General features: G+C 60.7%; 54 protein-coding genes. 23 read left to right on the top strand and 31 right to left on the bottom strand.

The genetic code is table 11. The features are described 5' to 3' along the window. The 3 genes from AC1D35_RS18330 to AC1D35_RS18320 all read right to left on the bottom strand — a co-directional run. On the bottom strand, positions 1-940 hold a 940-nt coding region (locus AC1D35_RS18330), incomplete at its 3' end, for an ABC transporter permease (RefSeq protein WP_477939392.1). Continuing rightward, positions 937-1,956 (bottom strand): ABC transporter permease, encoded by a 1,020-nt coding sequence (locus AC1D35_RS18325; RefSeq protein WP_477854357.1) that lies wholly within the window; start codon positions 1,954-1,956, stop codon positions 937-939. The genes AC1D35_RS18330 and AC1D35_RS18325, both read right to left, overlap by 4 nt. A 71-nt stretch (positions 1,957-2,027) precedes the next feature. Further along, positions 2,028-3,053: a sugar ABC transporter substrate-binding protein gene (locus AC1D35_RS18320; protein ID WP_477939390.1), complete on the bottom strand. Its 1,026-nt coding sequence runs from the start codon at positions 3,051-3,053 to the stop codon at positions 2,028-2,030. A 150-nt stretch (positions 3,054-3,203) separates the two neighbouring features. Here AC1D35_RS18320 and AC1D35_RS18315 point away from each other — a divergent pair, with 150 nt between their 5' ends. Together AC1D35_RS18315 and AC1D35_RS18310 are read left to right on the top strand one after the other, a co-directional pair. Continuing rightward, positions 3,204-4,193, top strand: coding sequence for an alpha/beta hydrolase (locus AC1D35_RS18315; RefSeq protein ID WP_477939388.1), 990 nt, complete (start codon positions 3,204-3,206; stop codon positions 4,191-4,193). Beyond that, entirely contained in the window at positions 4,165-5,181 is a 1,017-nt protein-coding gene (locus tag AC1D35_RS18310) for a GntR family transcriptional regulator (RefSeq protein ID WP_477939386.1), read from the top strand. The genes AC1D35_RS18315 and AC1D35_RS18310 overlap by 29 nt, the downstream gene beginning before the upstream one ends. 22 nt (positions 5,182-5,203) lie before the next feature. Here AC1D35_RS18310 and AC1D35_RS18305 read toward each other — a convergent pair whose 3' ends face one another. The 7 genes from AC1D35_RS18305 to AC1D35_RS18275 form a co-directional block, all read right to left on the bottom strand. After that, positions 5,204-6,499 (bottom strand): amidohydrolase family protein, encoded by a 1,296-nt coding sequence (locus AC1D35_RS18305; RefSeq protein WP_477939384.1) that lies wholly within the window; start codon positions 6,497-6,499, stop codon positions 5,204-5,206. Between the two features lie 37 nt (positions 6,500-6,536). Continuing rightward, positions 6,537-7,481: an ABC transporter permease gene (locus AC1D35_RS18300; RefSeq protein ID WP_477939382.1), complete on the bottom strand. Its 945-nt coding sequence runs from the start codon at positions 7,479-7,481 to the stop codon at positions 6,537-6,539. Next, positions 7,478-8,527, bottom strand: a complete 1,050-nt coding sequence (locus AC1D35_RS18295) for an ABC transporter permease (protein WP_477939380.1) — start codon at positions 8,525-8,527, stop codon at positions 7,478-7,480. The genes AC1D35_RS18300 and AC1D35_RS18295 overlap by 4 nt, the downstream gene beginning before the upstream one ends. After that, positions 8,517-10,043, bottom strand: coding sequence for an ABC transporter ATP-binding protein (locus AC1D35_RS18290; RefSeq protein ID WP_477939396.1), 1,527 nt, complete (start codon positions 10,041-10,043; stop codon positions 8,517-8,519). The genes AC1D35_RS18295 and AC1D35_RS18290 overlap by 11 nt, the downstream gene beginning before the upstream one ends. Beyond that, on the bottom strand, positions 10,043-11,491 hold the full coding sequence (locus tag AC1D35_RS18285) for an amidase (protein ID WP_477939378.1): 1,449 nt from the start codon (positions 11,489-11,491) through the stop codon (positions 10,043-10,045). Before AC1D35_RS18285 ends, AC1D35_RS18290 begins: the two co-directional genes overlap by 1 nt. Before the next feature lie 12 nt (positions 11,492-11,503). Continuing rightward, positions 11,504-12,490 (bottom strand): BMP family protein, encoded by a 987-nt coding sequence (locus AC1D35_RS18280; RefSeq protein ID WP_477939376.1) that lies wholly within the window; start codon positions 12,488-12,490, stop codon positions 11,504-11,506. Positions 12,491-12,632: 142 nt separating this feature from the next. Then, positions 12,633-13,409, bottom strand: a complete 777-nt coding sequence (locus AC1D35_RS18275) for an SDR family oxidoreductase (RefSeq protein ID WP_477939374.1) — start codon at positions 13,407-13,409, stop codon at positions 12,633-12,635. Between the two features lie 385 nt (positions 13,410-13,794). On the opposite strand from AC1D35_RS18275, the gene AC1D35_RS18270 reads away from it, so the two are divergent. The 6 genes from AC1D35_RS18270 to AC1D35_RS18245 all read left to right on the top strand — a co-directional run bounded on the left by AC1D35_RS18270 (position 13,795) and on the right by AC1D35_RS18245 (position 20,146). Beyond that, positions 13,795-14,778 carry an arabinose ABC transporter substrate-binding protein gene (locus AC1D35_RS18270; RefSeq protein WP_477939372.1) on the top strand — a complete coding sequence of 328 codons (984 nt, stop codon included), beginning with the start codon at positions 13,795-13,797 and terminating at the stop codon, positions 14,776-14,778. Positions 14,779-14,847: 69 nt separating this feature from the next. Then, entirely contained in the window at positions 14,848-16,353 is a 1,506-nt protein-coding gene (gene araG / locus AC1D35_RS18265) for an L-arabinose ABC transporter ATP-binding protein AraG (RefSeq protein WP_477939370.1), read from the top strand. A 16-nt stretch (positions 16,354-16,369) separates the two neighbouring features. Continuing rightward, the gene (gene araH / locus AC1D35_RS18260) at positions 16,370-17,326 is read left to right on the top strand and encodes an L-arabinose ABC transporter permease AraH (RefSeq protein WP_477854368.1); all 957 of its coding nucleotides are present in this window, start codon (positions 16,370-16,372) and stop codon (positions 17,324-17,326) included. A gap of 105 nt (positions 17,327-17,431) precedes the next feature. Then, entirely contained in the window at positions 17,432-18,205 is a 774-nt protein-coding gene (locus tag AC1D35_RS18255) for a FadR/GntR family transcriptional regulator (protein ID WP_477854369.1), read from the top strand. 136 nt (positions 18,206-18,341) lie between these two features. Then, complete coding sequence (locus AC1D35_RS18250; protein WP_477854370.1) at positions 18,342-19,046, top strand: GntR family transcriptional regulator; 705 nt, start codon at positions 18,342-18,344, stop codon at positions 19,044-19,046. 158 nt (positions 19,047-19,204) lie between these two features. Next, complete coding sequence (locus AC1D35_RS18245) at positions 19,205-20,146, top strand: dihydrodipicolinate synthase family protein (protein WP_477939367.1); 942 nt, start codon at positions 19,205-19,207, stop codon at positions 20,144-20,146. Between the two features lie 228 nt (positions 20,147-20,374). On the opposite strand, the gene AC1D35_RS18240 is transcribed toward AC1D35_RS18245, so the two are convergent. After that, the gene (locus tag AC1D35_RS18240) at positions 20,375-20,809 is read right to left on the bottom strand and encodes a helix-turn-helix domain-containing protein (RefSeq protein ID WP_477854372.1); all 435 of its coding nucleotides are present in this window, start codon (positions 20,807-20,809) and stop codon (positions 20,375-20,377) included. Continuing rightward, complete coding sequence (locus tag AC1D35_RS18235; RefSeq protein ID WP_477854373.1) at positions 20,778-20,978, bottom strand: hypothetical protein; 201 nt, start codon at positions 20,976-20,978, stop codon at positions 20,778-20,780. The genes AC1D35_RS18240 and AC1D35_RS18235 overlap by 32 nt, the downstream gene beginning before the upstream one ends. Before the next feature lie 86 nt (positions 20,979-21,064). Between AC1D35_RS18235 and AC1D35_RS18230 the strand changes: the two genes are divergently transcribed. Continuing rightward, a complete protein-coding gene (locus AC1D35_RS18230; protein ID WP_115039001.1) occupies positions 21,065-21,616 on the top strand; it encodes a hypothetical protein in 552 nt (183 codons plus the stop codon). Between the two features lie 2 nt (positions 21,617-21,618). After that, complete coding sequence (locus AC1D35_RS18225) at positions 21,619-21,840, top strand: hypothetical protein (protein ID WP_477939364.1); 222 nt, start codon at positions 21,619-21,621, stop codon at positions 21,838-21,840. Here AC1D35_RS18225 and AC1D35_RS18220 read toward each other — a convergent pair. After that, positions 21,806-22,864, bottom strand: a complete 1,059-nt coding sequence (locus tag AC1D35_RS18220; protein ID WP_113334926.1) for a LysR family transcriptional regulator — start codon at positions 22,862-22,864, stop codon at positions 21,806-21,808. The two genes, AC1D35_RS18225 and AC1D35_RS18220, sit on opposite strands and share 35 nt — an antisense overlap. Before the next feature lie 369 nt (positions 22,865-23,233). Here AC1D35_RS18220 and AC1D35_RS18215 point away from each other — a divergent pair, with 369 nt between their 5' ends. Further along, positions 23,234-23,500, top strand: a complete 267-nt coding sequence (locus AC1D35_RS18215) for a hypothetical protein (protein WP_477939362.1) — start codon at positions 23,234-23,236, stop codon at positions 23,498-23,500. A gap of 610 nt (positions 23,501-24,110) precedes the next feature. Here AC1D35_RS18215 and serA read toward each other — a convergent pair. Then, the gene (serA, locus tag AC1D35_RS18210) at positions 24,111-25,349 is read right to left on the bottom strand and encodes a phosphoglycerate dehydrogenase (RefSeq protein WP_477939360.1); all 1,239 of its coding nucleotides are present in this window, start codon (positions 25,347-25,349) and stop codon (positions 24,111-24,113) included. Positions 25,350-26,563: 1,214 nt separating this feature from the next. Here serA and AC1D35_RS18205 point away from each other — a divergent pair. Further along, the gene (locus AC1D35_RS18205; RefSeq protein WP_477939358.1) at positions 26,564-26,920 is read left to right on the top strand and encodes a hypothetical protein; all 357 of its coding nucleotides are present in this window, start codon (positions 26,564-26,566) and stop codon (positions 26,918-26,920) included. Between the two features lie 374 nt (positions 26,921-27,294). On the opposite strand, the gene AC1D35_RS18200 is transcribed toward AC1D35_RS18205, so the two are convergent. From AC1D35_RS18200 to AC1D35_RS18175, 6 genes are all read right to left on the bottom strand, one after another. After that, on the bottom strand, positions 27,295-27,525 hold the full coding sequence (locus AC1D35_RS18200; protein ID WP_477939356.1) for a hypothetical protein: 231 nt from the start codon (positions 27,523-27,525) through the stop codon (positions 27,295-27,297). Between the two features lie 79 nt (positions 27,526-27,604). Further along, positions 27,605-29,062 carry an aldo/keto reductase gene (locus AC1D35_RS18195; RefSeq protein WP_477939354.1) on the bottom strand — a complete coding sequence of 486 codons (1,458 nt, stop codon included), beginning with the start codon at positions 29,060-29,062 and terminating at the stop codon, positions 27,605-27,607. Positions 29,063-29,066: 4 nt separating this feature from the next. Further along, positions 29,067-30,038 (bottom strand): branched-chain amino acid ABC transporter permease, encoded by a 972-nt coding sequence (locus AC1D35_RS18190; RefSeq protein WP_477939352.1) that lies wholly within the window; start codon positions 30,036-30,038, stop codon positions 29,067-29,069. Beyond that, positions 30,035-30,946: a branched-chain amino acid ABC transporter permease gene (locus AC1D35_RS18185; RefSeq protein WP_477939349.1), complete on the bottom strand. Its 912-nt coding sequence runs from the start codon at positions 30,944-30,946 to the stop codon at positions 30,035-30,037. The genes AC1D35_RS18190 and AC1D35_RS18185 overlap by 4 nt, the downstream gene beginning before the upstream one ends. Then, a complete protein-coding gene (locus AC1D35_RS18180) occupies positions 30,943-31,686 on the bottom strand; it encodes an ABC transporter ATP-binding protein (RefSeq protein ID WP_477939348.1) in 744 nt (247 codons plus the stop codon). Before AC1D35_RS18180 ends, AC1D35_RS18185 begins: the two co-directional genes overlap by 4 nt. Next, positions 31,683-32,492, bottom strand: coding sequence for an ABC transporter ATP-binding protein (locus AC1D35_RS18175; protein WP_477939346.1), 810 nt, complete (start codon positions 32,490-32,492; stop codon positions 31,683-31,685). Before AC1D35_RS18175 ends, AC1D35_RS18180 begins: the two co-directional genes overlap by 4 nt. A 112-nt stretch (positions 32,493-32,604) precedes the next feature. Here AC1D35_RS18175 and AC1D35_RS18170 point away from each other — a divergent pair, with 112 nt between their 5' ends. The 4 genes from AC1D35_RS18170 to AC1D35_RS18155 are packed head-to-tail and all read left to right on the top strand — an operon-like array spanning position 32,605 to position 36,018. After that, positions 32,605-33,357, top strand: coding sequence for a GntR family transcriptional regulator (locus AC1D35_RS18170; protein WP_477939344.1), 753 nt, complete (start codon positions 32,605-32,607; stop codon positions 33,355-33,357). Beyond that, the gene (locus tag AC1D35_RS18165) at positions 33,350-33,700 is read left to right on the top strand and encodes a TIGR04076 family protein (RefSeq protein ID WP_477854386.1); all 351 of its coding nucleotides are present in this window, start codon (positions 33,350-33,352) and stop codon (positions 33,698-33,700) included. The genes AC1D35_RS18170 and AC1D35_RS18165 overlap by 8 nt, the downstream gene beginning before the upstream one ends. A 10-nt stretch (positions 33,701-33,710) precedes the next feature. Beyond that, positions 33,711-34,757, top strand: coding sequence for an aldo/keto reductase (locus tag AC1D35_RS18160; RefSeq protein ID WP_477939342.1), 1,047 nt, complete (start codon positions 33,711-33,713; stop codon positions 34,755-34,757). 1 nt (position 34,758) lies between these two features. Next, a complete protein-coding gene (locus AC1D35_RS18155; RefSeq protein ID WP_477939340.1) occupies positions 34,759-36,018 on the top strand; it encodes an ABC transporter substrate-binding protein in 1,260 nt (419 codons plus the stop codon). Positions 36,019-36,461: 443 nt separating this feature from the next. Here AC1D35_RS18155 and AC1D35_RS18150 read toward each other — a convergent pair whose 3' ends face one another. The 6 genes from AC1D35_RS18150 to AC1D35_RS18125 all read right to left on the bottom strand — a co-directional run bounded on the left by AC1D35_RS18150 (position 36,462) and on the right by AC1D35_RS18125 (position 44,393). Then, positions 36,462-37,478, bottom strand: a complete 1,017-nt coding sequence (locus tag AC1D35_RS18150; protein ID WP_477939338.1) for an aldo/keto reductase — start codon at positions 37,476-37,478, stop codon at positions 36,462-36,464. Between the two features lie 37 nt (positions 37,479-37,515). Beyond that, positions 37,516-39,186 (bottom strand): ABC transporter ATP-binding protein, encoded by a 1,671-nt coding sequence (locus tag AC1D35_RS18145; RefSeq protein WP_477939337.1) that lies wholly within the window; start codon positions 39,184-39,186, stop codon positions 37,516-37,518. Then, positions 39,183-40,088 carry an ABC transporter permease gene (locus AC1D35_RS18140; RefSeq protein WP_477939335.1) on the bottom strand — a complete coding sequence of 302 codons (906 nt, stop codon included), beginning with the start codon at positions 40,086-40,088 and terminating at the stop codon, positions 39,183-39,185. Before AC1D35_RS18140 ends, AC1D35_RS18145 begins: the two co-directional genes overlap by 4 nt. Continuing rightward, the gene (locus AC1D35_RS18135; RefSeq protein ID WP_477939333.1) at positions 40,085-41,065 is read right to left on the bottom strand and encodes an ABC transporter permease; all 981 of its coding nucleotides are present in this window, start codon (positions 41,063-41,065) and stop codon (positions 40,085-40,087) included. Before AC1D35_RS18135 ends, AC1D35_RS18140 begins: the two co-directional genes overlap by 4 nt. Positions 41,066-41,129: 64 nt before the next feature. Next, on the bottom strand, positions 41,130-42,767 hold the full coding sequence (locus tag AC1D35_RS18130) for a rhodanese-like domain-containing protein (protein WP_477939331.1): 1,638 nt from the start codon (positions 42,765-42,767) through the stop codon (positions 41,130-41,132). Between the two features lie 24 nt (positions 42,768-42,791). Next, positions 42,792-44,393, bottom strand: coding sequence for an ABC transporter substrate-binding protein (locus AC1D35_RS18125; protein ID WP_477939329.1), 1,602 nt, complete (start codon positions 44,391-44,393; stop codon positions 42,792-42,794). A gap of 186 nt (positions 44,394-44,579) precedes the next feature. Between AC1D35_RS18125 and AC1D35_RS18120 the strand changes: the two genes are divergently transcribed. Next, positions 44,580-45,749 carry an LLM class flavin-dependent oxidoreductase gene (locus tag AC1D35_RS18120; protein WP_477939328.1) on the top strand — a complete coding sequence of 390 codons (1,170 nt, stop codon included), beginning with the start codon at positions 44,580-44,582 and terminating at the stop codon, positions 45,747-45,749. 12 nt (positions 45,750-45,761) lie between these two features. Beyond that, a complete protein-coding gene (locus AC1D35_RS18115; protein WP_477939326.1) occupies positions 45,762-46,982 on the top strand; it encodes an acyl-CoA dehydrogenase family protein in 1,221 nt (406 codons plus the stop codon). 445 nt (positions 46,983-47,427) lie between these two features. Here the strand turns inward: AC1D35_RS18115 and AC1D35_RS18110 are convergent, their stop codons facing one another. The 3 genes from AC1D35_RS18110 to AC1D35_RS18100 all read right to left on the bottom strand — a co-directional run bounded on the left by AC1D35_RS18110 (position 47,428) and on the right by AC1D35_RS18100 (position 48,780). Continuing rightward, a complete protein-coding gene (locus tag AC1D35_RS18110) occupies positions 47,428-47,655 on the bottom strand; it encodes a hypothetical protein (RefSeq protein ID WP_477939324.1) in 228 nt (75 codons plus the stop codon). A 78-nt stretch (positions 47,656-47,733) separates the two neighbouring features. Continuing rightward, positions 47,734-47,886, bottom strand: a complete 153-nt coding sequence (locus tag AC1D35_RS18105) for a hypothetical protein (protein WP_477939322.1) — start codon at positions 47,884-47,886, stop codon at positions 47,734-47,736. Positions 47,887-47,919: 33 nt separating this feature from the next. Beyond that, positions 47,920-48,780: a LysR family transcriptional regulator gene (locus AC1D35_RS18100; RefSeq protein WP_477939320.1), complete on the bottom strand. Its 861-nt coding sequence runs from the start codon at positions 48,778-48,780 to the stop codon at positions 47,920-47,922. Between the two features lie 190 nt (positions 48,781-48,970). Between AC1D35_RS18100 and AC1D35_RS18095 the strand changes: the two genes are divergently transcribed. From AC1D35_RS18095 to AC1D35_RS18085, 3 genes are all read left to right on the top strand, one after another. Continuing rightward, the gene (locus AC1D35_RS18095; protein WP_477939318.1) at positions 48,971-49,795 is read left to right on the top strand and encodes an oxidoreductase; all 825 of its coding nucleotides are present in this window, start codon (positions 48,971-48,973) and stop codon (positions 49,793-49,795) included. 50 nt (positions 49,796-49,845) lie between these two features. Further along, entirely contained in the window at positions 49,846-50,694 is an 849-nt protein-coding gene (locus AC1D35_RS18090) for an alpha/beta fold hydrolase (protein ID WP_477939394.1), read from the top strand. A 101-nt stretch (positions 50,695-50,795) separates the two neighbouring features. Then, positions 50,796-51,320: a VOC family protein gene (locus AC1D35_RS18085; protein WP_477855527.1), complete on the top strand. Its 525-nt coding sequence runs from the start codon at positions 50,796-50,798 to the stop codon at positions 51,318-51,320. A gap of 245 nt (positions 51,321-51,565) precedes the next feature. Here AC1D35_RS18085 and AC1D35_RS18080 read toward each other — a convergent pair whose 3' ends face one another. Continuing rightward, on the bottom strand, positions 51,566-51,889 hold the full coding sequence (locus AC1D35_RS18080) for a hypothetical protein (RefSeq protein WP_477855528.1): 324 nt from the start codon (positions 51,887-51,889) through the stop codon (positions 51,566-51,568). A 205-nt stretch (positions 51,890-52,094) separates the two neighbouring features. Between AC1D35_RS18080 and AC1D35_RS18075 the strand changes: the two genes are divergently transcribed. Both AC1D35_RS18075 and AC1D35_RS18070 read left to right on the top strand, forming a co-directional pair. Then, positions 52,095-52,898, top strand: a complete 804-nt coding sequence (locus AC1D35_RS18075; protein ID WP_477939316.1) for a hypothetical protein — start codon at positions 52,095-52,097, stop codon at positions 52,896-52,898. Continuing rightward, entirely contained in the window at positions 52,879-53,478 is a 600-nt protein-coding gene (locus AC1D35_RS18070) for an RES family NAD+ phosphorylase (protein WP_477939314.1), read from the top strand. Before AC1D35_RS18075 ends, AC1D35_RS18070 begins: the two co-directional genes overlap by 20 nt. 196 nt (positions 53,479-53,674) lie before the next feature. Here the strand turns inward: AC1D35_RS18070 and AC1D35_RS18065 are convergent, their stop codons facing one another. Continuing rightward, on the bottom strand, positions 53,675-54,982 hold the full coding sequence (locus AC1D35_RS18065) for a hypothetical protein (protein WP_477939312.1): 1,308 nt from the start codon (positions 54,980-54,982) through the stop codon (positions 53,675-53,677). Positions 54,983-55,199: the final 217 nt, after the last annotated feature.

Raw genomic sequence — 55,199 nt, 5'->3', positions numbered from 1 at the left:
GGACTGCGCGGTAGCGGTTGATCCAGACGGCGGCGAGGATCAGCGCGCCGAGCAGGAAGGTGACCCAGTAGGGATCGACCGCCAGCAGCACCATGGCATTCTGGATCAGCCCCACCAGCAGCACGGCGATGAGGGTGCCGACAATGGAGATCGAGCCGCCGGCCAAGCTTGCACCGCCGATGATCGGCGCCGCGAAGGAAATGACCACCCAGTCCGCCCCGATCGTCGGCTGCGCCGAACCGAGCTGGGCAACGGCGAGCACGCCGGCGGCTGCGGCCAGCAGGCCGGAAAGCACATGCGCCATGATCGTGGCGCGGGCAACGGAAATGCCCGAGAGTTCCGCCGCATGGGCATTGCCGCCGACCGCCAGCATGTAGCGTCCCTCGACCGTGCGGGCAAAGAAGATGACGAGCAGCACGGTCACCACCAGCGGCACAATGAGCAGCAGCGGGAAGGGACCGAGGCGTCCATTGCCGAAGGCGACGAAGGCCGGCGAGAGATTGTAGAAGGGGATGGCCTTGGTGATGCCGAGATTGATGCCGGCAAAGGCCGAGCCGGTCGCGAGTGTGACGATGAAGCCATTGATGCCGGTTCGCACCGTCAGCCAGCCATTGATAAAACCGGCAAGGCCGCCGAAGGCGACGCCGATAATGATCGCAACGATGGCCGGCAGACCCCAGACATCCATCAGCCCACCGGTCACGACAGCGACGAGCCCGCCGAGCGCCCCGACGGAAAGGTTCATCTGGCCGACGCCCAGCATGACCATCTGGCTGAAGGCGACGAGCAGCGATACGCAGATGCTGCGCAGCATGACGAACCAGTTGAATTCCGTCATGAAGGCGGGGGAGGCGAAGGCGAGCGCGATGCCGCCGGCAATGACGCCGACCAGGATGCCGGACCATTGTGTCCTTGCGGCAAGGGAAATCAGCGTCTTCATGCGCGCCTCGTCTGTTCGCGGATGGCGAGCTTCGTCCGGTAGCGCTCGAAGAGGATCGCCGAGAGCAGGAAGATGCCGAGGAAGAGCTGCAGCCAGAAATTCCCGACCTGCAACACCAGCAGGCCGCTGCGGATGGTTGCGACCAGCATTGCCCCGAGGATCGTACCAACCACCGACACCATTCCGCCGGCAAGCGCGGTGCCGCCGATGACCGGGGCAAGGAAAGAAGGCAGCAGCCAGTCGTCGCCGGCAACGCCGGGCATGGCCGCTGACAGTCGTGACGTCAGCATCAAGGCTGCCGCCGCGGAAAGCATTCCCGAGAGCACATGTACGAAGATGGTAATCCGTCCAACGGGGATGCCCGACATTTCCGCCGTGCGCGCATTGGCGCCAACGGCCAGGATTTGCCGGCCGAGCACAGTATGCTTGAAGAGGATGTAGAGCAGGGCGCCGATCAAAAGTGCTACGACCGCCAGTGACGGCACCGGACCGATGCCGCTGCGGCCGAAAGCGCCGAAACTCGCCGGCAAACCGTTCAGTGGCACGCCCTTGGTGAAGATCAGCATGCCGCCGGAAAACAGGCTGGCGCTGGCGAGCGTGACGATGAAGCTGTTGACGCCGGTCTTGACGATTGCGAGCCCGTTCAGCGCGCCGAGAAGGCCGCCGAAGGCGAGCGTCAGGGTGATCGCAACCGGAATGGGCAGGCCTGCCGTCTGCATCAGATAGCCCGCAGCCATGACGGAGCAGACGCCGATCGCGCCAACGGAAAGGTTCATGCCGCCGGTCGCCAGCACCACCATCTGCGCGAAACCGACGACGACATCGATCGCGACCGAGCGTCCCATGGAATTCAAGTTGAAGCGCGACAGAAAGCCCGGCGCCAGGCTGGTGAAGACGGCCCAAAGGATCAGGAGGATGATCAACAGGCCAAGCTGCGCCGGCCCCCTGGTCAGCAATCCGAGCAGACTGTGTCTGCCTGCATCGGGGACGGGGCTATCATTGTCGATGGGTGCCATGCGCTGGGATGACCGGTCTCGTGGAACAGGAGTAATTAGGCGCGGGGCGGATTCGACCCGCGCCGCTTTCTTTACTTGCAGGAGAGGTAGATGTCCTTGAAACTTCCCTGCAGCTTCTTCGTCAGCGCCTTCAGATCGTCCTTGTAGCTGGCGACGTTCTTTTCCGAGATCAGCAGCGTGCCGGAATCGACAAAATGCGCGGTCTGCGGTGTCGCAATCCACGGGGCGTCCGCCTTGACGCTGCAGCCTGCCGCCATCTGATCAAGTACATAGGCGCCGATATAGGCCTGGCCATAGGGGTTTTGCGCCATGGTGCCGGCGACGAAACCGTCGCGGATGCCGTCAAGGATGATCTTGTCATCGTCGATGCCGACAAGCTTGATCTTCTTGTCGCCAAGGTTCTTGAGTGCGGTCGCAGCCACCACCGAGGAAATATAGCCAGTGGCGATCAGGCCGTTGATCTTGTCCTTCTGCGCGGCAAGCAGGGCATTGATCTTCTGGTCGCCCTGTTCCTGGCTGTCGGTATCACCGACCGTCTGCAACAGGGTGACGGCGCCATTCGTCTCGCCGACTGCTTTTTCGACCGCCTTGACGCGCAGCGTCGTATTCGGATCGACGAGCAGGCCTGCCAGATGAACGATCGTGCCCTTGCCGCCGATCGCTTCGATCAGCGCCTTGGTACCGAGATAGGCCGACTGCGAAACATCGGTCGCCAGGCAAAGCCCGACATCGGTCGGATCCTGGGTGCAGCCGCCAAGTGCCACCGAGGGAATGCCGTTGGTCTTCATTTCCGACAAAATGGCGTTGACGCCGACTGCGTCACCCGGAAATACGCCGAAGCCATTGGTGCCCTGTGCCGCAAGGCTTTCCAGAAGCTCGGTCTGCGCCTCCAGCTTCCATTCGCTAGGCACTTTGTATTCGACTGCAGCGATGCCGAAATCCTTGGCGGCATCGGCGGCAGCCTGTTCCCAGGGCGCGAAATAGGGGTGCGGACCGCCCGGAACCAGGGCGATCTTGTTGTCCGAGGCGAAGGCGCTGAGCGGCGCGACTGCCACGGAGCATGCAAGGCCTGCAGCAATGAAACTGCGAATTGTCATGACATCCTCCCGTTTGGGCAAGTCCGGTCCTCTTCCAGCATTGCCGTAATCAATCGCTAACACGATCGAATATCGCATGCAATATTCGATTATTGACTTTTTTGTCATTTTCCCTTTCCATCGCACCAGGCAATCGGCGAGGAGGAGTTGATGGAGCCGCAAGAGAACCTGTCGCGTGCCGACCGATCGAGGCTTCTGCCGGAATATAGGACCCTGCTGGAGGACCAGGACGCGCTGGGCGGGCCGGCGATGGAAACGCTCACGCCGCAACAGGCGCGCGCCGATTCCGAAACCCGGCTTGCCCTTCATTGGGGCGCGAAGGATGCGGTCTCTGGCATTGAGGATCTGGAGATTCCAAGCGGTGATGTCAGGCTGAAGGCGCGGCTCTACCGCGTGGCCGGCACCGCGCGGACCATCCTGTTCTTCCATGGTGGCGGCTGGATGGTCGGCAGCATCGAGACCCATGACGGGCCGGTTCGCTCGCTCGCCAATGCCGCCCATGCCAATGTGCTGTCTGTCGAATACCGCAAAGCGCCGGAAGCGCCGTTTCCCGCGGCCTGCGAGGACTCCGAGGCGGCACTTCTCTGGCTTCAGGGAAATGGCGGAGCGCTTGCTCTCGATGCAGGCAAAGTGATCCTTGCTGGCGACAGCGCCGGCGCCAGCCTTTGCGCATCGCTGGCGATCCGGGCACGCGACCTCGCCATCCCGCTTGCCGGGCAGGTTTTTATTTATCCGGCTACCGATCTCTCCGGCGTGACTGGAAGCCGCCAGAAATTCGCGAACGGCTTTTCCCTGCAACAGTCGACGATGATCTGGTTTGCGGAACATTATCTTTCGGGCGGCATGCTACCCTCCGACCCTCGCGTCTCGCCGCTACTCGCCAGTGATCTTTCGCGCCTGGCACCAACCCTGCTGATCACCGCCGACCACGATCCGCTGCGCGACGAGGGCCGCGCCTATGCACAGCGCTTGATTGCCGCCGGAAATGACGTCTGTTACGAGGAATGGCAGGGAACCATCCATGGTTTCTTCATCATGGATCGCGCAGGAAAAACCGCCCGCAAGCTGATCGGGCGCATCGGGAAATGGGCAGACGGCCTTTGGAACAGACATGACGATGGCAAGCGGGGTGGAGGCTGAAACCGCGGCCACGGCTGTGCGGTCCGAGCCGATCTATCTGACGATCTATCAGGTTCTTCGTGACCATCTGGAGCGGGGCGCGCTGGAGCCCGGCCTCATTCTCGGGCAGGCAAGCATTGCCCGCGCCTTCAATGTCAGCCGTATCCCGGCCGGTATCGCGCTGGCGCGGCTTCTGTCGGAAGGCCTGATCCAGACCTTCGAAGGGCGCGGTTATATCGTGCCGGGCGGCGAGCCGCAGCGCGGCGACCTTTTTGCCGCGGGTCTCGATCTGCCACGCTCGGTCACCGTGCCCGTCATCAACCGCCGGGAGCAGATCTATCCGGAAGTCGAACATGCCGTTGCCGTCTGTCTTGCCTATGGCCGTTTCCTGTTGAACGAGACAGCACTTGCCCAGCATTACGACGTCAGCCGCACCATCGCCCATGAGGTGCTGACGCAGCTGGAGCGCAGCGGCATCATCGAGCAGGACAGCAATAACCGCTGGTATGCCGGCCCGCTCAGCGCCAAGGTCTTCCGCTACCACTACGACATGCGCCGCCTGCTGGAGCCGGAAGCCCTGCGCCAGGCCTACACCACATTGGATAAGGCAGCCCTTGAGGAGCGGCGGCAGAGGCTGAAGTCTCTCGGCCCCTACCCGCAGGCGCCGGAAAAGCTTGAGCGGGCCGAAGCTGACCTGCATCTCGACTCCCTCGCGCCTTGCCCCAACACCGTGCTTCTTTCGGCCGTGCGCCGCAGCCAGCGGGTGCTGATCGCCACCCACTCGACCTTCGCCAATTTCCGCACCGAAGGGGAAATTTCGACGATGATCGCTGAGCATATGCGCGTCTATGACGCGCTGCTCGCCGGCGATATCGACAAGGCCTGCGCAGCACTAGCCGATCACCTGCGCAGGGCGCTCGATCCGAACCTGAAGATCCTCCAGCACTTGCCCGCCATGCCCTCAGGCCTGACACCACCCTATCTGATCCAGGTCAAGGGCGAGCGCTGAGCGCGCTCACCCAAGAAGAGGTTTATGCGCTGGGGACGATAGGCGCATAGGCGGCCCCGTCGACCGTTGCCGGGCGCCCGTCGAGATGCAATTCGCTGATGCGCGGGGCCGAACGCGCGATGACCTTGCCGCGGCGGATGACGGTCAGCCGGTTTGCCTTCAGCCGCAGTGCTTCCACCGGATCGCGCGCCTGCAGGATGACGAGATCGGCGTTCTTTCCCCTTTCAAGGCCGTAGCCATCGAGGCCCATGGTTTTGGCCGAGTTGATCGTCAGCGCGTCGAAGATCTTCTTCTTGTCGTCGATGCCGGCCATCTGCGCCACATGGATCGCCATATGGCCGACCTCCAGCATGTCGCCGGAGCCCATGGAGTACCAGGGGTCCATCACGCAGTCATGGCCGAAGGAGACGTTGAGGCCGGCTTCCATCAGTTCGCGCACCCGCGTCATGCCGCGCCGCTTCGGATAAGTGTCGTGCCGGCCCTGCAGCATGATGTTGATCAGCGGATTGGGAATGACGTTGATCTCCGCCTCCGCCATCAGCGGAATGAGCTTGGAGACGTAATAATTGTCCATCGAATGCATGGACGTCAGGTGCGAGCCGGCAACGCGACCCTGCAGGCCGAACCGCACCGTCTCTGCTGCCAGCGTCTCGATATGGCGTGACAGCGGATCGTCGGTTTCATCGCAATGCATGTCGACGGGCAGGCCACGATCGGCAGCGATGCGGCAAAGAGCTGCGACGGAGGCCGCACCATCAGCCATGGTGCGCTCGAAATGCGGAATGCCGCCGACGATGTCGAGGCCCATGTCCAGCGCACGGTTCAACGCCTCGACGCCCTCAGGCGCACGATAATAGCCATCCTGCGGAAAGGCGACGAGCTGCAGGTCGATATAGGGGGCGACCCGCTCGCGCACCTCGATCAGTGCTTCAGCAGTCACCAGTCTGGGATCGCTGGTATCGACATGGCTGCGGATGGCGAGAAGCCCCTGCGAAACGGCGAGGTCGCAATAGCGCAACGCCCGCTCCACCAGGGCTTCGCGCGTCAGGACCGGMCGCAGTTCACCCCAGAGCGCAATCCCTTCCAACAGCGTGCCGGAGCGGTTCATGCGCGGCAGACCAAGCGAGAGCGTTGCATCCATATGAAAATGCGGATCGACGAAAGGCGGGCTGACAAGGCGGCCGCTCGCATCGATCTCCTCGCCGGCCTCGGCCTCGATCCTGGGAGCGACGTCGGCGATCCTGCCTTTTTCTATGGCGATATCGATGCCGCTGCGGCCGTCGGGAAGATTTGCGTTTTTGATGATCAGGTCAAACATGGCGGCACCGGTCTGTTGAGGTTTCTGGACATGGCGATCAGCGCTCGCCGCGGCGATAGGGCTGCATGAGCGCCTGCGGTACGCGGGCACGCCGCGCCATCACGGCAAGGGCTGCAATCGACAGGAGATAGGGCGTCATCAGGAAAAGCTGATAGGGCACGACCCCTCCCAGCACCGTCTGCAGTCTCAGCTGAAAGGCATCGAAGAAGGCAAAGAGCAGAGCGCCGAAGAGCGCCCGACCCGGCCGCCAGGAGGCGAAGACGACGAGCGCGATGGAAATCCAGCCGCGTCCCTGGACCATGGTCGGGAAGAAGCTGTTGAAGGCTGCGAGCGTCAGGAAGGCGCCGCCGACGGCCATCAGCGCGCTTCCGGCAATGATCGCGCCATAGCGGATCCTGATCGGGTCGATACCCTGGGCCTCAGCCGCATGCGGATTTTCGCCGGTCATGCGGATCGTCAGGCCAAGTGGGGTTCGAAAGATCAGATAGCCCATCGCAAGCGCCAGGAAGATCGCCAGATAAGTCGGCGCCGTCTGTGCAAAGAGGGCCGAGCCGAGGAAGGGCAGGCCGGAGAGAAGCGGGATGTCGAGCGGCTGGAAGGGCACGATCGTCGGTGGCGTGCCGGCAAGCGGCACGACCAGGCGGAAGATGAAATAACTGAGGCTGGAGGCAAAGAGCGTGATGCCGAGGCCGGTGACATGTTGTGACAAGCCGAGCGTCACGGTCAAAAGCGCATGCAGCAGCCCGAAGACCGCGCCGGCAAGCGCCGCAACCAGAAGGCCGGTCCAGAGATCGGCGCCGTGGAAGACCGCAAGCCAGCCGATCATTGCCCCGAAGGTCATGATGCCTTCGATGCCGAGATTGAGCACGCCCGCCCTTTCGCAGAGCAGCGCGCCGAGCGTGCCGAAGATCAGCGGGGTCGCGATGCGCAGCACGGCGGCCCAGAGGCCCGCGGATGAGACAATGTCGATGAGAGCCATCATCTGCGGATCCTGTATTGGGTGAAGAACAGGGCAATAAGCATGGTGAGCAGCGAGACGGCCACCGTCACGTCGGCGATATAGGTCGGTATGCCGAGTGCCCGGCTCATTCCGTCGGCGCCGACGAACATCGTAGCGGTGAAGAGGGCGGCGAAGATCACGCCGATCGGATGCAAATTGGCGAGCATGGCAACGATGATGCCGGAATAGCCGAAGCCGGGCGACAGATCGGTCGTCACATAGCCCTTTACGCCCATCACCTCGATTGCACCGGCAAGACCGGCGAGCCCACCGGAAAGGCAGGCAACTTTCACCAGCGTCATGCCGAGCGGCACGCCGGCAAAGACGGCGCCGGCTGGATTGAGGCCGGCTGCGCGCGAGCGCAGGCCGAAGACCGTGCGCGACTGCAGGAGATGCATGGCAAGCGCGATGACGATGGCGATGATGAAGCCGACATGCAGACGCGAGCGCGCTACCAGCTTCGGCAGCAGCGCATGATCGCTGACCGGCGTGGATTGCGGCCAGCCGAAGGCGAGCGGATCCTTCAACACGCCGTCGATCAGCATGGAAACGAAGAGCAGGGCGACGAAATTCAAAAGCAGGCTGGTCACCACCTCATCGACGGAAAAGCGCAGCCGGAGCCAGAGCGGTACGAGGATCAGCACCATGCCGGCGATGGCGCCCGCTATCAGCAGGGTGGGGATGAGAAGGGCAGCAGGCAGCCCCGCCAGAAGTTTGGAGCCGAGTGCGGCAACCGTAATGGCGCCGAGATAGAACTGGCCCTCGGCACCGATATTCCAGAGCCGGGCGCGGAAGGCAACGGCTGCCGCAAGGCCGGTCAGCATCAGCGGCGTTGCCCGCGTCAGCGTCTCCGTCGCCGAAAGCCGCGTGCCGAAGGCGCCGGTGAGGATGCGCCAATAGGCTTCGAACACGGGCGCGCCGGCAAGCGCGATCAGGATACCGGCAATAGCAAGCGCTGCAATGACGGCAGCAACAGGTGCCCCCACGACCAGATAGAGCGGGCGGTGATCGCGGCGTTCAAGACGCATTCTGGGCCTCGGACGTCCATTCGCCTGACATCATCAGGCCAAGTTTTCTGGGATCGGCAGTCTCGGCATCGATCGGCGGCGACAGACGCCCTTTGACGATGGCCTGGATACGATCGGCAAGGCCGATCACCTCGTCCAGATCCTCCGAAATCAGAAGCACGGCGGTACCCTCCTTGCGTGCCTGCAATATCCTCGCGTGGATGGCGGCGACGGCGCCCTCGTCGAGCCCGCGTGTCGGCTGCGCCGCAATCAGGATCTTCGGCCTGTCATGCAGGTTGCGGCCAAGGATCAGCTTCTGCATGTTGCCGCCCGACAGCAGTCGCGTGCGTGTCGCCGGTCCGCCGCCGCGGATATCGAATTCCGCGATGATCTCCTGGGCGAAGACCATGCCGGCCTTGCGGTCGACCAGCCCGTGACGCGAAAAGCGCGGGGCGGCAATGCGCTCCAGCACGGCATTTTCCCAGACGGCGAGTTCGCCGATCGCGCCTTCCTTGTTGCGATCTTCGGGGATACGGCCGATGCCGGCAGCAATGAGCCTTTCGACGCCGATCTCGGCGACCGGCTGTCCGAACAGCAGGATCTCGCCGTTGCTCCAGCCGGCAAGTCCGCTGACGAGATGGCTGAGCGTCGCCTGGCCATTGCCGGAGACGCCGATAATGCCGAGCGTTTCGCCGGCATGGAGCCGCAAGCTGATATCCGTCAGCCGCTCCTGGCCGCCGTCGTAAACAGTGACGCCGGCGGCTTCGAAGACGACGGTACCTGGCGTTGACGCTTCGCGCACCGGGCGTGTCACCCGCCTACCGACCATGAGTTCGGCAAGTTCGGACTTGCTGGTCTCGCCAGTCAGCCGTTCGGCGACGACCTTTCCGCCGCGCAGCACGACGACGCGGTCAGCTGCGCCGATCACCTCGTCCAGCTTGTGCGAGATAAAGATCAGCGACAGTCCCTGCCGGGCCATTTCCCGAAGCGTCCGGAAGAGGCGTTCCGCCTCGATATTGGTGAGCACCGCCGTCGGCTCGTCGAGGATCAGGATACGGGCGTCGTTATAAAGCGCCTTGAGGATCTCGACGCGCTGCTGTTCGCCGACCGAGAGATCGCCGAGCCTGGCATCGGGATTGACGTCGAGGCCGAAGCGGGTGGCGATGGAGAGAAGCTTGGCGCGGCCAGCGGTTTTCTCAGACTTCCAGGACCATAGCTTTTCCGTTCCCGTCATGACGTTTTCGAGCACCGTCAGGTTCGGCGCCAGGGAGAAATGCTGGTGCACCATGCCGATGCCGGCGCGGATCGCCGCTCGCGGCCGGCCGGCCGGCAGTTCGGTGCCCTCGATCTGGATCGTTCCGGTATCCGGCACATAGTGGCCGAAGAGGATGCTCATCAATGTCGTCTTGCCGGCGCCGTTTTCGCCGAGCAGCGCCAGCACTTCGCCCTTGGCGAGGCTTAGCGAAATATCCTCATTGGCCTGGATGGCGCCAAAGCGCTTACTGATGCCGGCAAGCTGAAGCACGGGAGCTGTTATCATGGGGCAAGTCCCGCAATGGCATGGGGATGGATCCAACGTTGCTCCGCTTCCAGCCGCGAGGCAAGCGCAAGCAACATCGGTTCCCCGCCCATTGGCGCCAGTAGTTGAAGGGGAAGCGGCATTCCGTCTGCATCGTGTCCGTAGGGCAGGGTCAGCGCCGGAAAGCCGGATATATTGGCAAGGCAGGCGAGCGGCGCAAAGCGCCCCATGCGGTTCAGATGCAACGCCGTGTCCGAATGATCGGTCGGAAAGAAGCCGATCGGCGGCGGTGCTGTCGCCAGCATCGGTGTGAGCAGGCAGTCGATGCCGTCAAACAGCCGCCAGAGGTCATGGCTGACATGCGGCATGGCGCTGAGGCTCTGCCAGAGCGCGGTTGGCGCAAGCGCTTTCCCACGCGCCGCAAAGGCGGCCGTCAGCGGCTCTGCCTTCGAAATGTCGAGATGCAGGCTTTCGACGAGCCATGCCAGATTGATCGAAATGATATCTGAAAAAATGGCGGCACTGGCAGTAACGCTCGCCGCAAGCCGCTGCCAGTCGACGGTGATGATCTCATGCCCGTCTTCCTCGAGGCTGCGGGCTGCGGCTTCGATGGCTTCCTGCCGTGACGCGTCGGTCGGGAAATCGCTGCCGGTCTCTGTCAATAGGCCGATGCGCAGGCAGGTCTTTTCGCTTTTGTCGAGAGCCGGTTCCGCATAGGGACCGGCGGATTTTCCGCGCAGGACGTCGAAGATCGCACCGGCATCCCGTACGGAACGGCAGATGGCCAACTCGCTGGCGATGCCGCCGAGATGATTGCCGAAGCCCGGCCCTCCGGGAATAGCGCCGCGGCTGGCTTTCAGGCCGACGAGCCCGCAACAGGCAGCCGGCACGCGGATCGAGCCGCCGGCATCCGTTGCATGGGCAATCGCGACGATACCGGCTGCGACGGTGGCAGCCGCACCGCCGGAAGATCCGCCCGCCGTGCGGGAGGGATCGAGCGGATTGCGGCAGACCGGCCCCCGGGCCGGCTCGCTCGCAAGCGAGAGGCCCACTTCCGGACTGGTGGTGAGGCCGAACAGGCTGAAACCGGCCTGCCGGAAGCGCGCCGCCAGATCAGAATCAGCCGATGCGTCGAGCGTCCCGTCGAAGAGCCGCGAGCCGGCACGAACGGCCAGCCCCTTGAACGGGCCGCCGAGATCCTTGGCGAGCGTCGGCACGCCGGCAAAGCGCCGGATGGAAAAAGCCTCGGGATTGTCGTTGAATTCGTGGTCGAGCGCTGTGGCATTCGCCATGCCCAGCGCTTCGTCGAGATGACAGAGGGCACCAAGCGCCGCGTTGGCCCTGGCGGCTGAAATCGCCTGCTTCATCGCCTCGGCACAACCAAGTGCACCGGTCCTGATCCGGGCGGCGAGCACTATCGCGTCGCCGCCCGGTATCGAGCCCTTGCTTGCATCAGTCCCGTTCATGCGGCTGCCGGCTTATTTCGGCTCCTCGGGCATGATGGGCACTTCGAAGGCGCCGGACTTGATGGCGGCGCGCTTGGCCTCCATCGCCGCTTCGGCTTCTGCGGGTGCGACGCCCTTGACGTAGACGATATCGCTGCCGCCTTCCTTCATCAGGCCGAAGCGCGTGTAGTTGTTGCCGGTCGGCTTGCCGGCCTTCACATCGGCGATCGCGGCATTGAGGATCGGGCGGAAGCCCCAGATGGCGTTGGCAAAGACGGTGTCCGGATATCGCGGCGTATAGTCGATCAGCGAGCCAACGGACTTGATGCCGCGCTCCTTGGCGGCATCCGCCGTGCCGATACGTTCGCCGAACAGGATGTCGGCGCCGGCATCGATCTGGGCGAGGCCCGCTTCGCGCGCCTTCGGCGGATCGAAGAAGGTGCCGATGAAGGCGACCAGATGCTTTGCATCCGGGCGGACTTCCTTCACGCCGGCCGCAAAGGCATTCATCAGCATATTGACCTCAGGGATCGGCAGCGCGCCGACCGAGCCGACGATGCCTGACTTCGTCATCTTGCCGGCCAGCATGCCGGCGAGGTAGGCGCCGTCATGGTTCCAGGTGCCGAAGACGCCGAAATTGTCGCCTGATGCTTCGCCGCTCGAACCCAGCATGAAAGCGGTTTTCGGATAGTCGGCGGCAACCTGTCGGGCTTCACGCTCGACGGCATAGGCTTCGCCGACGATCAGAGCGGAGCCCTGCTCGGCATATTCGCGCATGGCGCGCGGATAGTCGGTGCCCGAGACGCCTTCGGAGAAGACATAGTCGATCACGCCTTCGGAAGCAGCATCCTGCAGCGCTTTGTGCAGACAGGAATTCCAGGCATTTTCCACCGGCGAGGCATGAATGCCGGCAACTTTCAGTTTTTCCTGCGCCCAGAGCCTGGGTGCAAAGGCGGTCGCGCCGAGTGCCATGCCGGAGGCGAGCACCGTACGACGGGAGATAGTGATCTGATTTTTCATGAGTTCCCCTCTTTTTTACCAGATGGATAAAACTCTATGGATCGCCCAAAATTGTGTCAAGTAATGCTGCTGCGCAAAAACTAGACAATGGCTGTGAGCGCCCGCACTCTGAAGCCCTGGAGAGAGGAGAAAAGACCCGCTGTTATTGATGCTGCATGACGCTCAAGCCACCGTCGATCGTCAGGCAGGTGGCATTCATGAAGGTGCACTCGTCAGAGATCATGAAGACCGCGGCCATGGCGATTTCCTGCGGCGTGGCGATCCGCCCGCCCGGATGCAGCTTCATCGTTTCGGCCTTGGCCTTTTCCGGATCGGGGAAGCTGTTCCAGTAATCGATGACCTTCTGGGTCGAGACGTAGCCGGGCGCAATCGCATTCACCCGCACGTTTTGCGGCGCATATTCGATGCCGAGAGACTTGGTCATGCCGAGCAGCGCATGTTTGGCGAGCGGGTAGGGGAAGGTGTGGGGAATGATGGTGAAGGCGTGCGTCGAGGCAATGTTGAGGATCACCCCGCCGCCTCCTGAAATCATCTGAGGCAGAACCGAACGGCAGCAGTGCCAGGCGCCCTTGAGATTGATGTCGAAGCAGCGCTGCCAGTCTTCGTCTGTCGTCTGCAAGGGTTCGGCAAAAACGTTGACGCCGGCATTGTTGACGAGAGCATTGATGCTGCCGATCTGCTCTTCCGCCTTTGCAACGGCCGCCTTTATAACCGGTGCATTGGTGATGTCGGCCGCCTGATAGCCAAGTTGCGTGCCCTTCGATGCGAGTGCAGTGGCTGTCTCTTCGAGTAGCTTCTCATCGCGGTCGACGAGGAAGAGGCGGGCATCCTCGGCCGCAAAAGCTTCGGCGATCGCCTGTCCGATCCCTTGCGCTGCCCCGGTGATGAAGACCCGTTTTCCGGAAAGGCGGTTTGGCATCGTCTGGCTCCTCTTTATGCTCGTTCTCTTGTGATCGGGATATGGCCTAGAAACATGGGCCAAAAGTGCACCGTCCTGCAAATCGGTGATGGCCATGAAGCAATACCTTCCCACGGATCGAAGCTGATCCGGACTGTGGCGGCACCCTATTATCGGTCGATTGAATGTCAATATATATAGGATTTATTTTGCCAATCCCGGCGGCGTCTGGGTTCTGGTTTCGCTGATTCCGTCGCGTTAATCCGCGCCGGCGTGAATTCACTAGACTTTTCACCCACTGAAACACATAAATAATCATACACAAATCTTGACTGGTATGATGTTTCTTTTTATTCAATGACTGCTGCCGAGTGAGCGGCAGATMGAGATTTTAGGGAGAGAGATTATGCGCTTCTTCAAAGCAGCCATCCTCGCTGGCGCCTTTGCCGTTCTGGCTGCCGGCTCCGTCTTGGCGGAGGATGTCAAGATCGGTTTCATCGTCAAGCAGCCGGAAGAGCCGTGGTTCCAGGACGAATGGAAGTTCGCCGACCAGGCCGCCAAGGAAAAGGGTTTCACCGTCGTCAAGATCGGCGCCGAAGACGGCGAGAAGGTCCAGTCGGCGATCGATAATCTCGGGGCGCAGGGCGCTCAGGGCTTCATCATCTGCACGCCTGACGTCAAGCTCGGTCCCGGCATCGTCGCCAAGGCCGCTGCCAACCAGCTGAAGCTGATGACGGTCGACGACCGTCTGGTCGACGCCGAAGGCARGCCGCTGGAAGACGTGCCGCACATGGGTATTTCCGCCACGAAGATCGGCGAGGGCGTCGGCCAGGCAATTATCGACGAAATCAAGAAGCGCGGCTGGGATCTGAAGACTGTCGGCGCGATCCGCGTCTCCTACGACCAGCTGCCGACTGCTGTGGACCGCGTCGAAGGCGCGATCTCGGTGCTGAAGGCTGCCGGTTTCCCGGCCGAAAACATCTATGACGCACCGCAGGCAAAGACCGATACGGAAGCAGCGCTCAACGCCGCCACGACCGTTCTCAACAAGCACGCCGACGTGAAAAACTGGATTGCCTTTGGCCTCAACGACGAAGCCGTGCTCGGTGCCGTGCGCGCCTCGGAATCGGTCGGGATTCCCGCCGACAACATGATCGGCGTGGGCATCGGCGGTGCGGAATCGGCAATCAACGAGTTCAAGAAGCCTTCTGCGACCGGCTTTTTCGGCACCGTCATCATCTCGCCAAAGCGTCACGGTTATGAAACCGCGCTCAACATGTATGACTGGATCGCCAACGGCAAGGAGCCGGCAAAGGTGACGCTGACGTCGGGTTCGCTGGCGCTGCGCGGCGACTATGAAAAGGTTCGCAAGGACCTCGGCATCGAATAATCATCCTCCCATGATGACTTCATCCCGGCGGCATTTGAGGCCGCCGGGTTCATTCTCGACGGAGCGATGATGGCTTTCCTCGAATTCAAGACCATTTCCAAGGGCTATCCGGGCGTCCAGGCGCTGTCGAACGTCTCCTTCGGCGTCGAAAAGGGCGCCGTGCACGGGCTGATGGGAGAAAACGGCGCCGGCAAATCCACCCTGATCCGCGTGCTCTCTGGCGATCAGTCAGCCGATGAAGGCAGCATTCTCATCGACGGCGTCGAGCAGAAATACAGCTCTGTCCGCGATGCATTCCATGCCGGCGTCATCGTCATCCATCAGGAGCTGCAGCTCGTTCCGGAACTGACCGTTGCCGAAAACCTCTGGCTCGGGCGCTTTCCCGGCAAGGCTGGCGTCATCAACGGCAAGACGCTGATCGAGACCGTTCGCGCCAAGCTTGACGAGATTGGTATCGACGTCGATCCCTCGGTAAAAGTGTCCGCGCTGTCGATCGGCGCCCGTCAGATGGTGGAGATCGCCAAGGCCGTCATGCTCGACGCCCGGGTCATCGCGCTCGACGAGCCGACCTCGTCCTTGTCCTCGCGCGAAAGCGAAATCCTCTTCTCGCTGATCGGCAGGTTGAAGGCAAAAGGCACGGTCATTCTTTACGTCTCCCATCGCCTCGACGAGATCTTCCGTCTCTGCGACAGCCTGACGGTGTTGCGCGACGGCAAACTTGCCGCTCATCATCCCAAGGTCGCCGAGACGACGCGCGAACAGATCATCGCCGAAATGGTCGGGCGCGAGATCAGCAATATCTGGGGCTGGCGCGAGCGGCCACTCGGCGACATGCGCCTTGAGGTCAAGACCCTCTCCGGGTCCAGGCTGCGCAATCCAATCAGCTTCTCCGTCCGCAGGGGCGAAATCCTCGGCTTCTTCGGCCTGATCGGTGCCGGGCGAAGCGAGATGGCGCGGCTGCTCTACGGCGCCGACCACCGCCATCGAGGCACTGTTGCGATCGACGGCGTTGCCGTTTCTCCCAATAATCCGAAGGCGGCGATTAATGCCGGCATGGTGCTCTGCCCCGAGGACCGCAAGCTCGACGGCATCATCCAGGGCCGGTCGATCGAGGAGAATATCGCAATCTCCTCGCGCCGGCATTTCTCGCCCTTCGGCGTGCTGAACCCGAAGAAGGAAGCCGCCGTCGCCGATCAGTTCATCGCCAAGCTCAGGGTGCGCACGCCCTCGCGCAAGCAGGACATCATCAATCTCTCCGGCGGCAACCAGCAGAAGGTCATTCTCGGCCGCTGGCTGTCGGAGCAGGGCGTCAAGGTGCTGGTCATCGACGAGCCGACGCGCGGTATCGATGTCGGCGCCAAGTCGGAGATCTATGAAATCCTCTATGAGCTGGCGGCGGGCGGCATGGCGATCGTCGTCATCTCCAGTGAGCTTCCCGAGGTCATGGGCATTTCCGATCGCATCATGATCATGTGCCAGGGACGCGTCGCTGCCGATGTGGCGCGCGCCGATTTCGACGAACGCAGCATTCTGACCGCGGCGCTGCCCGACAAGAACGCCGCCGGCACAATCTAATTCAGGAACAGCATTCATGAACGCGTTGAAAAAAATCCTTCTTGGCGAACAGGGTCTGGTGGTGATCTTCGCGATCGCCTTCGTGATCGTCTCGCTGACCGTGCCGAGCTTCCTGACTGAACGCAACATGCTGGGTCTCTTACAGTCCGTGGTGACAATCGGCATCGTCGCCTGCACGATGATGTTCTGCCTCGCCTCGCGCGACTTCGACCTTTCCGTCGGCTCGACCGTTGCCTTCTCGGGCATGATCGCCGTCATGGTGTCGAATTCGACCGGCTCCATTCCCCTCGGCCTGCTCGCGGCTCTCGTCTGCGGCGCCCTCGTCGGCGCCGTCAACGGCGTGGTCATCGCCCGCTTCCGCATCAACGCGCTGATCACCACGCTCGCGACGATGCAGATCGTCCGCGGCCTGGCGCTGATCGCCTCGGATGGCCGCGCCGTCGGCATCAATGATCCGGCCTTCTATCAGCTGGCGCTGTCGCGCTTTCTGACGGTGCCGACGCCGATCTGGATCATGCTGCTGCTCTTCATCGTCTTCGGCTTCGTGCTGAACCGCACCGTCTTCGGCAAGAATACGCTGGCAATCGGCGGCAATCCGGAGGCCTCGCGTCTTGCCGGCGTCAACGTCGTCACCATGCGCATCTGGATCTTCGCGCTGCAGGGCCTCGTCTGCGCCATCGCCGGCATTCTGCTTGCCTCGCGCATCACGTCTGGCCAGCCGAATGCGGCGACCGGCCTGGAGCTCTCAGTCATCTCGGCCTGCGTGCTCGGCGGCGTGTCGCTTGCCGGCGGGCGTGCTGCGATGACCGGCGTGATCGTCGGCGTGCTCATCATGGGCATTGCCGAAAACGTCATGAACCTGCTCAACATCCAGGCCTTCTATCAATATGTGGTGCGCGGTCTTATTCTTCTGATCGCCGTCCTGCTCGACAATATGCGCTCGTCGGCGGCCGGGCGCGGCAGTCGCGCGTGACGATCAGTTTTCTTGGGAGAAGCTCGCTGAGCCCGCGGTTGTCCATTGATGAGAAAGCATGGCGCTGCTCATGGTGACAGCAAGGCCAGTGGAACGGGAGACGTTATGAGCACTCGATCGGGACTTCTGCGAACAGGAAGCGCGGTGGCGAAGCCCGAACAGGGGCGGCGCACCGTGCGCGAGGAGCTGTTGAAGAAGCTCGTCGGACAGATCGTATCCGGCGACATTGCCGAAGGCTCGCTGCTTCCGAACGAAGCGGAGCTTTCCGAAGTCTATGGTGTCAGCCGCACCAGTCTTCGGGAGGCCATGCAATATCTGTCGGCGCTCGGCATGATCCGCTCCCGCACGCGCGCCGGCACCAGTGTGCTGCCGCGTGAGAACTGGAATTATCTCGATCCGATGGTTCTTGATGCGACGCTCGAATTCAGCGACGACCGCGGTTTCTACGATTCGCTCCTCGATGCCCGCCAGCTGCTGGAGCCGGCAGCTGCCGCACAGGCGGCGGCGAACGCCACTGCCAAACAGCTCGCCCAGATCGCCGAAGCCTTCGAGGACATGGTGGCTGCCAACGCCCGCGACAACGAGGCCTGGAGCCAGGCGGATCTCGAATTCCACACCGCCATCATCAATGCCAGCGGCAACTGGGTCTTCCGCCAGTTCGCCACAGCGATCCGGGCTGCGTTGCTGGCAAGCTTCCGCCTGACCAACCGGGCAAGCCAGAGCCACGACTATGCGATCGCCCGGCATCAGGATGTACTCGACGCCATCCGCATGCGCCGCCCCGACGCGGCGCGCTTTGCGATGGAGCAGCTGATCGGCACGGCCCGGATGGAATTGAGTGACGCTCTGCGTGTCGGCAAGCCGGGAAAGCAGGAGTAGGCCCCGCGATTGTCTCGCCGCAAGAAGCAAGACTCAAAATTCCGTCTGCCGACAGAAAGTATATTCAGTTTGAAGTCCTTTTGCGGATTCGCTAGTAACGAGATGTAGACTCGGCTGCTTGAAGGACAATGGACGCGTGGACGAGAGCGAAAAACTGCAGACGCATCGGCGCGGCTCTGGCGTATCGACGGTCTACGAGACGCTTAGAAATGAGATCATCGAGCTGAAGCTGCCGCCGGGCAGCCCGATCGATGAGCAGCAATTGTCCGATCGGTTTGCGTTGTCGCGGACGCCGATCCGCGAAGCGCTCGTACGGCTCGCCGCCGAAGGGCTGATCACGACGCTTACCAACCGGGCGACGATTGTCTCGAACATCGATTTCCTCGGTCTGCCCGAATTTTTCGATGCGTTGACGCTGATGTATCGGGTCACGACGCGGCTTGCGGCTGCCAATCATGCTGAAGGCGATATCGCCGTCATCCGCGTTCAGCAGAAAGCCTTCGAGGTTGCCGTCACCAACCGCGATGTGCTCGGCATGATTTCGACCAACCGAGATTTTCATATCGCGATCGCCCAGGCCGGCCGGAACCGCTATTACGTCGAACTTTTCACCCGCCTTCTCGATGAAGGCCGCCGCATTCTGAGGCTGTACTATTCTTCCTTCAACGATGTGCTGCCACGGCAATATGTCGGCGAGCATGAAGAGATGATCCAGGCGATCATCAATCGTGACGTGGCACTCGCTGATAGCCTGGCATCTGCCCACGCTGATCAGATCGTCGGCCAAATCCGCTCCTACATTACCGCCGACTCTCGCCAGAACGCCAGGTTGGCGCTCTAGCAGCCTCATACAGGCTCGCACTATCGCAGCGGTGCTTTGCTTGGCATCGAAGGAAAGTCGTCGCCTGTATTTTTCTTGTCGACAAGAAGTCGGCAGGGTGGTAAATGGCTCATCAACCCCGCCGTTCGGGGATTTTTCCAAATAAAGAGAGATTGGCGATGACTGGTTCCGTATTCCAAGGCTGCATCCCGGCGCTCATGACGCYGTGCAAGGATGATCGTACCCCTGACTTCGATGCGCTTGCCCGTAAAGGCAAGGAGCTGATCGACCTCGGCATGTCCGCCGTCGTCTATTGCGGTTCGATGGGCGACTGGCCGCTTTTGACGGACGAGCAGCGCCAGGAAGGCGTCAAGCGCCTCGTCGAAGCGGGCGTTCCCGTCATCGTCGGTACCGGCGCCGTCAACACAAAGTCGGCCGTTGCCCATGCCGCCCATGCTGCTGCCGTCGGCGCCAAGGGCCTGATGGTCATCCCACGCGTCCTGTCGCGCGGCYCGTCGGCTTCGGCCCAGCGGGATCATTTCTCGGCGATCCTCGAAGCTGCAAGGGATCTCCCGGCTGTCATCTACAACAGCCCCTATTATGGCTTTGCGACCCGCGCTGACCTGTTCTTCGATCTGCGTTCGCGCTTTGCCAACCTCGTCGGCTTCAAGGAATTCGGCGGCAAGAACGATATGACCTACGCTGCCGAAAACATCACGTCGGGCGATGATGCGCTGACGCTGATGGTTGGAGTCGATACCGGTGTCTATCATGGTTTCGTCAATTGCGGTGCAGGCGGTGCCATCACCGGCATCGGCAATGCGCTGCCGAAGGAAGTCCTGCATCTCGTCTCGCTCTGCGAAAAGGCCGCCAAGGGTGATGCGGCTGCCCGCGGCGCCGCACGCGAACTCGAAGAAGCGCTGACGGTTCTGTCGACCTATGACGAAGGCCCGGACCTCGTTTTGCACTACAAGTATCTGATGGTGCTGAACGGCGAGAAGGAATACTCGCTGCATTTCAACGAGACCGACAAGCTTAGCGGTTCGCAGCGCCGCCACCTCGAAAACCAGTACCGCCTGTTCAGGACCTGGTATGCCGCGCGTTATCCGAACGCTGCCTGAGGTTCTCCATGACCGTTAGGCCTCGCAGCTTGCCTGCGAGGCCGCTCAGAAGGCCTAAATACTGGCGCGATCTTTCAAGTTCGCTTTGCCCCGCTTCAAGCCTTTGTTTTCCGCATGTCGTTATCGCAAATCCGCTGCGCATTTTGCGCGACTGACTTTCGCCTTATCAGGTCAGTCAGCGCTGAGCCGAAGCCAGGCGGATCGCCGTTGGTTCGGCTGTTTGACGCGTCAGTTCGCTCCATCGGCGACGGCCAGGGAGTGGATCAGCATCGTCAGGTTGCGCCGGATCGTCTCATCGGAGATGCGCCCGATTTTCTTGGCAAGATAGGCTGCCTCGTCCTCGGCACCAGCCCCCGCCGCAGTTTCGACGCCGTTGACGAACCAGCTGGCATCCACCTTCATGAAGCTGCACAACCGCAGCATGACGGCGACGGAGAGGCGGTTTGTGCCATTCTCGTATTTCTGAATCTGCTGAAACGCGACGCCGATATGCGCGGCCAGTTCGCTTTGGGTGACGCCGCGCGCGGCGCGCACGGAGCGTAGTCTTTGGCCGATTGCCAAATTCAGTTCCTGATCTTTCATGCCTATCCTTAAGAATACTTCCGCAAATGCAAACTGTTGGGAGTTGTCTTTACATGATCGGCTTTTGAGATCCACCTCCATCGGTCAATAACGTCAGTTGTTCTTTGAGCTGCCGCTGTTCTGTCTCCGACAGACGGGCGATTTCATTTTCAACGAAGCTGGTAATGGCCCGTGGGTCGTCGCCAAACCGGCGCGCGCCTTCGGCGCAGAGAGCGATGATGGTTGCCATCGGATTGGCAAGGCCCGTCATTTTTGAAATCCCCCCTGAAATCTTCGTCCTTCGCTTCGCAGACGTTCTGGAGTTGAAGTGGGTTGCACAGACAACGAGGCCGACCGATGGTGAACAAATATCCCAATCTTCGATGCCAAGTGGCAACGACCCCGGACCATGTCCGGGATGCGATGATCCTCAGAAGCATCTGCTTTGTCCATGAGCACGGTATCTCGCCCTCCTTCATCTTCGATGGCAATGATCACCAGGCCACGCATTTCGTCTTTTATGATGGCGAAGAGCCGGTTGGTTCTCTTCGCATCCGCTGGTTTGCCGACTTTGCCAAGTATGAACGAACCTGCTTCCGCGAAAAGTACCGACACCCTTTTACGGTTAAGCGTTGCATTCAGATGACTTTCGATCACGTGGCGCGCAAGGGCTACACGAAGGTTCTGACCCAGGCCGAGCAACGCCTCGCGCGCTTGTGGACCATTTTGTTCGACCTGGAGATCGTCGACAGCCCTCCTGTGGAGATCGCCGGCCATCCGGAGCCTTATCTGACGGTGGTCGGCACAATCCCCGCCTCGTCTGACCCGATTACCATGGAAAGCAGCAGTGCATTGCTGTTGCGCATCGAAGGTCAGTGGGACGCGCCGAGTTCGTTTGAGACGGCATGATCATGGCAGGTTTGAGGAATAAGGGTGACAGATCCGTAACGGCGGCGCTGCAGGAGGAAATCCTGACCCGCACGAGACTGCACACCGAAATGGTGCGTCGTCTCGTCAATGATCCGACGGTCCAGCCGATCGAGCTCGCCGGCTTCCTCGAGGATGTCGCGAATGCCTATCTTTCGATCTCGGAAGAACTCAGCCAAATTGTGAAGGCGGCGGAGGGGCGATAGTTTCAAGCATCTTGCGGAGGCTTTCTTCTTGCTCGTGCCGCCCCGACGGGAAGGTCAATCCCGTACCGAATGACGGGTTAGTCCTGAAAATATCGACGATCCAGTCATAGACGGCGGCAACCGGTCTCGATTGCCGGCGATTGGCAACAGAAATCAGATAGATCGGCAGGGCGACATGAACCCCAAGCTCAAGCGGCACCAGCTCGGGATCGGCCAGGACATAGTTGCCGAGCAGCCCGACGCCGGCGCCGTTACGAACGAGGGCGTAGTAGGCGAGCGAGTTCTCGCAGTTGTGGGTCTGGTGGCCGGCTTCGACAAGGCCGCGCCAGCCGTCCCAGATTTCGCGTTCTGAGGCATAGTAGTTGCACTGCACATAGACATGCTGGGAAACGAATTGCCGCTGCGGAACGCCGGATTTCTTCAGATAGTCACGGCTGGCAACCGGAATGAGATGAAGAGTGCCGATCTCGACGCAATCGACATCCGCTCTTGAGATCGGAGACAGCGAGATCATCAGGTCGGCCTGGTTCTTCTCGAAATTGACGAGCGACACCTGTTCCCGGATGTCGAGATTGAGGCGCGGATAGCTGTCGTTCAGCCGGGGCACCGCAGGAGCGACGATGGCGACGGCAAGGCCGGAGGTCACGCTGACGGCGACCCGCCCGGTGACGGCGTCCATCTCATCCTTCAGGTCGTTGGAAAGGGCAAACAGCTGGAAATCGAGCTCTGCAACCTGGATGGCGAGCTTGCGGCCCGTTTCCGTGAGCGTGACGCCGGAAAAGGTCGAGATAACGAGTTGCGAGCCGATCTGGTCCTGGAGTCGCTTCACATCGCGGCTGACGGTCGGCGCACTGGTGCCGAGCAGTTCCGCGGCCTGAGCAAAGGAGGGGCTTTTGGCGACCGCCAGAAAGGTTCTGAGCTCACGCCAGATCGGCTGCGAAAGCAGGCCCCTGATCTCAAGTGGGGATTTATCCAGATCGGCGCGTTCGCTGCCGAACGGAAGAGGAGGGAAGGGTTTGTTCACGACCGCCTCGCGTATTAGTGGAGGCGCAACAATATACTTGATCGGGGATTACGGGCAATTGCTGAAGAATGGCAGCTTATCGGCGCTGAGAAGTCGCAGTTTAACGCTCGCAAACGCCGATTTTGATCACAGAATAGCCTGTAATACTACCGTAGAGGTGTTCTATCTCGTCTCGAGAGGTCAATTAAGTTAAGGAAATAGCAKAAATTTTTAGATTTAAATCCAGGAAATTGAGTTATTTACGCAACTCTTGGGGTGTGTTAGCGTTTTGGCTCGGGCGAGATCCGATTCAATATTCCGTTTCGGGAGCGATGCAGGCGGGCCTGCTCGATCTCGAACCTTTGCCAAGCTTGGAGGCAAATTAAGGCGATGGCCGACGCGATTCCTGATGTGATTGACAGCAATGAGCCAGTGGGATTCCTGCGGCTCTTCCGCCTCATTTCAGCAGCAAGAGACAGTGCTTCATCATTGCAGCTCACGGATCTCGCGCGCCTGATGGATATGGCGCTGATGCAGACGGCGCTCGACTGGGACGGGCTTGATGCCGAAAACCTGGATGAGCGCGCCTTCCTCAATCTCATCCGCGAGAAGCGGCAAATCGCCCATCAGACGCATATCCATGCCGTTTCAAATTGAAATGGGCATGGCCGAACCGAAATGGAAGGTCTGATGGTGCACCCGATGATCCATCCCTAGGTTATTCCGAGGATTCGTCGGTCGAAAAGCAGCGTAGCCAATCGGTTTTTGGCGAGGGGAAGGGGATAGACCTTCGCTGCTTAGCCATCGATTTTTCGGACCATTTGATGGCGTTTACGGATAAGGATGGGTGAGAAAAGGGCCATTTGCATGCGTGTTTTATGAATGAAATGCGAGTCTGCGGAGCACGATTGATGGCCCTACAGGGGCTCTTGTTATCCCAAGCGCCGAATGCGCGCCAGCGCCCTTCTGAGGCGCAAATGCTGGAAAATAGGGCTTCGCGTAGCAAGGCATCTACCAATCATCGCCTCGACGGATAAAATTGGGACGACATCCGCGGTCAGCGCGTCCGGACCTGCTCGCCACGAAGGATCGGCAAAGGTGATCAGCTACAAGCTGTCCATCGAATTCGGGCGAAACGCGCCCAAAACGACGCCCGCGGAAAGGTTTGCAGAGTGTGTTGCAGCGATCAGTTGAACCCACCGCGCAATGCGGACGTTGCGTGTTGCATTCTGGAGGTCTCAATGGCGATGTACCATTGCTTGGTGCGTCAGTAGAGTAAACGCGTTCTGATCGTTCCCGGGATCTCGCGTAGTGCCTGACTGATTTCGTCGGCAGCAAGGGACACATCCTCGACTTCGATGACCACATAACCCGTGTCGCCATGGGTCTGTAGGAATTCGGCGACGATATTCAGCCCACGTGACGCGAAGATCTCGTTCAGCTGGATGAGCATGCCGGGGCGGTTTTCATGAACATGGATAAACCGCGTACCGTTCGGCCGTTCAGGCAACTGGACCTGCGGAAAGTTGACGGCGCCCATCGTTGAGCCGATGTCGGAATATTCGACCAGCTTTCTGGAGACTTCTCCGCCGATGCGCTCCTGGGCCTCTTCTGTCGAGCCGCCGATATGCGGTGTCAGAATGACATTGCTCAAGCCCTGCAGCGGCGTCTCGAAACGCTCACTGTTCGATGCCGGCTCCTTGGGAAAAACATCGACCGCAGCACCTGCCAGATGGCCCTCTCTCAAGACTATCGCAAGCGCGTCGAGATCGACAACTGTCCCGCGGGAATTGTTGATGAATATGGCGCCTTTCTTCATACGGCGCAGTTCGGTTTCGGTGATCATATTGTGCGTCGATGGCGTTTCCGGAACGTGCATCGTCACATAATCCGAGATTTCGAGAAGCTCGCCAAGCGAAGCCATCGATTCCGAATTGCCGCGGCGCAGCCTATCGGAGAGATCGAAATAACGCACCAACATGCCCATGCTTTCCGCAAGAGCACTCAGCTGCGAGCCGATATTGCCGTAGCCGACGATGCCGAGGGTTTTTCCGCGGACTTCGCGGCTGCCGACAGCAGATTTCTCCCATCCGCCCTGATGTGCAGACGCCGAGCGTGGGAAGATCTGCCGCGTCAGCATGATGATCTCGCCGATCACAAGTTCGGCCACCGAGCGCGTGTTCGAATAAGGCGCGTTAAACACCGGAATCCCGCGGCGGCGTGCCGCTTCCAGATCGACCTGGTTCGTGCCGACGGAAAAACAGCCGACGGCAATCAGCTTCTTGGCAGATTCGAAAATCTCTTCTGTCAGCTGCGTTCGGGAACGAATGCCGATGATGTGCGCATCGGCGATATGGCTCTTGAGATCCCTGTCATCAAGCGCTTTCGGCAGATGCACGAGGTTGGCGTATCCGCAAGACGAAAAATAGTCCACGGCGCTCTGGCTGATGCCTTCAAGCAGAAGCACGGAAATTCGGTCACGGGGCAGGGAAAGCTGGAGAGGCATAGAGAGACTTTCGTTTTCCGAATTTAAACAAGTCGATGTCGTTTGCGGCCTTGCGGCGCGTTACAAGATGGCTTTGCGACCATACGACAACCAGTGCAAGCACAAATCCCAATATTCTCTGCTTCCACTGAACGGCGCCTCGGCGACTGATCCCGAATTGCGCTCGCCAACCCCGCGACGTCTGCAAGCGGCTTGCTCCCGCCCTTCAACGCGTTGCCGCCAGAGCCGGTGCTTGCGGCCGGGCAGGTGAGGGGAGGGGGCGGCCGGTCGTTCGCTACGAGGGTTCGGACTATCGCGAGTCCGCCCCGCCTGCGGAACACTCGGTCGTGGGGCTGTCGGTCCCGCGTCTCCTTTGGACCACTGACGCTGACGCTCCTGCGGCTGCCCTTCCTCACGCCCGCGTGTGACGCGCATCCCGCTTTCGCGCGCGTGTCCGTGCGCCGTTATGCTGAAAGCTCCGATATGCTTCCTCTTCCTTTGACGATCCTTCGGATCGGAAGTGCGCCTGCACTGCAGCTTGCCCGTTTGGAGCGCCGATCGTGTCAGCGGACGTTACTCTTCACCTGCAGAGAACGCATTCAGGAGACGGCGCGTGAGCGCCTGATCCGGATCCTGGCAAATGACGTTCGGTGAGGCTACGCGCCAATGCCACCGCCTATCGGTTCGCCTGCATCCTGAAATTTGCAATCATGCCCGCCGATATATCCTGCGGGTAACAAAGTGGCGCATATCCGCCGTCTTTGCTCTCACCACTGCGGCGGCCGCACGACCGCCCAGGGCGATCCGTGCTGTACGGGCAGGCGCAGGTTCCCGGATACATCGCTGTGGATTCCACCTTTGATGACCGCAGGTTCTACTCGATCGAGACAGGGCTGGTGAACTATACTTGTATCAATGATTGCAACCAGCTTCCCGGTACAGAACCGTCTGAATCGGCGGGTACCTCAGCATTATCCTTAGCAAACCTTCTTTGTCCGCTTCTTGCTTTCGCTGATCATCACTCGCCGCGTGCAACCCAAGTTTGTCACAGTCATGGCAAATGTTGGAATTCCACCTAAACATAGGTCTGAAGAAGCCTGAACAGGGGTCTGATTTTCGAACTGCCGTTTTCGGGCGATCGTCTGACCGTTGCCTAAGATGGCCGGTAGTTGATGGTCTCCCCACCATCAATTGCCGACCATGATTGAGGTAGATCAACCCTAAGGAGAATTAAGATGAACAGCAGAATCAAGATTGCCTTTGTTGCAGCCTTTGCATCTCTGGCTCTGGCCGGCGTCAGCCGTGCCGAAAGCATCGCGATGAACACAGCCCCCGAAATTGCCCAGACCCTTCGTGCCTTCAATTCCGACTTCAATCTTCGTTACGTCGGAAACTGGGACAACGATCCGGAACATGAGACCCGCGGTCTCTCCGCAACGGGCCGCACGGACAACCAGTTGCGTGCGATCCGAGCCTCGATCAGCGAAAACAAGGACCTTGTTCGCAAGCTGAATCAGGATGATGTAAAAGTCGACAATATCGTCGACGCCGAACAGGCCGCCGACGGCAGCGTTACCTTCTTCGTACGCTAAGACGCCTCACAGCATGGACAATGATCGTCACTCCATGCTGCAGGACCAGCCGGGCAGCTGAAATCTCTACCGATACCGGAGAATGGTTATTCAGGTATCTTGGACAATGTTCCGGTCTGCCCGGCTGCCAGAATTGGCCCAACTCGTCAGTTCGCTTTCCATGGGGGCACAACTGCGTGCTCGTGCCCTTGGGAATTTGGGTGAGATAAAAAGGTCAAGGCTCAGATCTTTCGCCTTTTGGGACCCGGAGATGGCGGCCGGCGGCAAATAGTTCCATAAACTGGACGACGCCTCAGGCGTGTGTTTTCAATGATTTAGTGACTAGTTAAAGGTGGGGTTGGTTCGATTCTCCTCAACGCGCGCTAGTCGCTGAGTCAGAAGGACGACGGCTTCGCCACGCCCGCCATGGCAGAAAGATCGCCTGGTGGCGGTCTCTCCAAGTCTATAGGGGAGCGCCTTTGTAAGCCATTCTCAACAGCAGCCACGGCCTGCTGGATGATATCGATGACAACCGTGGGCAGGAAAGCATTGATACGTGGCTCATAGATATCCCCGTCGACAAGAATGTCGGCGGTGGGCACCTGGACATGTTCACGGCCCGTCATCTGCTGGCGACCGCCTGAACGGCAACGGTTTCTGTGGTACGCGCAAGTCAGCGCCCAGCCCGATTTATGTTGCCTGCACTCAGTCGCAGACTGCCTCCGCCTCGATTTCAACCTCGTAGTCCCCGATCAGCTTTCCGGCCTCGATGAGCGTATTGGCGGGCAGGATGGATGAAAAGGCACGGCCATGGGCCCGGGAAACGGGTTGCCACTGGTTTCCGTCGCGCAGATAGATACGGGTGCGGATCACGTCTTCGATGCTGCCGCCAAGTGCCGAAATGGACGCTGCGATCTTGTCGAGAATGTAAGTGGCCTGCGCACCGGCATCGCCGGGTGCGACGCAGCGGTCCGCGCCATGGGTCGCGGTGGTGCCGGAGACGAGGATACGGTTGCCGATCCGGACCGCGCGGCTGTAGCCGGCCATCGGCTCCCAGATGCTGCCCGACGATACGCGCGAACGGCCCGGCCTGCCGGGCACCCGGACTGCGGTGTAGATCGAGGGGATGGCGTCCAGATGGTGGCTGAGATCGCCCGATGCCGTCAGGAAAGGCGGCTTGCGATATTCGTCGCCGCAGTCGCCGGGAATGGGTTGCGTAGCCGCAAAGGCGGCATTAAGGGCTGCGTGGTCCTCGCCGTCCAGCGCGAAGGAAAATACCTTGAGATTGTCGTCGCGATGCTCGTTTTCCCCAATCCGCGCGCCAACAATGGTGGCGGCGACGGCCGGATGTTCAAGAACCCAGCGACTGGCGACATTCGAGATCGAGACCTTGTGCTTGGCCGCGATGCCGGAGGCCGCGCGCAAAATACCTTTAAACGCCTCCCAGCCACCGGCGGTATCGATAAAGCGCTTGTACTTCGAGCGGCTCCAGTCGGCGATATCAGTGGGTTCCGGTTGAATAAGCCATTTCTCGGAGAGGAAGCCCCCGCAAAGCGTGCCATAGGCCAGCAGCTTGACGCCGGTTTTGGCGCAGAGATCCGACAAGGACCCTGCCGCCCGGCGATCGACCAGCGAAAATGAAACCTGATTGGTGGCGATCTCGATGCCGTCGGCCAGGGCCAGCGCCAGATGCCCAGCATCAAAATTGGTAAGCCCCAACGCACCGATCAGGCCTTCTTCCCGCAGACGCTGCATTTCATGCAGGGCGTCGAGCCAGGCTGGATGTTCGAAGCTCCACCAATGGAACTGAAGCAAATCGACCTTGTCGACACCAAGCCGGGCCAGGCGTTCCTCGATGCCGCGACGCACGACATCCGCGGTCATCGGACCCGGCTCGGGGCACCATTTGGTGAAGGCAACCGGTCTGGCGCTGTCATACCGCGCCAGCAGGCGTCCGGTGATCAGCTCGGCCGAACCGTAGTGATCCGCCATGTCGAATGTGTCGAACCCGTCGCGCGCATAGGCGTCAAGCGCATCGGCGCCCTGGTCGGGATCGATTATCGTGCCGTTTTTCTCGATGTCGGCAACCTGCCAAAGCCCGCAGACGAGGCGGCTGATGGAGAGGTCCTTGGTGAGGGCTATGCGATCGGGCCGTTGCGACATGGTTCTATTCCTTGGACTTTTCCGGGCGCTTGCGCGTCAGGGATGCCAGCGCATTCGACGCGCCGAGAATGCCGCGAGGGCGCAGGAGGAGGATGAGGCAGAGGCCGACCCCGATCATGACGATCTGAAGGGATGCTGCACGCGCCTGCTGCTCCGGTGGGATGAAGGCGGAAACGGCGGCGGCCGACAGCGCCCAGAGACCCCAGACGAGCACAGCGCCGAGAATTGCGCCGCGATTGTTGCCGGCACCGCCGACGATCAGCATTGCCCAGACCTGGAAGGTCAGGATCGGCAGATAGTTGTCCGGCGCGATGAAGCCGATGAAATGCCCTTGTGCCGCCCCCGCAAGCCCCATGATGGCGCCGCCGATGGCAAAGGCTTGCAGCCGGAAGCGGATCGGCCGCTTGCCGAGTGCCTGTGCTGCCGCTTCATCCTCGCGGATTGCCCGCAGCACACGCCCCCAGGGGCTTTTCGCGAGATGCTGGAGGGCGAGGTACAGCGCCAGCACGACGGCGGCCATCAGCGCGAGATTGGAAAGGCCGAAGGCGAGCGGATCGCCCGCGAGTTTGCCAAACGGCCGCGGAATGAAACCGATGCCGAAGGCGCCGCCGGTGAGCGGCTGCAGGTTGAGCACGCAAAGCTGTACGGTGACGGCGACGCCGAAGGTGGCGATCGCCAGATAATCGGACCTGAGCCGTATGGTGAGCGCCCCGACCAGCCAGGCGGCAAGGCCCGCCATGAGCGCACCTCCCATCCAGCCGACGGCAATCGGCAGGTCGAAGCCGCCGACACGATCGGAAGCGTCCGGTGTCGTCAGCAGGGCTGAGACATAGGCGCCAATCGCCACAAAGGCTGCAATGCCGACGTTGAACAGGCCGGTCTGGCCCCACTGTACATTGAGGCCGAGGCACATGATGGCATAGGTCAGCGCCATGGTCAGAAAGAAAGCGGCATAGGCGATCAGGTCTAGGCTCATGCGACCCTCCCGAGCAGGCCGCGCGGGCGCAGAAGAAGGACCGCAACGAGGATGACGAAGGAGACGGCGGCACGCCACTCCGCACCGACCATTTGTACGGCTGCCGCTTCCGAAAGACCGACGATCAATCCGGCGATCATCGCACCCGGCACGCTGCCGATGCCGCCAAGGATCGCTGCGGCAAACAGCGGCAGCAGCAGATCATGGCCGAGATAGGGGCGGATCTGGACAAGCAACCCGGTCATGATGCCGGCGATGCAGGCGAGCGCCGCGCCGACGAACCAGACCACGCGGATCACCCGACGCACATCAACGCCGGCAATTCCGGCAAGCGCTGGGTTTTCGCTGACAGCCCGCATCGAACGTCCGATATCGGTGCGGGTCATCAGCAGGTGAATGGCGATGACGGCAACGAGCGAGACGCCAAGCGACAGAAGCTGATCCGGCGTTGCACGCAGTCCGCCGCCGATCTGGATGGCGATTTGCAGTGCCTTGGTGTAGTAGGCGGGCTTCGAGGTAAAGATGAATTCCAGCAGGCTGCGCAGGGCGAGCGATGCGCCAAAACTTGCCATCACCAGAATGATGACGGCGCTGCCGCGCGCCCGCAGGCGACCGAACAGCACGGCATCGACGGCGAGCGCCAAGGCACCCGTGAGGATAATGGCGAGGATGGCTGAAAGCGGCAGGGACCAGCCGAAGGAAAACGGGCCGAGCGGCTTCGTCAGCGTGGTGGACAGGAGGCCGAGGCCGCCGCTCACCGCCAAGGCCAGATAGGCCCCCCATGACAGGAGTTCGCCATGGGCGAAATTGGCAAAACGCAGGATCGAATAGGTGAGCGTCACGCCGATGGCGCCCAGACCAATCATCGCGCCGGCGAACAGGCCATCCATCAGGAATTGCGGGTTCATGGCTGTGGCACCTCATGCGGCTGTGATGTGCCGAGATAGAGTTTGGCGATCAATGGATCGCCAAGCAGGGAAGATGCTTTGCCCTCATGGCGGATCTTGCCCTCGACCAGAATGACGGCGCGGCTGGCGAGGGCGAGCGCCGCCTTGACGTTCTGCTCCACCAGAATAACCGTGACGCCGCCCGCATTGATCTCCTGAAGCATCGCAAAGACCTCCGCAACGATCTTCGGAGACAGGCCTGCGGATGGTTCATCGAGAATGAGCACCGGCGGATCGACGATCAACGCTCGCGCGACTGCCAGCATCTGGCGCTGGCCGCCGGAAAGCGCGCCCGCCAGCCGTGACGGCTTTGTCGCGAGATCGGGGAAGCGGCGGTAGAGAGCGGCGATCTTTTCCGCGCGGAGGGGTTTTGGCAAGACGGCGGCTGCAAGCTGCAAGTTTTCGCGAATGGAAAGCGTCGCAAAGATGTTTTCCGTCTGCGGCACGAAGGCGAGGCCTTCGCCGATCTTGCGGTGGGTGGCGACGCGGGTGATGTCGCGCTCCCCCAGGAAGATGCTGCCGGAATGCACGGGCAAGACACCGGCGATCGCCTTGACGAATGTCGACTTGCCGGCGCCGTTGGGGCCGAGAAGCACCAGCAATTCGCCGGGCGCCACGGAGAGATCGACACCGCGCACGATCGGCAGATCGGGTTCATATCCGGCGACCAGCGCCTGGGTTCGAAGGGCAGGAACCGTCATGCCCCAGCTCCGAGATAGGCCTCGATCACATCGGCATTGGCGGCGACAACGGTGGGCGTGCCTTCGGCCAGCGGTTTGCCGAGCGCCATGGCGACTACGCGGGAGCAGAGCCGCGAAACCATGTCCATGTTGTGCTCGATCAGCAGGATCGACTTGCCCTGCCTGTTGAGGTCGATGACGCGCTCCATGATGGTTTCGAGCAAAGCGGGGTTGACGCCCGCGGCCGGCTCATCGAGCAGGATGGCCTGCGGATCGGCCATCAGGATACGTGCCAGTTCCAGGAGCTTGCGCTGGCCGCCGGAGAGCACTTTTGCAGGTTGGGCCTCAAGGCCTGACAGGGTGACAAACTCCAGCAGCGCCCGCGCCTTGTCGATCGCCAGTTTCTCCTGTCGCCGGACGTGACCGAAGCGCAGGAAATTTGCAAAAAGCCGCTCGCCATCCTGCCCCTGCGCGCCCGTCAGCAGATTTTCCAGCACAGTCATTTCGAGGAAGGGTTTCGGAATCTGGAAGGTGCGCCCGACGCCGCGGCCGATGCGCTGCTCGGGGCTTTCCTGCGAGACATCGAGGCCGGCAATCCAGATTTCACCCGATGTCGGCTTGAGACTGCCAGCGATCAGATTGAACAGCGTCGTCTTGCCCGCTCCATTTGGGCCGATCAGCCCCAGCATTTCGCCGGCTGCAAGCTTCAGCGACATGCCGGCGACAGCGGTATGGCCTTCGAACTTCTTCACCAGATCGCGTGCATCGATCACGGCTCGGGAAGCGGGCGCGAAGTTCGATGGTGCAGCTGACGCGGAAGAAGGCATGAGCGAAACAAGTCTCTTGATTTGATTGGTGATGTTTGATCAAACTTTACCGTATGGAGAAAAGCAACCAAAAAAACCGGTGGCAAGCGGAGCAAATTGAGAGGCGGTACAGATGAGGAAAGCATCCGAAAATACCGCCAGCAACCTTGATCGCGACGATGCGCTGTCGCCGGTCGGTCGCGAGACCCTGCAGGACCGCGTCTACGCTCAACTGCGCAATTCGCTGATCAACGGCATGTTTGATGCCGGCGATATCTTGCGTATTGTCGATCTCGCCGAGCGGCTGCAGACGAGCACCATGCCGGTGCGCGAGGCGCTTGGACGGCTCGTTTCCGAGCAGGCACTCGAATCCCTGCCGAACCGGTCGGTGCGTGTGCCGCTAATCACCCGCGATCGTCTCGACGATCTCGCCCGCGCGCGCATCCTGATCGAGGGGCAGATGGTGGCGCTGGCCTTGCCGAACCTCAGCGATGAAGACTTCGCCATCCTCAAGCAGATCAATGTCGATTGCGACCTGGCCTTCGAGCAGCATGGCAAGGATATCGGCCACGTTACCTCGGCGCTAAACCAGCGCTTTCACTTTCATATTTACCAAGCTGCGCGCTCGCCCGTACTCATTCCGATCGTTGAAAGCCTCTGGCTGCAATCGGGCGCGATCATCCGCAAGGCGGCGCATATTCATGACGAACAGGGCGGCCTGGCGGCGACAAATCACCATTGGGCGCTGATCGATGCGCTGGAAGGGCGCGATGCCGAAAGCGCTGTTCAGTCGCTTTCCGACGATATCAGCCGGTCTTTCAACCTTATCCGCGGGCGGCTGGATGCAGAATACGATGAGGCCGCAGAGGGAGTTGGCCATGGTTGATCCAGTGGATGATGGCTTCGACATTTTCGACTTGCGGGTGGACGTGATCATTCCCGAAGGCGGTGCTGTCTATTGCGGCGCCAAGCCCGGCGACCATTTCGAACTGCATGGCGAGATGCTGCATCTGCCGCCCGGGCAGGGTATTTCCATTTACTCGCTGTCTTCAGTCCTGCCGCTTCTGGCCGCCAAGCAGCGTCCGACCCATCCCAACGACTGGATGACGACGGATGCAGATATCGCTTGCCCTGACCCGAATTGCTCCACCCGGCTGAGGATCACCCGCACTGGTCTCCGCCGTTTCAGCCATGCCGCGACAACAGCGGTTCCCTTGATTGACGAATAGGCCAGCAGACATGCAACGCATCACCATCGCCCCCGGTTATGAGATATCACGCRTCATTCGCGGTGGATGGCAGCTGGCGGGCGGCCATGGCGCAATCGATGCCGAGAGCGCCATCGAGGACATGATCGCCTTCGCTGACGCCGGCATCACCACGTTCGATTGCGCCGATATCTATACCGGGGTGGAAGACCTGATCGGCCGCTTCCGTCTGGCCTACGGCAATCTGCGTGGTGGCGAAGCCCTCTCGCGCATCCGCGTGCATACCAAGTTCGTTCCGGATCTTGCGGTGCTGCCCGTGATTAGCAAGGCCTACGTCGAGGGTGTGATCGATACTTCGCGCCGCCGGCTCAATCTCGATTGCCTCGATCTCGTGCAGTTTCACTGGTGGGCGTATGACATTCCTGGCTGGCTGGAAACGGCGGGCTGGCTGAAGGAGCTGCAACAGGCCGGCAAGATCGGCAAGGTCAGCGGCACCAATTTCGACACCGATCATATCAAGGCGATCATCGCGTCGGGCGTGTCGGTTACCTCGTTGCAGCTGCAATATTCGCTGCTCGATCGGCGCCCGGAAAAGCAGATGGTACAGCTTGCCGCCGAGAAGAATTTCGCGCTGTTCTGCTATGGCACGGTGGCCGGTGGCTTCCTTGGCGATCGTTGGTTAGGGCAGCCGGAGCCGGAGCATCCGCTCGAAAACCGCTCGCTCACCAAATACAAGTTGATCATCGACGATTTCGGCGGCTGGGATCTTTTCCAGGCGCTGCTCTCGACGCTCAGGAAGGTTGCCGACCGGCATCAAGTGGATATCGCGACCGTCGCCAGTGCTGCGATGCTGACCAAGCCCGGCGTCGCCGCAGTCATTGTCGGCGCCCGCAACCGCGATCACCTGCCATCCAATCTTGCCATCGCGAATATCAAGCTGACCGACACGGATCTGGCAGAGATCGAGGCAATCCTGCGCCAAGGCAATCCGCTGGAAGGGGACGTCTATACGCTGGAGCGGGACCGGGAGGGCCGCCACGGCAGCATCATGAAATACAATCTCAACAAAGGGGAATAAAATGGGACCGAAATTTCTGCTTTCCGCTGTGGTTGCGGCACTCGCGGCATCCACGGCACCGGCTTTCGCAGCCGATTGCGACATCACTGTCGGCCTCGTCATGGAATTAACGGGCCCTGCCGGCGAATACGGCCAGGCGGGTGCAAAGTCCGTCGAAATGGCCTTCCGTGATTTCAACGATGCCGGTGGCGTTGATGGCTGCAAGGTCGTGGCCGATACGCGCGACAGCCAAAGCCAGGGCAATGTCGCCGTCGATCAGGCAACGCAGCTCGTCAACATCAAGAAGGTGCCGGTCATCATCGGCGGCATTATCTCGTCGGTTTCGATCCCGATCCTGACCTCGGTTACGGCTCCGGCCGGCGTCGTGCAGGTCTCGCCGGCATCGTCCTCGCCGACGCTCACCGAGCTTGGCCGCGTAGGCAAGACCAACGGCGTGTTCTTCCGCACGATCACCTCGGACGCGCTGCAAGGCACGGCCGCTGCCAAATATGCTGTTGATCAGGGCTTGAAGAAGATCGCGATCATCAACGTCAACAATGACTTCGGCGTCAACATGGTGAAGGAGTTCACCACGGCCTACACGAAGCTTGGCGGCACGATCACCTCGACCACGCCTTACAATGAGAAGCAGTCGAGCTATGCGTCGGAAGCCAGTGCCGCCATGGCGGGTGAGCCGGATGCACTCTATCTTGTCAGCACGCCGGTTGACGGCGCAACGATCGCCCGCGCCTGGATTTCCGGTGGCGGCAAGCAGACTTTCCTGCTGAACGACGGCATGAACTCCAAGGACTTCATCGAAAGCGTCGGCGCGCAATATCTGGAAAACGCCTACGGCACCTCCTCCGGTACGAGCCCGACGGCATCGACCGAATATTTCAATGCCAACTATGAAGCCTTCTCGGGCGGCATTTCTCCGTCGGCTCCGGCCGCGGACCGTTCCTATGATGCCGGTGCGATCGTCGCACTCGCCATTGCCAAGGCGGGCAAGGCGGATGCTGCCGCCATCAAGGCTGCGGTGTCAGGAGTGGTGGCCGAAGGCGGCACGCCGATCCATGCCGGCAAGGAAGAGTTTGCCAAGGCCCTGCAGCTCATCAAGGACGGCAAGCCCGTGAAGTATGAAGGTGTCATCGGCCCTGTCAGCTTCGATCAGTACGGCGATATCACCGGCCCGTTTCGTCTCTGGAAGATCACCAATGGCGAGGTGACGACTGTCGGCGAATTGAGCGCCGGCGAGGTCAACAAGATTAAGACTGCGAAATAAGCGAAAAGGGCTCGGGGATCCGCCCCGGGCCCGCCACATGCTGTTCGAGGGGTTCGCTTCTTAGGAAGTGATATTCTGTGTATTCTGGATTGGTTCCATAAAGAGGCTTAATGCCCCGAAGATTGTTTTTCAGAAGCTTAGCTCATTTGAATGGTGCCGCGCTGGATCTGTTCCCTTCAAGAGCTACAGTTGGAACAGGGATTGAATGCGGAATTATCCCCGCATTCACCAAGGTTTACGGTTCCTTCAATGCGTCGCTTGTATCGAAATCTCCCCGCTGGAGACCCGGCGCTTCGGAGAGCTCGCTTGGTTGGGCTTCCTAATGAGCGAAGCGCCGGCTTTAAAGCGGAGCTTCGATACTGGCCGGTGCCGAATTAGGGTCGCTTCGGTGACGAATGTTTGGGCATGGATGGCCCTGCGCCAGGGCAGGACCTCCGAGAGCCCTACGCCACATAAGGCCGGCGGCCGAAGAACTGGTGGCCCGGGTCGTTGAAGCCGGGTGTCGAGGCATGGCCGGTGACGACCAGGCGGTTGACCAGGGCTTCGTCATCTGGCGTGAATTTATAGGCGAGCGCCGGGATGTAATCTTCCCATTGAACTTCAGTGCGCGGGCCGACGATCGGGGAGGTGATCAGCCGGTTGTTGAGAACCCAGGCGAGCGCGAATTGGCCGGGCGTGATGCCGCGTTCGGCGCTGTGGAGGGCAATCTGCTGGGCGATGTCGAGGGATTCCGGGCGCCATTCGGTCTGCTGGATGCGCTTGTCGTTGCGCCCGGCCCGGGTCTCGGGATCCGGTTGCTCGTTCGGCTTGTACTTGGCCGTCAATATGCCGCGTGCCAGCGGGCTGTAGGGCACGACGCCAAGCCCGTAATAGTCTGCGGCATCGAGATGCTCGAATTCGATCTGGCGATTGGCGAGATTGTAGAGCGGCTGGCTGGCGATCGGACGATCGACGTTGAGCAGGTCGGCGACGCGGCTGAACTCGGAAATCTTCCAGGCACGGTGATTTGAGAGGCCATAGTAGCGGATCTTGCCTTCGCTGATCAGGTCGCCGAGCGTGCGCACCGTTTCGCTGACATTGGTCTGATGGTCTTCGCGATGAAGATAATAGATATCGATATAGTCTGTCCCCAGCCGCTTGAGGCTGGCTTCGACGGCACGGCGGATATATTTGCGCGAGGCGCCCTGGCTGTTCGGATCTGAACCCCGCGGGCTCGCGAATTTCGTTGCGAGCACCCATTGATCACGCTTTTCCCTGATGGCGTTGCCGACGACAACTTCCGATTGGAAATTCGCATAGCCATCGGCAGTGTCGATGAAGTTTATCCCTTGCTCGGCGGCACGGTCGATGATCCGGCGGGACGTCGCCCCGTCGGTCTCGCCGCCGAACATCATCGTTCCAAGGCACAGTGGAGAGACGCGAAGGCCGTTGCGGCCAAGCGTCCGGTATTCGACAGTCATCGTTTAGTCCTTTCGGTAACAAATGCGATTGACGGGGTCAGGCGGATGCCGCAATCAGCGCCCGGGTGTAGTCAGTCGCCGGGGACTGCCATATCGAGGCATGGTCGCCGGTCTCGATGATTTTTCCATCCTTCATCACCATGACGCGGTCGGAAATATATTGCACGACGGCGAGGTCGTGAGAGATGAAAAGGTAGGAGAGATCATACTCGTGCTTCAGATCGACGAGAAGATTGAGGACTTGGGCCTGGACGGAGACGTCGAGCGCCGAGACCGGCTCGTCACAGACCACCAGTTTCGGCTGGATGATGATCGCCCGGGCGATGCCAATCCTCTGCCGCTGGCCGCCGGAAAATTCATGCGGGAATTTCTGGGCAGTCGATTTGGCGAGGCCGACGGCGTTCAGCGTCCTTGCAATCATTGCCAGCCGCGCAGCGGCATTGTGTTGGCCGTTGACGATGAGCGCCGTCTCGAGAATGTCGCCGACCGTGCGGCGCGGGTTCAGCGACCCGTAGGGATCCTGGAAGATCATCTGAAAGCTCGGCCGCAGCGGACGCAAGCGTCGTTCAGGGAGAGCCGTCAATTCGGTGCCGTCGAGCGTTATCGACCCTGCAACCGGCTTTAGAAGCTGCATGATCGTCCGGCCGACCGTCGATTTTCCGCTGCCCGACTCGCCGACGAGGCCGAGCGTCTCTCCCTTCGCGATCGAGAAGCTGACATCATCGACAGCACGCGTCTGTTTGCCCGACGTGTTGGCGTAGTCGACCGTCAGGTTGCGAACGTCAACGAGATTTTCCTGCTCGCGGGAAGGGAAGTCCTCGCGGCGCGATCGCGGCTCCAGCCGGATGAACTGGTAATTGCCGAATTCGTCGCGCTGACTGCGGATCTCCGTCAGCGTCGTTGTTCTGTAGTGGAGGGCGTCGTCGAGCTTCAGCGAGCTCTCCTGCAGGCCGCGTGTATAAGCAGCTCGCGCCCCTGAAAAAAGCTCCGCGGAGGCAAGCTCCTCGATCTTGACGCCATGGTGCATGACGATGACCCGATCGGTCCATCGCGCAACCAGTGGCAGATCGTGGCTGATCAGCAGCAGCGACATCGAGAGGTCCCGTCGCAACCCGTCGAGYAGATCAAGGATCTGTGCTTGCACCGTGGCGTCCAGCGCCGTCGTCGGCTCGTCGGCGATCAGCAATTCGGGAGAACACGAGACGGCCATCGCGATCATCGCGCGCTGACGCTGGCCACCCGAAAGCTGATGCGGATAAGAATTGGCGATGCGCTGAGGATCCGGCAGCTTCACCAGATCGAGAAGCTCAAGCACCCGCTGCCGCGCTTTTTCAGCCGATACGCCCTGATGCCGCCTGATGGCTTCGGCGATCTGCCAGCCGACCCGGTGGACCGGGTTTAGCGACGTCATCGGCTCCTGGAAAATCATGCCGATGCGCGCGCCGCGCACATCCTCCATCTGTCTTTCCGGGAAGCCGAGCAGCTCCACGCCACTCAGGCGTATGGAGCCCTTGATCGCCGTGTTCTTGCCGAGCAGCCGGGCAATGGCATGAGCCGTGGTCGATTTTCCGCAGCCGGACTCACCGACAAGAGCAATGGACTGGCCTTGGGCGATATCGAACGACAGGTCGTGGACGGCATTCTGCTCATAGGCGGCGCCATATCTGACACTGAGATTTCGGATTTCAAGGGCATGCGCCTGTGTCATCGATTTCTCCTCAGCCGGGGATTGAGGATGTCGCTGAGGGCCTCGCCGATGAGGTTCACGGAGACGATCGTCACGATGATGCAAAGGCCGGGTATCGCCGTCAGATACCAGGCGTCCTGAAGCATCGTTCTGCCGGTGCCGATCATGCTGCCCCAGGTCGGAATGTTGGGATCGCCGAGGCCGAGAAACGAGAGGCCGGCCTCGGTGAGGATTGCCGAGGCGACAAGCACCGAGGCGGTGACGATCACCGGCGGCAGTGCATTCGGCAGTATCTCCTGGAGGACGATGCGAAGGGGGCTGTAGCCCTGCGAACGGGCTGCAAGCACGAAATCAGAATTACGAAGCCAGCGGAACTCGGCCCTGACGAGACGGGCAATCGTTGGAAAGGAGCCGATCCCGATCGCAAAGGTCATCATGGCGAGGCTCGGGCCGCCGAGCGAAACGATGACGACGGCAAGAAGAAAGGAGGGCGTCGTCTGGAAGAGTTCGGTCAGCCGCATCAGAATGTCATCGACGAACCCGCCGAAATAGCCGGCGATGACGCCGACAACCAATCCCACGACGAGACTGACGAGCGCGGAAAGGAAACCGATTGCAAGCGACATCCTGGCGCCATGTACGAGCTGAGCCAGCACATCGCGGCCGAGAGGGTCGGTCCCCAGCGGATAGGCGGGATCCTGAAATGGCGGCAGCAGGGCACTCGCAACCGTCGACAATGGATCATCGGGAAAGAGTATGCGAGCCGAAAGCGCTGCCACCACGAGGGCCGCGAGGATCACCAGTCCCGTGAGACCGAGCGGGTATCGCAGCAGGCTGTTCCAGAGCGGCTGCGGCCCGGCTTCTATACCGACCGAAACCGGCGCAATGGGATCGGCGATTGGAAATTTCGACGGCGCGTTCATGCCTCGATCCTTGGGTCAAGCCAGGTCTGGAGGAGATCTGTCAGGATGTTGACGACGATCACCAGGATCGATGAGATCAGCAATATGCCGAGCAGGACGACGTATTCTCGGGCAAGGACGACGTCATAGGTGAGGCGCCCAAGCCCCGGCCAGCTGAAGATGGTCTCGATGACGACAGAGCCGCCAAGCAGCGCGCCGATCTGCATGCCGGTGACGGTCGTCAATGGAATGAGCGCATTCCTGAACACGTGACGCCACGTGACCGCGTCGGAACGAAGGCCTTTGGCGCGAGCGGTTCGAACGTGGTCGGCGGTCCGGGCGTCGATCATAGCGCCGCGGGTGAGGCGCGCGAAAATCGCGATGAAGAAGGTGGCAGTCGCGCTGATCGGCAGGATCATATGCCTGAAGACGTCAGCAATGTAGCCGAGGCCACTGTTGGCGGCTCCGAGCGTCTGCGATCCCTCCGGAGGCAGCCATCCGAGATAGACGGAAAACAACAGGACGAGCATGAGCCCCGTCCAGAAGCTCGGCGTGGAATAAAAGATAAGCGAGAGAAACGAAAGCAGGCGATCGGGCCACCGGTTGCGAAAGCGCTCCATGACCACGCCGAACAAAACGCCAATCGCAAGCGCCAGGCTGAGCGCAGACAGTTTGAGGAGAATGGTCATCCAGAGCCGAGAGAGGATCAGTTCCGAGACAGGGGCGTTGTAGCGGGCTGAAAAGCCGAGCGACAGATGCGAGAGATTGTAGAAATAGGTGACGAGCTGAGACAGCACCGGCTGATCGAGCCCGAAGCGGATTTTCAGCATCGCCATCGTTTCTTGCGTTGCCGCGCCCGATTCCGCCGCGAAGGCCTCGGCAGCGTCACCAGGCAGCATCTGCACCAGCACGAAATTCAAGATCAGTACGCCGATCACCAGCGGCACCGCCTGAAAAACCAGATGAAGAAATCGCTTCGAAATTCTTGCCGAGGCCATGTGATGCCCTTCCACGCACTGAGGGGAAGCGTGCCCCGCAGATTTAACCGCAGGGCACGAAGGTTTAATGAGCGAGCCTGAATGTTGCCTTGGCGTCCGGGTCGTTCGTCAAGCGCTCGACGAGGCTGACTTCCCAGTTCAGGTAGTCGCGGAAAAGAGCATTGCGCCTTTCGGGGGCGAGCGCATATTTGTCGGGAAGGTCGCCGCCGTCCTCGGGTCCAATGCCGCCCTTTTCGACCGGCAGGCCGGCAGCCTTCCACGCGTCGTTGCCGCCCAGGAGCGAGCGGATATCCTTGCCCGTCGCGGCGCGCAGTTCGGCTGCGAGAATCTGAGCGAGTGTGCCATCCTCCGAGCTCAGGACCACAGCGCCTTTTTCCGCCGCGACCGCTTCGGCGATCTCGGCGCGCCTGAGGTAACGGGCGCCTGGAATATGCGAAGCACGATACTGGTTCGAGCCCGATAGGTCGAAGACGGCATGAGCCTTACCGCCGAGCCCTGCGTGAAGGGTGGCTGCAAGCACATAAGGGGCTGGCGCATTCGTCAGAACGACATTCCGGGCCTCGGGTCCGGTCTGCCACGTCGCCGCCGACAAACCATCGACGACGTAGACCTCGTAGCCACCCAGCTGCACGAGCCAGGATGCCGTCAGGCGATCACGGACCCTTTCTGGATCGAAGAGCACGACGCGTGCGCCGCGCACGCCGATGAAGCGCTCCGCGCCACTCGCAAGCTGTCCGCCTGCCGCATGACGGAAGCCTTGCGGATGCCCGGAACGATATTCCTCCGGCGATCGGACGTCGAACAGGAAGAGACTGCGACCCGTATCACGCCTGAAGTCTTCGAGCTTCCTTGCATCGATGACGCCGACACCGTGCTTCTGCGCCAGTTCTGCGGCCAGTTCACGCGTCGCATCGAGTTGACTGGACTCCGGCACGCCCGCGGTCAGGCCCGGGCCGTGCTCGAGGGTGTAACCGGCAATCAGCCATTCCATCGTACCGCCGGTCAGGGAGGTGACGGGATTGGAGATGCCCGCATCGATGAGTGACTGCGCTCCGAGGATCGAGCGCGTCCGACCGGCGCAGTTGGCAACGACAAGCGTGTCCGGCTTGAGGTTGAGCGAACCGAGACGATGAAGGATCTCGGCACCCGGAGCATTGATGGCTCCAGGGATATGAAAGGCTTCGAATTCCTCGCGCGGACGGGTATCGAGAACGACAAGATCGTCGCCTCTGTCGATCCGCGCCTTCAGGTCGATGGCGGTGATGTTCGGCGTGCCACGCTCATGCTCGACGACTTCGAAGAAGCCGATGCTCGGCACGTTGCGGCCCGTGTAAAGCTGATAGCCGTGCTCAAGCCATGCCTGATTTCGGCCGGCCAGCAGCGAGATATTTTCATATCCTGCTGCCGTCAGAATGCCTGCGGCTTTCTCCGCGAGACCCTCACCGGCGTCCGTGAGGACGATCGGCGTATCGAACCGCGGAATGAGGTTGCGCGCCAGAAGCTCCAGCCGGGAGTAAGGCAGGTGGACGGCATAGAGGATGTGACCCGTGGCATAATCGGCTTCGTCGCGAACATCGAAGAAAGCGAGTTCGTGTTGAGCCAGCAGCGCAGGCTTGAGATCGGGAACGTTGACTTCGGGAAACGAAGTGAACGTTCGTGGGGAGGAGAGCGGCGCACGCGCCGTAGCGATAGTATCGGCCATGATGGAAATCTCCGTCCTAGGCGGTCATGAAGCTGAGATGAAATGCGCCAGCGAATAGGGTCCGCTGTCGCCGGAAGCGTCTTCGACGATATCGGCGATGTTCGAGCGCGCGACGATCGGATAGCGCGGCGAAACGAGCGGGATCCTGACGATATCTTCCTGCACGATCCGCTGGAAATCGTCGTATAGCGCTTTGCGCTTCGTCGGATCGATCTCGGAATTTGCCGCTTCCAGCAGCCTGTCGACTTCCTTGTTGGAGTAGTTCGCTGCGTTCGAAAAGGCCACGCCGACCTTGAAGTTCTTCGACCAGTAGAAGCGCTGGGCGCCGATCGCCGGATCGGGACCGACCGTGGCGTGATAGATCGCCGTATCGAAATCGCGCTTGGTGTAGACGCGGTTCACGAACTGCCCGAAGTCCTGGTTGCGGATTTCCAGCTGGATGCCGATTTTCGCGAGATTGCTGCGAATGTACTGGGCGACCTGCAGATGCGTCGCGTTGTTGGCGGCATAGTCGTTGGTCAGCTTCAGTCTGATGCCGTCGGCATCCTTCTTGTAGCCGGCCGCCTCGAGGATCTCCTCGGCCTTCTTCAGGTCGAAGGCATATTTCGGGACATTGGGGTTGTGCCAGGCGGGCAGACCCGGGGGAACGGGGCTTTCCGTCGGCGTCGCAAAACCGAAATAGAGGTTCTTCTCGATAAAGCTGCGATCGATAGCATGTGCGAAGGCGGTGCGCAGCGCCTTGTCCTTGAACCGCTCGTGATCGAGATTGAACTCGAAGACGACGGCGCCGACATTATAGAGTGAACCTCGGGGATCATCGACCACCTGCAGTTTCGGATCTTTCTGCAGCCTGGCGATGTTGCTGAGCGGCACGAAGCTCGACGTATGGATCGAACCCGACTCGAGTGCCGCGCTCGTTGTCGCCGCGTCAGGAAGTGTGCGGACGATTAGCTGATCGACCTTGGGGCGTTCGCTATCCCAGTAATCGGCGTTCTTTTCCAGAGCAATATGGCTACCGCGTTCCCAGGCCGAGAACTTGAACGGGCCGGTACCGATCGGTGCGTTGTTACGCGGAGCGACGGCAAGGTCGCCTTCTGTAGGATAGGTGTGCCGCGCGAGCACCGGTGATTCGTTTGCCACCAGGCCGAAGAGGATGATCGGGGAGGGCGCGGCGAGGTCGAAGATGACTGTGCTCCCGTCCGGTGAGCGCGTTCCCGTAACATTGGCGAACGTGCTGCGTCCGCGGGCATGATACTTTTTCCAGACCTCCAGTGAGAAGGCGATGTCGTCAGGCGTCAGCGGCGATCCGTCATGGAACTTGACACCCTTGCGCAGATGGAAGGTGATTGTCTTGCCATCGTCGCTGACTTCCCAGCTTTCGGCCAGGGCAGGTGCCGGCTTTCCRTCAAGACCGACTTTCAGCAGGCCATCGAAAACCTTCGATGTCGGCGGACCGGCCTGGGTGGTGAAGGCACCGACAAGGTGCACAGGTTCGACTGTATTCGACACGATCAGCACGCCGCCCTTTTGCGGCGTTGCTGCCTCCACTTTTCGAAAGACGGGGAGCGTTGCCGCACCTGCTGCCGTCAGCGTGGAAATCACAAAGGTTCGTCGTTTCATAGCCATGGACATGTCCCTCAAAATGTCTCGAATGGCATAATTGTTATTGTCTATAGATTATATAGACAATATGATAATTTAATGTTGTCAGCTATTTAGCGCGTCCGTTTCGTAAAGCTCCAGCATTCTAGAACTCTCAACTCAAATTCGCGTCGCAGATGGAAAATCGAACCCCTAGCCAAAGAAGTTGTCATGACCGGTCATCAGCTAGCGCAGTATGAAAGTGGCTCCCACGCCGCTTACCCATCACCACTGGACTTCCCCGAAAGTCCGCTTTCGAAGGTTTCGAGGCAGCCTCTGATCCTCGGGCTGTTCCTCGATCTTTACGAGCGGACGACCGTGTCAGGCGGGGGAGATGACAGCTGGACCTTCGATGCCAATGCGCGTCTGGTTCAGAAGGCCGAGGCCGCGGGTTTCGATCTCGCCTTCAGTCGCATGCAGTGGCTGCCGAAGGGTGGTCTCACGACCTCGCTTGACGCGTTTACCACACTCGCCGCCATGGCCCCGCTGACGACGAAGATCCTGCTGATCTCGTCGATCCACGTTCTATACGGCCCATGGCATCCGCTGCATCTGGCAAAATTCGGTGCCACGCTCGACCATATCTCCAAAGGGCGCTGGGGCATAAATATCCTTACGGGGCATCGTGCCGTCGAACACGAGATGTTCGGCTGGAGCCAGATCGAGCACGACCGCCGCTACGAGCTGGCCGATGAGCTCTTCAGTGTCCTCGAACGTTTATGGACGGAGGACCAGAACCTGTCGTTCAAGKGAATCTCGCCCTGGCAGCTGAAGGATGCCTTCATAACGCCGAAGCCTGCCTTTGCCCGGCCGATCCTCGTCACTGCCACGGGTTCCGATGCCGGCATCGCCTTTGCCGCGCGCCACTCCGATTTTGTTTTCGTCACGAGCCCGGGCGGCGCCGTCATCGAAAATGCTTTCGCATCGCTTCCTGCACATACGCAGCGCATCAAACAGGCCGCAGGTGCGCTCGGACGGCAGATCAAGGTATTGATCAATCCTGTTATCGTCAGCCGCGACAACGAGCGCGACACCCAAGCCTATGCCGAGGCCATCACGGCCGCCTACAAGCCGCGCGTCGAATTCGCCAGCGATGCCCATGCCTGGCGCGTGCGCAAGGACAAGACCGTAAATCAGGGCCGCAAGCTCGGTGGCAATGTCGAGATCGTCGGTACGCCCGAGCAGGTCGTGGAACAGATCATAGGGCTGAAGAGGGCCGGAATAGACGGTATCCAGATCGGCTTCCACGACTGGGATGCCGACTTCGACTTTTTTGCCGAGAGAATCCTGCCGCTGATCAAGCAGGCAGGGCTGCGGCTCGATGAAGAACAACAAGCTTGAGGACGTCATCAGATGACATCGCATTCCAATCTTGCTCTTAAGAGCAACCTGTCTGCACCTGCAGACGATACGGCTCTCGCAAAGCTCTTCGACACGATAGCCGAGGGTTCGGCAGCGCGGGATCGCGAACGCATCCTCCCCTTTGCTGAAATCGACGATATCCGCGCCTCCCGTTTCGGCGCTTACCGTTTGCCGCTCGATGTCGGGGGTAGTGGCGCAAGTTTCCGGCAGCTGTTCGAGAAGGTCATTGCCCTCTCGGAAGCGGATTCCAATGTTGCCCACATACTGAGAAATCACTTCGTCTTCGTGGAGCGCTTCGCCCAGCGCCCGACCTCCGATCAAGGCAGATTCTGGCAGGACCAGGTCGCTCAAGGGGCAATCTTCGGCCTGGCCAATACCGAAAGGGCCAAGGCACAATCGGGCGATGACAGTGCAACACGCCTTACGCCCGATGGAGACGGATTCCGCCTGAACGGAACGAAGTTCTACAGCACCGGCAGCCTCTATTCCGACTTCGTGATCGTCAGGGCCAAGGACGGCGACGATCGGCAGTTGACCGCGATCATCCCTGCCAAGCGCGCCGGCGTGACGCTCGAAGACGACTGGGATGCTGCAGGGCAGCGGCTGACCGGAACCGGAACCTCGCGCTTCAACAATGTGAGGGTAGAGGTGCCCGAGGTCGTTTATGACGGTGAGGGCGTGGCCTACGATCTTGCCTATGCAAGCACTCTGCCGCAACTCTTCCTGACGGCCGTCAATGCCGGGATACTCAGAGCCGTTCTCAGAGACGCCAAATCGCTGATTAAACGACGCGCGAAGAAGGCCTTTTATCACGCACCGGCTGATGTCCCTGCCGACGACCCGATCCTGCTCAAGATCATCGGCGATCTGGCGGCCCACGTCTATGCTGCCGAGGCTGTCGTCCTCGCTGCCGCCGAGGCGCAGGATGCCATTCCATCGCCTGAGGATCTCGGCGCCTACGAGCGCGCCGCGCACGAGGGCTCCCTGCGTGCCACAAAGGCAAAAATTGTCGTCGATGCACTGGTACTGCAAGCGGCTACCGCAGTCTTCGACGTGGGAGGCGCCTCATCGACCCAGCGCGAACACAATCTCGACCGCCATTGGCGCAACGCCCGGACGATTGCTTCGCACAACCCCGCTCACTACAAGGCGATTGCGGTCGGACGTTACGAATTGAGCGGCACCGAATTGCCGAGAAGGGGCTTCTTCTGAGCGGAAGTACCGCCAGCCTTGTCGTTGCAGTTAAGACGGTCGGTTCGCCTACCGCTGCCTGTGCAATGTCTTTCGCAGATCACAACTGCGACGATTCAAACGCCAAACTGCAACAAGAAAGTCACTTTGACCGCAGTTTAAGTGAAGCAACGATCGAGAGTCCCGGCTGTTTTTTGCGAAGCCTCTTTGACAAGTCCGAAGATGCTGCCGGAGATCGATGATAGACCCCATTGCGGACGCACGTTAGCGCATCGATCCAAACAACAGCTCGAACTACGGCGGTTCGATTCCTGGTCAAGGCGTAGGATAGAGGAAGTTGCGAGTGCGGAAGACCTCGATCAGGCCGTTTCGCCGACGCCAACGTTGAAATTCTGCCGCGGCAGGATCCAACTGCTATGCGGGTTGGGGTATTGAGTCACCTACGAAGCCGCCGCACCCCGGCTGATTATTCGGCGGCTTCCCGCAGCGGATATTCCGCCGGGCGTTCGGCAGGCCCGATGAGCTCGAAGTCGTCTGGCATGGCGTGCTGGTCAGTGCCCAGGAGCGCCAACGTCCAGTAGTCGCGCTCCGCGCCGAAGATGGTAGAGACCTGGACCACCGTAATCCTGCCGTCGAAGTACTTCGATGAACGCGCCCAGTACAGCGCATCGGGGACCAAACTCGTGACAGCCATAACGCCTACTCCATTCGACAGTGGGGATCGTAACACAATCCCCATAGATGAACATTTCTCATTTTGTTCGAAAACGCGTCAGGCATCCCTGCCTTCGTCAAATAGAGCCTGCCGCTCCTGCAGGTAGGCGTCGGCGTCCGCCTCGCTGGCGAAGACCCTGTCCTGCACGGTCACCCCGCCGACATTGTAGATCACGGTGCTCCAGCCGTCGTGCGTCTGCTTCTTGACCACTGAAGACTTCCCCATCGGTAGGACAGGTGCTCATCATGCGGCCGCGTTCATGAGATGGTCCGAGACGGTTGAGATAAATGCACGAAGACGCTGAAGACGTCTTAGGTCCCGGTGATATCCCATCCAGATGTCTCGCGCCGGCGGCGGCATCGGCACTTCCAGTCTGCGGATACCGGCGATCTGGTCGCCGACCACGCGGGGCAGCACAGCGATCCCGACGCCTTGCCGACACATGCGCCCCTGGACGTTGCGGTTGTTCGATCGCAGGACCGGTCTCGCGTTGGGGAAACTCTCGATGAGCCAAGCGATATCGGGAAACTGACCGGTCGACGTATCGTGGGTGATCAGCCGGAAACCACTCCCGTCGCCATATTTTGGATCAGCCGACTCCTCGGCGATATAGACGCCGTATTCGAGCCTGAAGAGCCGCCGCTGAACGACATCGGCGGTGTTGAACGGAACGATACGAAAAGCGACGTCGGCCTCCCGCTGGGCGAGGTTGAACAGGCGCGTGCCGGTGAGGATCTCGACGTCGACGTTCGGGTAGGCGTTCGAGAAATCCGCCAGGATGGGAGGCAGTACATAGGCCCCGAACCAGTCCGCTGATGAAATGCGCAGACTGCCTTTGAGATTCGTCTCCTGCCCCGCAAGCCGGCGCTCCATGCCCAGCGCGCCCTCTTCCATCTGCTCTGCCATCGCGATGATCCCGTGGCCCTCTTCGGTTAGGACAAGGCCGTCCGCAGTCCGCTGGAAGAGTGTGTGACCGATCGCCTGCTCAAGCGCACGCAGGCGCCTGCCGACGGTCGGATGGCTTGTCTGAAGAGAACGCGCGGCTCCGCCGAGCGTGCCAGATCGCGCAACAGCAAGAAAGATTCTGACGTCACTCCATTCCATCGTACCCCCCACAAAACTGAACGCCAAGAATACAGTTATGTCACTTAAAGAACAAATCTAAGCACCTAGATTCCCATCATCGTCTGAAGGCGCGTCACTTCTGTGGATTTGCCGGACCCATGAGGGCGGCCGCTCGGGTGAAGGAACAGTGACCCTTGGCGTCGTCTGAAAAAAACTCGGAGAAAAAGTAATGAAAACTTGGCTCATCACCGGTTGCTCAAGCGGCTTCGGCCAGCGGCTCGCACTCGCTGCAGCACAGCGCGGCGATCAGGTCATCGCGACGGCCCGCAATGTCAAAACGATCGGAGAAATGGCTGAGCCTTTCGGCGGCCGCATGATCACCTTGCCGCTCGACGTGACGGATGCGGCGGCAGCCAAGGCCTCGGTCGCAAAGGCGGTCGAGACATTCGGCGGCTTTGACGTGCTCGTCAACAATGCCGGCTACGGACTGTTCGGCGCGATCGAGGAAGGCACGCCCGAAGAATATCGGTCGATGTTCGAGGTGAACGTCTTCGGTCTGATCGAAACCACCAGAGCAGCGCTGCCCGTCCTGCGACGTTCGGGGGGAACGATCGTCAACATGTCGTCCGGCGCAGGCATCGCGGGCGGCGGAGGTGGCGGATATTACAATGCCGCCAAGTTCGCCGTGGAAGGGATTTCCGAAGCGCTCGCCGGCGAGCTGAAGCCGTTCGGCATCCGCGTGCTGATCGTCGAGCCTGGGCCGTTTCGCACCGATTTCCTTGGACGTTCGATCACGATGGCGGCCAACGAGATGCCGGAATACGCCGCGAGCTCGCGCACGCACTATCGCGAAACCAACAACGGCAGTCAGGCGGGCGATCCCGACAAGGCGATTGCGGTGATCCTGCAGGCAGTCGATGCCGATGACGCCCCGCTTCATCTGCCGCTCGGCCCGATCGCGCATTCGATCGCCGAGCGAAAGTTGGCTTCCTTCCGCAGCGATATCGACGCCTGGCGCGACATCACGATCGCCACCGATTTCGACCAGCCCTGAGCGCTGGCCGCAAACTCTTGTTGAACGTCAACATCGACTGGAAAGTGATCATGATCGCAACTTTGAAGGGGTTTACCCAGCAGCTCGCGCCGGTGAATGGCATCAAGATCAACGTCGTCACCGGGGGCTCAGGCCCGCCGATCCTTCTGCTTCACGGTTGGCCGGAAACATGGTGGGAATGGCACCATGTGATGCCGCTGCTGGCCGAGCATTTCAGCGTGGTGGCCATGGACCTGCGCGGCGCGGGCTTTTCCGACTGCCCGATTGACGGCTATGACAAGGCGACGTTGGCGCGCGACGCGCACGAGGTCATGGTTGCCCTTCGGCATGAACGGTACGCCGTGTGCGGCCATGACATTGGCGGAATGGTAGCATTGCCGCAAGCCGCCATCTATCGCCAGGCTGTTACCCACCTGGCCGTCCTCGACGTTCCGCTTCCCGGTTGGACCCAATGGGAGGCAACGACTGCGAGGATCTGGCACTTCAGCTTCCATATGAACCGGGATCTACCCGAGCGCCTGATCCATGGCCGTGAATATGACTATGTTTCGACCTTCATGGCTGAGCGGTTCTACGATCACAGCACCTTCAATCCGGCGGACATCGAGATCTACGCGAAAGCGATGGCTCTTCCTGGCCGCACGCGCGGAGGCATGGAATGGTATCGTACCCTCGCCGCCGACCATACGGCCGCGCTTGAGTACAAGAAGCAACCGCTCGAGATACCGGTGCTGGGTCTCGGCGGGGATCAGCGCTTCGGTGCGCATATGGTCCCGATGCTTAAGGAGTTCGCCAGCAATGTGACGGGCGGCTCGATTGAGCGGTGCAGCCACTATGTCGCGGACGAGCGGCCGGATGAAGTGGCGGCCGCTCTGATCGATTTCCTCAAGGCAAGTTGAAACTCTGCGACTGCCCCGTCCTGGGCCGGATCGCGACACTGCGGGCAAGTTGCGCCCGCACCTACCGCATTCGATCGATTAAACAAGAAAGGAAAACTGTCATGACCGCACCTGTCATTCGCGGCGTCAATCATATCGGCATCACGGTGCCCGACATCGAAGCAGCAAAATCGTTCCTGGTGGAAGCTTTCGGCGGCCAGGTGATCTATCAGTCCTTCGGACCGCAGGATCCGCCGCGGCAGGGACCCGAATTCGAGCGAGCCACTGGCGCTTTCCCTGGAACGGTCGTGCGTGCGCAGGCGATGGTCAAGATCGGAACCGGACCTGACATCGAGCTCTTCGAAATGCACGGCCCCGAACAAGCCCAGCCGGTTCGAGCAAGCGACTTCGGCATCACACACTTCGGTGTCTACACCGACGACATCGACGCATCTATCGAGCGCTTCGAAAAGGCCGGAGGCACTCCGCTTACCGCGCCGCGCGATATTCCCTATGCAACCGAAAAAGGGCTTGGAAACAAGGTCTGCTACTGCCGCATGCCATGGGGCACGACCGTGGAATTTATCACCACGCCCGACCGCATGGCCTACCATGACCAGACGGATCTGCGCAGGTGGCAGGACTAGGACAGAGCGGTATGAGCTTTGAAAACACAACGTCTTGCCGCAGCTTTCTGTCGCTCTCTGCGATGGCTGGGGCCTCGGCGCTCGGAGGCTGCGCCTCACCTTCGGCACCGGCCGGATGGTAAGGCAGCAGCCGACGCCTCTCCCAGACCCGATACACCCCGTCCAGATCGCCCCGGCACCGAAAGATGCCGAGTTGTCCATCATGTATGCATGAAAAATCCCCGGTTTACCGGCGCTTTTCAGTTCTAGAAATCCAGGCGAAGATAGACGCCGTTGCGATGCGGCCGATAGTAGCCATCATCGTAGTAACGGTCACGGTATCGCCAGCCGCGATCGTCGCGCCAGTGCCGCTCGGCGCGCCAATCCCGATAGTAGCGACGGTGATGCCACCCATACCGGTCGTAATCACGATAATGTCTGTGATGGCGGTGCCGAACCTGAATGATCGCGCTCTTTTCCGCTGATGCAGCTGGTGCCGCAGATCGCGGCATCGCCGCTGCAGGCCCTGCCGCGACGAAGGCCGAACCGAACGAGAGAACGGCCGCAACGGCAAAATGGGCAATTTTCATAGCTCATCTCCTTGGCAGTTTATGACCAAGGGTGGCTGCTTCGCCCTGAACTCGTTCTGAAGACGGCCCTCATCTGAGGTTCATGTAAAACTGTAACGCGCAAGAAGTGGGCGCGACCGCTCAGATAGCGTGYGAGATGGATGGAATGAGAGGAGGCTCCCATTTTGGGTGGCGAATGTCCCGATCTTGCGCGTGGATATGGCGCATGGGCTACGGTGATCGCCGGGCGTTGATTTGGATCTTGAACCCAATAGGGGTTGCTTTGATTGACGAAGTTGACAAAATTGCCCGAATGCATATCTTATGTATGAAGGAGACTGAAACGATGGTTGATCGAGCAGGCAGCAAGGCAAAGGATCGACGGGAGCGTAGCTCCGACGTCGTGACGATGTTCATGATGAAGGGGGATCCGATCAAGGCTCTCTCTGGGTTCGATCTGCCAGCCGGCGCCGAGGTCGCCATCGTATCGTCAAAACCGGAATCGATCCGAAAGATCCGCCAGGCGGGTCGGGGACGGATCTCTCGGATTGCCGAAGCCACGACCAGCCTGCGTCAACGCCAGTCAGAAACTAAGACAGCCGTCATCGACAAGTCGGCCTTCGAACCGGATGCGCGCAGCCGAGCGCTGTTGGCGGGCGTCCGCATCGCGGAAGAGGATCTGCGCGCGGCAGGGGGAGCCTACGATCTCGAGCAAGTCAGGACGCTGATGCGCGGCATTTCCCGTCAGGCCGTGGACAAACGTGTTCAGGAAGGCTCGCTGCTCGCTGTGCCTGGGCCAAGCAATCGGAGAAGCTACCCGACGCTGCAATTTGCCCCGGACGGAACGATCGTTGAAGGACTTCGGGACGTGCGTGACGCACTTCAAAGCAAAAATCCCTGGATACTGCTGAACTTCCTGGCGCGACCAGATGCACGCCTTGGCGATCGAAAGCCGATCGACCTTCTCAGGTCGGGCCAACAGGATCAGGTTATCCAGGCGGCGCGACGGCATGGCGAACAGGGGGCGTGAGCGCTCCGCGTCCGCCGGCCGATCGAGCCGCGTTCCCGAATTGGTGACACTGCCGACAGGAGGGAACCTGCATCGCTTCTACAGTGCTGCTTATGAACCAATTTATTTCGATAGATCCGATCTCGGACGCTTCAATGCGCCGGATGGCTCCTATGGCGTGCTGTATGCCGCTCAAGAGATTGCCGGCGCGTTTGCCGAGACGTTCCTGAGGACGCCAGGGCGTACACTGGTAGATGCCGAACTGCTCCAACGCAAAGGATACGTGCGCCTCGCCGCAAAAAGACCATTGACGCTGGTGCGTCTCGCCGGGCCAGGACTGGCGCGGATCGGCGCCACGGCGGAGGTGCCCCACGGCAGCTTGCCGTACGAGATTGCCCAGGCGTGGTCGAAGGAACTGTTAAGACACCCCCTTGCGTTCGACGGGATCGCCTATCACGCGCGCCACGACGACACCGAATTCTGCTTTGCGCTCTACGAACGCGCGGCGGATGCAATTTATGAGGTTTCCCGAGATATCGAATTGGACCAGGATTGGTTCTGGGAGATCGGTGAACGGTATGGGATCGGCTTGGCACCCTAGCTGCGTTGCGGGACATGGTGCGCTCTCAATTGCCGTTATGTGGCTGCATGCAACCACGATCGATGACCGTGCTTTTTTGTTGCTTTCGAACGCGCCGATCCGACCGTAGCTACACCGACTTAAGCAATCGACGACTTCGAAATCGATCACTATCGATACCTGTTACTGAGCAAGATCGGTAGCAAGGTGTGCGACGTCAGCCATAGCGCCTCGCTGTCGGGGCGACACGTGCTGCCTGACTGCGAATGTTGCCAATCGCACGCTTCCCGACAACCGAAAGAGCGGCGTTCTGGATATTCTGGCCATTGGCAACGCCCTTTACGAAAGCAAGCGCATCGGCCGCATAGGGGGAGGGCGGCAAAACCCGACCGGCGGCCGCAAAAGCCGCATCCTGCAGCTTCTTGCCCTGGGTGAGCGCCACGGCTCCGTCGAATGCCGCCTTCGCGGCGGGGCCGCCGGGCAGGCGGTCGCGTGCAGCAGCCAATAATGACTGTCCGATGTTCTTGCCACTGGCAAGATTGAGCGCGACGTCAAAGGCGGTCTGGGCGATTGCCCCTCCGGGGACAGCGCTGCGCGCTGCCGACAAAAGCGCCTGCGTTATCGGCTTGCCGGCAGCAAGCGCATTGGCAGCACCGAGAGCGGCTGCGACCCCGGTACCGATACCCGGCACGAAGGGAGCGACCATCTCAGCCAATCGAAGCTGATCGCGTGCCGCATTGATCTGGCCCTTGACTGCTCCCTTCAGAGCACGGTCGAGGCGCTCTCCCTTCGCAACCCTCACGCCAGCATCAAGCGCAATGGCAGCCGGGCCGGCGGCGAGCCGGACCGCACTGGCGCCTATCCGGGCGATATCGCCGATCACCGGGATACGGCCGACGGCCCTGGCCGCACTGCCGACGACATTGGATACTTTCTTGACCACCTTGCCGACGCTGCGCACGAGGCCACCGAGAAAATACTCCATCTGCGGGTCATAATCGAAAGGGTCGAAGGAAGGCATCTGTTCGCTTTCCCATTCGCCTTCGGATTCGAGCACAGTTGCGAGGGCCGGCGCATAGAGTTCCGCTGCAGCCGCCAGCGCGCCGAGTGCTTCGCGGCGGCCGCCATAGCCGCCAAACTCTTCGATCGCGTGGCGTGCGGCCTCACCGGAAAGCCGTACGAAGCGTCGGCTCTCGGCCAGGGCGCGGCGACGGCTGTCAGTCTCACCGAACTCCATGTCGAACTGGCTGTCCGGGCTGTCGCTCAACAGCCGGCGGCTGGCGATATTTTTGAGAAGGCCGCCCATCGCGGCGCCGAGTTGCGGGCTGAGCATCCCGCCGGAGCTTGCGGCAGCATGGGCGAGTGTGGCGCCCAGCAGGTGATCGAAGTTCTCTTCCGATCTGCTGCGCAAAAGGCGAATGCCGAGTTCGAATACCTCCGCGTCACTCAGCGCCTGGTCGAATATCGGGGTCCGGCTGCGGCGCAGGATGTGGCTTCCATAAGATGGCTCAATTGCGATCGTCATCTCAATTTCTCCGCGGTTGATCGGCTTGAATGGCCGCGATCTCCTCCTGCAAGCGGGGTGCCAAGCCGAAGGATTGCCGCGCATGACCGCGAGCAAGGTGGCCGGATGCGTGCGGACGAGCGGTCGCCGGCCAGGAAGCATGAATGAAAACAGTTTCTTGGCCTTACGTCCCTTGCTGCGCGGGCTGGTTCGTTTGCCCCTTGCAGATCCGCTGATC

The sequence above is a fragment of the Rhizobium sp. P1_E6 genome, from assembly GCF_056405875.1.
Note: the sequence above shows the minus strand (reverse complement) of the source record. Positions and strands in the feature narration are given on the sequence as shown.

What these genes read in the sequence shown, in the direction of transcription:
- AC1D35_RS18100 (WP_477939320.1), bottom strand. Translation starts at nt 48,780, where the DNA reads ATGGAATGGAGTGACGTCAGAATCTTTCTTGCTGTTGCGCGATCTGGC.
- AC1D35_RS18115 (WP_477939326.1), top strand. Translation starts at nt 45,762, where the DNA reads ATGACATCGCATTCCAATCTTGCTCTTAAGAGCAACCTGTCTGCACCT.
- AC1D35_RS18275 (WP_477939374.1), bottom strand. Translation starts at nt 13,409, where the DNA reads ATGCCAAACCGCCTTTCCGGAAAACGGGTCTTCATCACCGGGGCAGCG.
- AC1D35_RS18085 (WP_477855527.1), top strand. Translation starts at nt 50,796, where the DNA reads ATGACCGCACCTGTCATTCGCGGCGTCAATCATATCGGCATCACGGTG.
- AC1D35_RS18255 (WP_477854369.1), top strand. Translation starts at nt 17,432, where the DNA reads ATGAGCACTCGATCGGGACTTCTGCGAACAGGAAGCGCGGTGGCGAAG.
- AC1D35_RS18205 (WP_477939358.1), top strand. Translation starts at nt 26,564, where the DNA reads ATGAACAGCAGAATCAAGATTGCCTTTGTTGCAGCCTTTGCATCTCTG.
- AC1D35_RS18135 (WP_477939333.1), bottom strand. Translation starts at nt 41,065, where the DNA reads ATGGCCTCGGCAAGAATTTCGAAGCGATTTCTTCATCTGGTTTTTCAG.
- AC1D35_RS18080 (WP_477855528.1), bottom strand. Translation starts at nt 51,889, where the DNA reads ATGAAAATTGCCCATTTTGCCGTTGCGGCCGTTCTCTCGTTCGGTTCG.
- AC1D35_RS18235 (WP_477854373.1), bottom strand. Translation starts at nt 20,978, where the DNA reads ATGACGGGCCTTGCCAATCCGATGGCAACCATCATCGCTCTCTGCGCC.
- AC1D35_RS18095 (WP_477939318.1), top strand. Translation starts at nt 48,971, where the DNA reads ATGAAAACTTGGCTCATCACCGGTTGCTCAAGCGGCTTCGGCCAGCGG.
- AC1D35_RS18140 (WP_477939335.1), bottom strand. Translation starts at nt 40,088, where the DNA reads ATGAACGCGCCGTCGAAATTTCCAATCGCCGATCCCATTGCGCCGGTT.
- AC1D35_RS18315 (WP_477939388.1), top strand. Translation starts at nt 3,204, where the DNA reads ATGGAGCCGCAAGAGAACCTGTCGCGTGCCGACCGATCGAGGCTTCTG.
- AC1D35_RS18090 (WP_477939394.1), top strand. Translation starts at nt 49,846, where the DNA reads ATGATCGCAACTTTGAAGGGGTTTACCCAGCAGCTCGCGCCGGTGAAT.
- AC1D35_RS18225 (WP_477939364.1), top strand. Translation starts at nt 21,619, where the DNA reads ATGGCAGGTTTGAGGAATAAGGGTGACAGATCCGTAACGGCGGCGCTG.
- AC1D35_RS18175 (WP_477939346.1), bottom strand. Translation starts at nt 32,492, where the DNA reads ATGCCTTCTTCCGCGTCAGCTGCACCATCGAACTTCGCGCCCGCTTCC.
- AC1D35_RS18310 (WP_477939386.1), top strand. Translation starts at nt 4,165, where the DNA reads ATGACGATGGCAAGCGGGGTGGAGGCTGAAACCGCGGCCACGGCTGTG.
- AC1D35_RS18065 (WP_477939312.1), bottom strand. Translation starts at nt 54,982, where the DNA reads ATGACGATCGCAATTGAGCCATCTTATGGAAGCCACATCCTGCGCCGC.
- AC1D35_RS18130 (WP_477939331.1), bottom strand. Translation starts at nt 42,767, where the DNA reads ATGGCCGATACTATCGCTACGGCGCGTGCGCCGCTCTCCTCCCCACGA.
- araG (WP_477939370.1), top strand. Translation starts at nt 14,848, where the DNA reads ATGGCTTTCCTCGAATTCAAGACCATTTCCAAGGGCTATCCGGGCGTC.
- AC1D35_RS18325 (WP_477854357.1), bottom strand. Translation starts at nt 1,956, where the DNA reads ATGGCACCCATCGACAATGATAGCCCCGTCCCCGATGCAGGCAGACAC.
- AC1D35_RS18295 (WP_477939380.1), bottom strand. Translation starts at nt 8,527, where the DNA reads ATGCGTCTTGAACGCCGCGATCACCGCCCGCTCTATCTGGTCGTGGGG.
- AC1D35_RS18150 (WP_477939338.1), bottom strand. Translation starts at nt 37,478, where the DNA reads ATGACTGTCGAATACCGGACGCTTGGCCGCAACGGCCTTCGCGTCTCT.
- AC1D35_RS18155 (WP_477939340.1), top strand. Translation starts at nt 34,759, where the DNA reads ATGGGACCGAAATTTCTGCTTTCCGCTGTGGTTGCGGCACTCGCGGCA.
- AC1D35_RS18280 (WP_477939376.1), bottom strand. Translation starts at nt 12,490, where the DNA reads ATGAAAAATCAGATCACTATCTCCCGTCGTACGGTGCTCGCCTCCGGC.
- AC1D35_RS18195 (WP_477939354.1), bottom strand. Translation starts at nt 29,062, where the DNA reads ATGTCGCAACGGCCCGATCGCATAGCCCTCACCAAGGACCTCTCCATC.
- AC1D35_RS18320 (WP_477939390.1), bottom strand. Translation starts at nt 3,053, where the DNA reads ATGACAATTCGCAGTTTCATTGCTGCAGGCCTTGCATGCTCCGTGGCA.
- AC1D35_RS18190 (WP_477939352.1), bottom strand. Translation starts at nt 30,038, where the DNA reads ATGAGCCTAGACCTGATCGCCTATGCCGCTTTCTTTCTGACCATGGCG.
- AC1D35_RS18230 (WP_115039001.1), top strand. Translation starts at nt 21,065, where the DNA reads ATGGTGAACAAATATCCCAATCTTCGATGCCAAGTGGCAACGACCCCG.
- AC1D35_RS18110 (WP_477939324.1), bottom strand. Translation starts at nt 47,655, where the DNA reads ATGGCTGTCACGAGTTTGGTCCCCGATGCGCTGTACTGGGCGCGTTCA.
- AC1D35_RS18215 (WP_477939362.1), top strand. Translation starts at nt 23,234, where the DNA reads ATGGCCGACGCGATTCCTGATGTGATTGACAGCAATGAGCCAGTGGGA.
- AC1D35_RS18300 (WP_477939382.1), bottom strand. Translation starts at nt 7,481, where the DNA reads ATGATGGCTCTCATCGACATTGTCTCATCCGCGGGCCTCTGGGCCGCC.
- AC1D35_RS18185 (WP_477939349.1), bottom strand. Translation starts at nt 30,946, where the DNA reads ATGAACCCGCAATTCCTGATGGATGGCCTGTTCGCCGGCGCGATGATT.
- AC1D35_RS18285 (WP_477939378.1), bottom strand. Translation starts at nt 11,491, where the DNA reads ATGAACGGGACTGATGCAAGCAAGGGCTCGATACCGGGCGGCGACGCG.
- AC1D35_RS18070 (WP_477939314.1), top strand. Translation starts at nt 52,879, where the DNA reads ATGGCGAACAGGGGGCGTGAGCGCTCCGCGTCCGCCGGCCGATCGAGC.
- AC1D35_RS18200 (WP_477939356.1), bottom strand. Translation starts at nt 27,525, where the DNA reads ATGACGGGCCGTGAACATGTCCAGGTGCCCACCGCCGACATTCTTGTC.
- AC1D35_RS18075 (WP_477939316.1), top strand. Translation starts at nt 52,095, where the DNA reads ATGGGCTACGGTGATCGCCGGGCGTTGATTTGGATCTTGAACCCAATA.
- AC1D35_RS18165 (WP_477854386.1), top strand. Translation starts at nt 33,350, where the DNA reads ATGGTTGATCCAGTGGATGATGGCTTCGACATTTTCGACTTGCGGGTG.
- AC1D35_RS18180 (WP_477939348.1), bottom strand. Translation starts at nt 31,686, where the DNA reads ATGACGGTTCCTGCCCTTCGAACCCAGGCGCTGGTCGCCGGATATGAA.
- serA (WP_477939360.1), bottom strand. Translation starts at nt 25,349, where the DNA reads ATGCCTCTCCAGCTTTCCCTGCCCCGTGACCGAATTTCCGTGCTTCTG.
- AC1D35_RS18240 (WP_477854372.1), bottom strand. Translation starts at nt 20,809, where the DNA reads ATGGAGGTGGATCTCAAAAGCCGATCATGTAAAGACAACTCCCAACAG.
- AC1D35_RS18170 (WP_477939344.1), top strand. Translation starts at nt 32,605, where the DNA reads ATGAGGAAAGCATCCGAAAATACCGCCAGCAACCTTGATCGCGACGAT.
- araH (WP_477854368.1), top strand. Translation starts at nt 16,370, where the DNA reads ATGAACGCGTTGAAAAAAATCCTTCTTGGCGAACAGGGTCTGGTGGTG.